This is a genomic window from Aquaspirillum sp., from assembly GCF_055136605.1.
The window spans coordinates 1-44,716 of record NZ_JBSQVP010000013.1 but is presented as its reverse complement, the minus strand read 5'-3'; the positions used below and the strand labels follow the sequence as shown (position 1 = coordinate 44,716).

39 protein-coding genes and 1 pseudogene are annotated in these 44,716 nt (G+C 49.5%); 12 read left to right on the top strand and 28 right to left on the bottom strand.

The window, feature by feature from the left end; all coding sequences use genetic code 11:
• Window positions 1-64 precede the first annotated feature (64 nt).
• Complete coding sequence (gene pyrE / locus ACTBZS_RS03880; RefSeq protein ID WP_022654131.1) at window positions 65-712, top strand: orotate phosphoribosyltransferase; 648 nt, start codon at window positions 65-67, stop codon at window positions 710-712.
• 5 nt (window positions 713-717) lie between these two features.
• Complete coding sequence (locus ACTBZS_RS03875; protein WP_460430335.1) at window positions 718-1,209, top strand: aminoacyl-tRNA deacylase; 492 nt, start codon at window positions 718-720, stop codon at window positions 1,207-1,209.
• A gap of 108 nt (window positions 1,210-1,317) precedes the next feature.
• Here ACTBZS_RS03875 and ACTBZS_RS03870 read toward each other — a convergent pair whose 3' ends face one another.
• Both ACTBZS_RS03870 and ACTBZS_RS03865 read right to left on the bottom strand, forming a co-directional pair.
• Window positions 1,318-3,048 carry a methyl-accepting chemotaxis protein gene (locus ACTBZS_RS03870; RefSeq protein WP_463043323.1) on the bottom strand — a complete coding sequence of 577 codons (1,731 nt, stop codon included), beginning with the start codon at window positions 3,046-3,048 and terminating at the stop codon, window positions 1,318-1,320.
• A 120-nt stretch (window positions 3,049-3,168) separates the two neighbouring features.
• Complete coding sequence (locus ACTBZS_RS03865; RefSeq protein WP_460430337.1) at window positions 3,169-4,356, bottom strand: HD-GYP domain-containing protein; 1,188 nt, start codon at window positions 4,354-4,356, stop codon at window positions 3,169-3,171.
• 253 nt (window positions 4,357-4,609) lie between these two features.
• Between ACTBZS_RS03865 and secA the strand changes: the two genes are divergently transcribed.
• Genes secA through rng form a run of 3 tightly spaced genes read left to right on the top strand, consistent with a single transcriptional unit; the run spans window position 4,610 to window position 9,437 of the window.
• Window positions 4,610-7,333: a preprotein translocase subunit SecA gene (gene secA / locus ACTBZS_RS03860; RefSeq protein ID WP_463043322.1), complete on the top strand. Its 2,724-nt coding sequence runs from the start codon at window positions 4,610-4,612 to the stop codon at window positions 7,331-7,333.
• Window positions 7,312-7,941 carry a Maf family protein gene (locus ACTBZS_RS03855; protein ID WP_463043321.1) on the top strand — a complete coding sequence of 210 codons (630 nt, stop codon included), beginning with the start codon at window positions 7,312-7,314 and terminating at the stop codon, window positions 7,939-7,941. Before secA ends, ACTBZS_RS03855 begins: the two co-directional genes overlap by 22 nt.
• Complete coding sequence (gene rng / locus ACTBZS_RS03850) at window positions 7,941-9,437, top strand: ribonuclease G (RefSeq protein WP_463043320.1); 1,497 nt, start codon at window positions 7,941-7,943, stop codon at window positions 9,435-9,437. The genes ACTBZS_RS03855 and rng overlap by 1 nt, the downstream gene beginning before the upstream one ends.
• 27 nt (window positions 9,438-9,464) lie before the next feature.
• Here rng and ACTBZS_RS03845 read toward each other — a convergent pair whose 3' ends face one another.
• The 3 genes from ACTBZS_RS03845 to ACTBZS_RS03835 all read right to left on the bottom strand — a co-directional run bounded on the left by ACTBZS_RS03845 (window position 9,465) and on the right by ACTBZS_RS03835 (window position 12,652).
• The gene (locus ACTBZS_RS03845; RefSeq protein ID WP_460430341.1) at window positions 9,465-9,764 is read right to left on the bottom strand and encodes a hypothetical protein; all 300 of its coding nucleotides are present in this window, start codon (window positions 9,762-9,764) and stop codon (window positions 9,465-9,467) included.
• 62 nt (window positions 9,765-9,826) lie between these two features.
• Window positions 9,827-11,416: a M10 family metallopeptidase gene (locus tag ACTBZS_RS03840; protein WP_463043319.1), complete on the bottom strand. Its 1,590-nt coding sequence runs from the start codon at window positions 11,414-11,416 to the stop codon at window positions 9,827-9,829.
• Between the two features lie 6 nt (window positions 11,417-11,422).
• Window positions 11,423-12,652, bottom strand: a complete 1,230-nt coding sequence (locus ACTBZS_RS03835; RefSeq protein ID WP_463043318.1) for a glycosyltransferase family 4 protein — start codon at window positions 12,650-12,652, stop codon at window positions 11,423-11,425.
• A gap of 109 nt (window positions 12,653-12,761) precedes the next feature.
• Here ACTBZS_RS03835 and ACTBZS_RS03830 point away from each other — a divergent pair, with 109 nt between their 5' ends.
• A complete protein-coding gene (locus tag ACTBZS_RS03830) occupies window positions 12,762-14,621 on the top strand; it encodes a calcium-binding protein (protein WP_463043317.1) in 1,860 nt (619 codons plus the stop codon).
• Here the strand turns inward: ACTBZS_RS03830 and ACTBZS_RS03825 are convergent.
• From ACTBZS_RS03825 to gatC, 21 genes are all read right to left on the bottom strand, one after another.
• Window positions 14,618-14,797 carry a hypothetical protein gene (locus ACTBZS_RS03825; protein ID WP_463043316.1) on the bottom strand — a complete coding sequence of 60 codons (180 nt, stop codon included), beginning with the start codon at window positions 14,795-14,797 and terminating at the stop codon, window positions 14,618-14,620. The two genes, ACTBZS_RS03830 and ACTBZS_RS03825, sit on opposite strands and share 4 nt — an antisense overlap.
• A 9-nt stretch (window positions 14,798-14,806) precedes the next feature.
• Entirely contained in the window at window positions 14,807-16,141 is a 1,335-nt protein-coding gene (locus tag ACTBZS_RS03820) for an RNA-guided endonuclease InsQ/TnpB family protein (RefSeq protein WP_463043315.1), read from the bottom strand.
• Between the two features lie 24 nt (window positions 16,142-16,165).
• The gene (locus tag ACTBZS_RS03815; protein WP_463043314.1) at window positions 16,166-16,576 is read right to left on the bottom strand and encodes a MerR family DNA-binding transcriptional regulator; all 411 of its coding nucleotides are present in this window, start codon (window positions 16,574-16,576) and stop codon (window positions 16,166-16,168) included.
• 53 nt (window positions 16,577-16,629) lie between these two features.
• Entirely contained in the window at window positions 16,630-17,553 is a 924-nt protein-coding gene (gene lpxC / locus ACTBZS_RS03810) for a UDP-3-O-acyl-N-acetylglucosamine deacetylase (RefSeq protein ID WP_463043313.1), read from the bottom strand.
• Between the two features lie 2 nt (window positions 17,554-17,555).
• A complete protein-coding gene (gene ftsZ / locus ACTBZS_RS03805; protein ID WP_460430347.1) occupies window positions 17,556-18,749 on the bottom strand; it encodes a cell division protein FtsZ in 1,194 nt (397 codons plus the stop codon).
• A 131-nt stretch (window positions 18,750-18,880) separates the two neighbouring features.
• Window positions 18,881-20,095, bottom strand: a complete 1,215-nt coding sequence (gene ftsA, locus ACTBZS_RS03800; RefSeq protein WP_460430470.1) for a cell division protein FtsA — start codon at window positions 20,093-20,095, stop codon at window positions 18,881-18,883.
• A 47-nt stretch (window positions 20,096-20,142) separates the two neighbouring features.
• Window positions 20,143-20,889 carry a cell division protein FtsQ/DivIB gene (locus ACTBZS_RS03795; RefSeq protein WP_463043312.1) on the bottom strand — a complete coding sequence of 249 codons (747 nt, stop codon included), beginning with the start codon at window positions 20,887-20,889 and terminating at the stop codon, window positions 20,143-20,145.
• Between the two features lie 6 nt (window positions 20,890-20,895).
• Window positions 20,896-21,831, bottom strand: coding sequence for a D-alanine--D-alanine ligase (locus ACTBZS_RS03790; protein ID WP_460430471.1), 936 nt, complete (start codon window positions 21,829-21,831; stop codon window positions 20,896-20,898).
• A 47-nt stretch (window positions 21,832-21,878) separates the two neighbouring features.
• On the bottom strand, window positions 21,879-23,279 hold the full coding sequence (murC, locus tag ACTBZS_RS03785) for a UDP-N-acetylmuramate--L-alanine ligase (RefSeq protein WP_463043311.1): 1,401 nt from the start codon (window positions 23,277-23,279) through the stop codon (window positions 21,879-21,881).
• 159 nt (window positions 23,280-23,438) lie between these two features.
• Window positions 23,439-24,506: an undecaprenyldiphospho-muramoylpentapeptide beta-N-acetylglucosaminyltransferase gene (gene murG / locus ACTBZS_RS03780; RefSeq protein WP_463043310.1), complete on the bottom strand. Its 1,068-nt coding sequence runs from the start codon at window positions 24,504-24,506 to the stop codon at window positions 23,439-23,441.
• Window positions 24,503-25,678: a putative lipid II flippase FtsW gene (gene ftsW / locus ACTBZS_RS03775; protein WP_460430351.1), complete on the bottom strand. Its 1,176-nt coding sequence runs from the start codon at window positions 25,676-25,678 to the stop codon at window positions 24,503-24,505. Before ftsW ends, murG begins: the two co-directional genes overlap by 4 nt.
• Window positions 25,679-25,719: 41 nt before the next feature.
• Window positions 25,720-27,108 carry a UDP-N-acetylmuramoyl-L-alanine--D-glutamate ligase gene (gene murD, locus ACTBZS_RS03770; protein ID WP_460430352.1) on the bottom strand — a complete coding sequence of 463 codons (1,389 nt, stop codon included), beginning with the start codon at window positions 27,106-27,108 and terminating at the stop codon, window positions 25,720-25,722.
• A gap of 47 nt (window positions 27,109-27,155) precedes the next feature.
• Window positions 27,156-28,241 (bottom strand): phospho-N-acetylmuramoyl-pentapeptide-transferase, encoded by a 1,086-nt coding sequence (mraY, locus tag ACTBZS_RS03765; RefSeq protein WP_460430353.1) that lies wholly within the window; start codon window positions 28,239-28,241, stop codon window positions 27,156-27,158.
• Between the two features lie 99 nt (window positions 28,242-28,340).
• Complete coding sequence (locus ACTBZS_RS03760; RefSeq protein WP_463043309.1) at window positions 28,341-29,705, bottom strand: UDP-N-acetylmuramoyl-tripeptide--D-alanyl-D-alanine ligase; 1,365 nt, start codon at window positions 29,703-29,705, stop codon at window positions 28,341-28,343.
• Window positions 29,702-31,201 carry a UDP-N-acetylmuramoyl-L-alanyl-D-glutamate--2,6-diaminopimelate ligase gene (locus ACTBZS_RS03755; protein ID WP_463043308.1) on the bottom strand — a complete coding sequence of 500 codons (1,500 nt, stop codon included), beginning with the start codon at window positions 31,199-31,201 and terminating at the stop codon, window positions 29,702-29,704. Before ACTBZS_RS03755 ends, ACTBZS_RS03760 begins: the two co-directional genes overlap by 4 nt.
• Window positions 31,198-32,967: a peptidoglycan D,D-transpeptidase FtsI family protein gene (locus tag ACTBZS_RS03750; protein WP_460430356.1), complete on the bottom strand. Its 1,770-nt coding sequence runs from the start codon at window positions 32,965-32,967 to the stop codon at window positions 31,198-31,200. Before ACTBZS_RS03750 ends, ACTBZS_RS03755 begins: the two co-directional genes overlap by 4 nt.
• Window positions 32,964-33,290, bottom strand: a complete 327-nt coding sequence (ftsL, locus tag ACTBZS_RS03745) for a cell division protein FtsL (RefSeq protein ID WP_463043307.1) — start codon at window positions 33,288-33,290, stop codon at window positions 32,964-32,966. Before ftsL ends, ACTBZS_RS03750 begins: the two co-directional genes overlap by 4 nt.
• Entirely contained in the window at window positions 33,272-34,249 is a 978-nt protein-coding gene (rsmH, locus tag ACTBZS_RS03740) for a 16S rRNA (cytosine(1402)-N(4))-methyltransferase RsmH (protein WP_463043306.1), read from the bottom strand. The genes ftsL and rsmH overlap by 19 nt, the downstream gene beginning before the upstream one ends.
• Complete coding sequence (gatB, locus tag ACTBZS_RS03735) at window positions 34,249-35,676, bottom strand: Asp-tRNA(Asn)/Glu-tRNA(Gln) amidotransferase subunit GatB (protein ID WP_463043305.1); 1,428 nt, start codon at window positions 35,674-35,676, stop codon at window positions 34,249-34,251. Before gatB ends, rsmH begins: the two co-directional genes overlap by 1 nt.
• Window positions 35,677-35,709: 33 nt before the next feature.
• Window positions 35,710-37,164, bottom strand: a complete 1,455-nt coding sequence (gatA, locus tag ACTBZS_RS03730) for an Asp-tRNA(Asn)/Glu-tRNA(Gln) amidotransferase subunit GatA (protein ID WP_460430360.1) — start codon at window positions 37,162-37,164, stop codon at window positions 35,710-35,712.
• Between the two features lie 34 nt (window positions 37,165-37,198).
• On the bottom strand, window positions 37,199-37,486 hold the full coding sequence (gatC, locus tag ACTBZS_RS03725) for an Asp-tRNA(Asn)/Glu-tRNA(Gln) amidotransferase subunit GatC (protein ID WP_022653872.1): 288 nt from the start codon (window positions 37,484-37,486) through the stop codon (window positions 37,199-37,201).
• A 168-nt stretch (window positions 37,487-37,654) separates the two neighbouring features.
• Between gatC and ACTBZS_RS03720 the strand changes: the two genes are divergently transcribed.
• The 5 genes from ACTBZS_RS03720 (at window position 37,655) to rodA (ending at window position 43,317) form a co-directional block, all read left to right on the top strand.
• A complete protein-coding gene (locus tag ACTBZS_RS03720) occupies window positions 37,655-38,698 on the top strand; it encodes a rod shape-determining protein (protein WP_022653873.1) in 1,044 nt (347 codons plus the stop codon).
• A gap of 64 nt (window positions 38,699-38,762) precedes the next feature.
• Window positions 38,763-39,665, top strand: a complete 903-nt coding sequence (mreC, locus tag ACTBZS_RS03715; protein WP_463043304.1) for a rod shape-determining protein MreC — start codon at window positions 38,763-38,765, stop codon at window positions 39,663-39,665.
• Window positions 39,666-39,668: 3 nt separating this feature from the next.
• The gene (gene mreD / locus ACTBZS_RS03710; RefSeq protein ID WP_460430362.1) at window positions 39,669-40,169 is read left to right on the top strand and encodes a rod shape-determining protein MreD; all 501 of its coding nucleotides are present in this window, start codon (window positions 39,669-39,671) and stop codon (window positions 40,167-40,169) included.
• A gap of 9 nt (window positions 40,170-40,178) precedes the next feature.
• Window positions 40,179-42,230, top strand: coding sequence for a penicillin-binding protein 2 (gene mrdA / locus ACTBZS_RS03705; protein ID WP_463043303.1), 2,052 nt, complete (start codon window positions 40,179-40,181; stop codon window positions 42,228-42,230).
• Window positions 42,211-43,317, top strand: coding sequence for a rod shape-determining protein RodA (gene rodA / locus ACTBZS_RS03700; protein ID WP_460430364.1), 1,107 nt, complete (start codon window positions 42,211-42,213; stop codon window positions 43,315-43,317). Before mrdA ends, rodA begins: the two co-directional genes overlap by 20 nt.
• Before the next feature lie 11 nt (window positions 43,318-43,328).
• Here rodA and ACTBZS_RS03695 read toward each other — a convergent pair whose 3' ends face one another.
• Window positions 43,329-43,775, bottom strand: a complete 447-nt coding sequence (locus ACTBZS_RS03695) for a DNA-binding protein (protein WP_463043302.1) — start codon at window positions 43,773-43,775, stop codon at window positions 43,329-43,331.
• Complete coding sequence (locus ACTBZS_RS03690) at window positions 43,729-44,337, bottom strand: nucleotidyltransferase domain-containing protein (RefSeq protein WP_463043301.1); 609 nt, start codon at window positions 44,335-44,337, stop codon at window positions 43,729-43,731. Before ACTBZS_RS03690 ends, ACTBZS_RS03695 begins: the two co-directional genes overlap by 47 nt.
• 226 nt (window positions 44,338-44,563) lie before the next feature.
• On the opposite strand from ACTBZS_RS03690, the pseudogene ACTBZS_RS03685 reads away from it, so the two are divergent.
• Window positions 44,564-44,716, top strand: a pseudogene (locus tag ACTBZS_RS03685) (DDE-type integrase/transposase/recombinase); the annotation flags it as partial.

The window sequence follows — 44,716 nt, the reverse complement described above, 5'->3', positions numbered from 1 at the left end:
TGCAGCAAAGACATAAAAGCTCATGGTATCCTTGTCGCATTTTTCATCGTTGAGCTTGGATACCATGAGCGATTTTCGTCAAGATTTCATTCGTTTTGCCCTAGATGAACAAGTGCTACGCTTTGGCGAGTTTGTGACCAAAGCCGGGCGTTTATCTCCTTACTTCTTCAATGCCGGTTTGTTCAACCACGGCCAAAGCTTGTTAGCCTTGTCACGTTTCTACGCACGTTCGATTACCGAATCTGGTGTCCAATTCGACATGCTCTTTGGCCCTGCTTACAAAGGCATTACCCTTGCTGCTGGCACGTCGATGATGTTGGCGGCGGAGCATGGCCGAGATATTCCTGTGGCGTTTAACCGCAAAGAAGCCAAAGACCACGGCGAAGGTGGGGTGCTGATCGGGGCACCGTTGCAAGGCAAAGTTTTGATTATTGATGATGTGATTTCTGCGGGTACATCCGTCCGTGAATCGGTCAATCTGATTCGGGCTGCGGGTGCGGAGCCAGCGGGGGTAGCGATTGCATTAGACCGCATGGAGCGTGGGCAAGGTGAATTGTCTGCGACTCAAGAAGTGGCACAGCAATATGGCATTCCCGTCATTGCGATTGCCACGCTGCGTGATTTAATGACCTTTTTGCAAGACAGTGAAGCACTCGCGCAATATCGCGATGCCGTCGCCGCTTATCGGGCGCAATATGGTGTTGAGGGCTAACTTAGATGAGCCAGAAGCCGCCTGTCACCGCCGCTATTCGTGTGCTACGCGCACATCGGGTTGTGTTCAGCGATCATCTGTACGACTACGAGGAAAAAGGCGGCACGCGAGTGTCGTCGCAAGCCTTAGGCGTTGATGAGCATGTGGTGATTAAAACATTGATCATGCAAGACGAGCAGCGCAAGCCACTGATTGTGTTGATGCATGGTGATTGTGAGGTTTCAACGCGAAATTTGGCGCGGCAGATCGGGGTTAAAACCATCACCCCCTGCCCGCCAGAGGTTGCCAATAAACACTCGGGCTATCTTGTTGGCGGTACCAGCCCATTTGGTACCCGTAATCCGATGCCGGTTTATATGCAGGCCAGCATTGTCGATTTAGAGAAAATTTACCTCAATGGGGGTAAACGCGGTTATCTGGTTGGCCTCTCGCCTCAGGCAATTTTGCCGATCCTACAACCTACGCTGGTTGATGTAGCGATTCCTAAAGACGCTTAATGGGCAGTCGCTAACTGCCAACATACCGCGAAACCTAAGCACAAAGAACGCGCCATACCAGTCCAGATATGGCGCATTCGTCAATGCACCCACACTCTGCGCAACAAGCTATTGTGGGTTTACCGACTTCGTGGTTTCGAAATATCCCACTAACTGTTTAAGCTGATCGGCTGCGGTTTTAAGGCGTTCAGAAGCGGCATACGCCGATTGGGTTTCATGGCGATTATCGACAATTAACTCAGCAATCTGCCCCATTTTTTCCGCAATCTCTTCTGCACCAAACGCCTGCAAGCGTGTCGATACCGCCGCCTGTTGTGCCAGCGCCATCACCTGCTGCGCCAAACTTTCCAACTCCGCCCGAATCAGCTCACGATCACGAACCGTAAAGTGCAACTGTTCTGCCGTCGTCGCCAACTGCTCCACTTGTTCACCCAAACGCCCCGATTCGGCAACCGTATCACGCATCGCAGCTGTGGCTTGATATACCCGGTCGTGCTGTTCTTCCGAATGTTCCGCCACTTCAAACAAGGCGGTATTGAGATGATGGCAGCTGCCATAGATGCGATTCGAGACCAAACTGATCTCATCCATCATCACTTTTAAATGCAGCTGCATCGTCGCAATGGCGCGGTTTAGCTGTCCGGTTTCACCATGACCAGATAAATCCACTGGGTCGGTTAAATCACCCTGTGCAATACGGTCAAAACGCGTGATGGCTTTATTTAACGGCTGCACAATATCGCGCAGGAAAATCGCGCCCACAATCAACACCGCAAAAATACCAAACGCAATCCCTGCCATGGCGGCTTCCCAAATACTGCGGTTGCGTTCACGGGTTTCTTGATAGGCTATTTGAGCGTTCGCGCGCATGGTTTGTTGCAGTTTTTGGTTGGTTTGTGCCGCCTCGTGATACAGCGGTGATAAATGCAACGAAACTAACTGGGCGGCGCGTTCGAATTGACCGGCGGCTAAAGCGGCTTCAATCGGTTTTAGGCCATGCTCAAGATAACGCTGGTAGCGGTGTTCAAATGCCAGCCGCGCACTTTTTGCAGCGACATCCATTTCAACCGCTTGTACTTCCTGCCATAAGCGTTCCATCTCGGTGCGCCGTGCCTGAATATCAGCAAGGCGCGAGGCAGGAGTCATCGCCTGTTCATCCCCTTGCCGTTGTTGATCGGCATCACGCTGAAATTCGAGCAAAACCGCCCGATTCTCTAGCATCAATCGGTCGATCTCGCTGATCTTACCAATCGGAATCAGTTGTTGTTGATACAACGAGGTCAAGGCATCATTCGATAGCCGCAAGCCACCAATCCCCAAGATACCACCAGCAAGCATCAGGAAAATCACAAAAATACACCCCAACCAAAAACCATTTTTAATGGTCATTAAATTGGGCAATTTGCGTTCGGGAATGCCTGCGCCGGTTTCACGCAACTGTGCATAAAGCGCCTCTGTGCGTTCAATTTCTTTACGATCAGCGCGTTGCCGTACCGACATATAGCCGATGGTTTCGTTATTCTTTCGCACCGGCACAACACAAGCATCAACCCAATAAAAACCGCCGTCTTTACAGCGATTTTTCACCAAACCACGCCAAGGGCGGCCACGTTGTAGGGTGCGCCACATCCACGCAAAGGCCGCTGGCGGCATATCGGGATGGCGGACGATATTGTGACTACGCCCAATCAACTCATCAGCAGAAAAGCCACTGACCTTGATAAATGCTTCGTTGGCATAGGTAATGACCCCCTTTAAATCGGTTTTCGAAACCAGCGAAACACCTTCTTCGAGTTCGGTTTCTCGATCAATAACAGGCAGATTCTGTTTCATCGTCATGTTGCGAGAGACCTGCTGTGACACCGCAGGCAGGGATAGCACAGCATGATAATCATGCCCCTGTTCTCGCCCTCCTATGTTGATTTTGCTATCCAGATTTAATCTCAACCCACCACAGCATTAAGAAGCCGCAGCAACAGTTTCTTTTTCTTTACTGGCCTCGGGCTTTAACCACAACCGTTTAATAATCAGCGAAGCAGAACGACATTCTTCAACCGGCACCATCGCCGTCACTTGCTGTTCAGGATTCACAATATGACAGGGTTTCGGTTGCAACATGGGCATACCTTGTACGTCATACAACACAAAAGAGGTGGGTGGTAGCTCGGGGGCAGTAGGGCGCGCTTTAATCACAGCAATTTCACCGGTGTTCAGTTTCAACAATGCCCCAGGCGGATATTTTGTGAGTAATTTAAATAAAGCGGCAACTTGCAAAGCATCATAACGGGTTTCACGCTCTAAAAAGAGCTGCCGCAAAGCATTAGCAGGAAATTGCGGTTTACGCGCTGGATAGGGAATGACCATCGCGGCATACGAATCGCACAGACCAAGCAGGCGGGTGCCGGCATCCAACTGATCTCCCGCTAACTTAGCCGGATAGCCAGTACCATCACAACGCTCGTGATGTTGACTCACCCATTGCAACCACAGACTTTCGGTGACCCCCTGCCGTTGTAACAAGGCCACCGAGCGCACCGAATGTTCATTCACCAAAGCCCGCTGACTGTCAGAAAGGGTTTTGCCTGCTCCGGCGAGTGCTTCATCCATTGGCCATAGGCCAAGGTCACGCGTCAGTGCCGCACAAACTAGCATCACTTTTTCCTGACCGGCAATGCCGACAGCAGGGGCTAACAAGGCCGTTAAACACGCACCGAGAAATTGCTGAATCACCCGATAGGGATTTTGGCGATCGAGATGGCTGGCCGCCAATAGACTGTCTGGGTCGTCTTGTGCAGCTTCAATCAAATGATTAGCCAAGGTTTGCACATGGGTGGAAAAATCAACTCGACCGGGATCTTGTAAGGCTAAGGCGAATAAACGCTTTAAGCTCAGGGCCATACTATCAGCCCGAGCAAAGACAGGATCTTTGAGTTGCACAGTTTTGGCAGGCAGCGGCCCACCATCTACCATCGGTTCGTCATCATCGCCAGCTTCACGCACAAACACCCCGCGCGCAAGTAGGCTATCGACATGACGTTGCATGGTAATCACATAACCTTGGCGCAACAGCAAATTGCCGTGCTCGTCGTGCAGTGCCCAAGGTAGGGGTTCGTTAAGAACCAAATCGGTCTGGCGGATGCGACGCATGGCCTTCCACACTCTAAGCTAAAGGTTTATGACAAGGCTGCAATAAGACAGAACTTTTCTATATTCGCATAGGGGTAAATGAAACAAATTTATCAATTTTTGATTGACGTCAACATGAGCAACAACATAAGCATTTTTAAAGATGTTTAATGACAAAAACATTATCAAAAAAGACCTATCGATGCTGATTAGGGTTGCGCTGTGCTACACTTGACGCCATTTCCTTGGCCTAGCCCTAGACTAAAAGACTCCAATGATTTCCACGTTGCTCAAAAAAGTATTCGGCAGTCGCAATGACCGCTTGCTTAAACAATACCGACAGACGGTGACTCGCATTAACGCACTTGAAGAGGGTTTACTAAAGCTGACGGATGCTGAATTAACAGCCAAAACTGCTGAATTTCGCCAACGATTGAGCAATGGCGAAACATTGGCACAGCTGCTACCCGAAGCCTTCGCCGTATGCCGTGAAGCCAGCCGGCGAGTGATGAATATGCGGCACTTTGACGTCCAGCTGATCGGCGGCATGGTGCTCAATGATGGCAAAATCGCTGAGATGCGGACAGGTGAGGGGAAAACCTTGGTGGCTACCCTACCCGCCTATCTCAATGCCTTGGCCGGACAAGGCGTGCATGTCGTGACAGTGAACGATTATCTGGCACAACGTGACGCCAACATTATGCGGCGGCTGTATAACTTCCTCGGCTTGTCCGTTGGCGTCAATTTGTCGCAGATGCCACATGATCAAAAACAAGAGGCCTATGCAGCTGATATCACCTACGGTACCAACAACGAATTTGGCTTTGACTATCTGCGTGACAATATGGTCTATAGCCCAATGGAACGGGTACAACGTCCGTTGTCGTTTGCCATCGTGGATGAAGTTGACTCGATTTTGATTGATGAGGCACGGACACCGCTGATTATTTCCGGCCCTGCCGAAGATAATGTTGATCTCTATCGCCGCATGAATGCCATCCCGCCAAAACTGATTCGGCAACAAGAAGAAGAAGGCGAAGGTGATTATTGGGTGGACGAAAAAGCACACTCAGTGTTGTTATCAGAAGCAGGCCATGAACATGCAGAAGCCTTGCTGATTGAGGCAGGTTTGTTGAAAGAAGGCGATAGTCTGTATTCGGCAACCAATATCACCCTGATGCATCACCTCAACGCCGCTTTGAAGGCCCACGCGCTATTCCACAAAGATCAACACTATGTGGTGCAAAACGGCGAAGTGGTCATTGTCGATGAATTTACCGGCCGTCTGATGTCTGGCCGCCGTTGGTCAGAAGGGCTGCATCAAGCCGTTGAAGCGAAGGAAAATGTCGCTATTCAACGCGAAAACCAAACTCTCGCTTCGATTACCTTCCAAAATTACTTCCGGCTGTATCAAAAACTGTCGGGGATGACGGGGACTGCGGATACTGAGGCGTATGAATTCCAGCAAATTTACGGTTTAGAGACGGTCATTATCCCGACTAACCGTCCGATGGTGCGGAAAGATCATCTCGATCTGGTCTATAAAACATCGCAAGAAAAAAATGCGGCTATCGTCGCAGATATTCGTGCTTGTCGCGAACGTGGACAGCCGGTGTTAGTGGGTACCACATCGATTGAAAGCTCTGAATTGTTGTCGCAGCTGTTACAACGAGAAGGGCTCAGTCATGAAGTGTTGAATGCAAAACAACATGCCCGAGAAGCCGACATCATCACCCAAGCGGGGCGTCCTGGCGCTGTGACCATTGCCACCAATATGGCAGGCCGAGGAACGGATATTGTGTTGGGGGGGAATCCCGAACCTGAAATTCGTGCTATCGAAGTGGACGAAACACTCAGCTCAGAACAAAAAACTCAACGCATTGCCGATTTACGGCAAGCATGGCAACAACGCCATGATGCGGTGTTGGCTGCCGGTGGTTTACACATTATCGGCACCGAGCGCCATGAATCACGCCGGATTGACAACCAGCTACGCGGACGGGCCGGCCGACAAGGGGATCCGGGCTCTAGCCGTTTCTATCTCAGTTTAGAAGATCCTTTGTTGCGGATTTTTGCCTCTGATCGCGTCGCAGCCATCATGGACAAGCTGAAAATGCCAGAAGGCGAAGCGATTGAACACACTTGGGTGACCCGTTCGATTGAAAATGCCCAACGCAAGGTAGAAGGCCGTAACTTTGATATCCGTAAACAACTGTTGGAATACGATGATGTTGCCAGCGATCAACGCCGTGTGATTTACCAACAACGCAACGAGATTCTAGAAAGTCAGGACGTTGCCGAGATGGTAAGCACCATGCGCGATGATGTGCTGTCCAGCTTGTTTGACGCCCATATTCCGCCTGAGTCGATGGAAGAAGAATGGGATGTGGCGGGTTTGGAAATGGCTTTACATGCCGAATTCCAACTACGTTCCCCAATCGCCGATTGGCTAAGCCAAGATCAACATGCCGATTTGGTCGCGATCAAACAACGCTTGTTAGACCTTGCGCGTGACCAATATCAGGCCAAAATTGATCTGGCTGGTGTGGATGTAATGCGGCAATTTGAACGTGCTGTGTTGTTACAACATTTTGATCAACATTGGCGCGAACACCTCGCTGCACTCGATCACCTGCGGCAAGGGATTCATCTACGTGGCTACGCCCAGAAAAATCCGAAACAAGAATACAAACGCGAAGCGTTTGAACTGTTCTCTGATATGTTGGAACGGATTAAGCGCGATGTCGCACAAATCTTGATGACCGTTCAAGTGCGTGGGCAAGAAGATGTCGATGCGGTAGAGCCGGAGACCATCGCCGGCATCGCGAATCATCCCGCCGCCACAGACAGCTTGCACCCTATGCAACAGGATGAGGAAAACGGTAACCCGTACAGCCCAGAAAATCTGGCAGCCCAAGGCATCCGTGTGGGGCGTAACGACCCTTGCCCATGCGGATCAGGGAAGAAATACAAACAATGCCACGGCAAGCTGGCATGACCGCCGCAGTCGATCTGTATTTGGCTTCTGCCAGCCCTCGCCGCGCCGAATTATTGACGCGGTTGGGGGTGGTGTATCACGTTATCCCCAGCCATATCGATGAAACGGAAATGGATGGGGAAGCTCCTTTGCACTATGTGGAGCGACTCGCACGCGCCAAAGCCCTTGCTACGCAACAACTGTGTCAACAACAAGGCCTGCCAAGCAAGCCTGTACTCGCTGCAGATACCACCGTTGCTTTGGGTTCAACCATTTTTGGTAAACCAGATACGCCTGCTCATGCCCGAGCGATGTTGCAGCAGCTGTCGGGCCAACAGCATCAAGTCTTTACTGCGGTCGCTATTGCCGATCAAGATAAGATCGTCAGTGTGGTCTCTCAAAGTGATGTGAGTTTTTTTACAATTCCTGATACGTGGTTAGCGCACTATCTCGCCAGCGGAGAACCGTTTGATAAAGCAGGGGCATACGGCATCCAAGGCTTAGCCGAAACCTTTGTCCGTAAAATTGACGGTAGTTTCTCTGGCATCATGGGTCTTCCACTGCACGAAACTGCTTTATTGCTACAACGCTTTGCTATCCCTTTTGTTTTACAGCCGAAAGAATCCTGATGAGTGCGCCAATACCGCTCCCCCCCCGCGACAGTGTCCGATTGAGTGATGAGATTCTGGTGAATATCACCCCACAGGAAACACGGGTGGCAATTATTGAAGATGGCGTGGTACAGGAGCTGCATATCGAACGGACTGCAAGCCGAGGGATTGTGGGCAATATCTATCTTGGTAAAGTACGGCGCGTGTTACCAGGAATGCAATCGGCATTCATCGAGATTGGGTTAGAACGGGCCGCTTTTCTTCATGTCGCAGATATCCTCGAACAACGACAACACCCTGCAGAAACCCAACGCATCGAAAATATGCTGCGGGAAGGACAAACGCTGTTAGTGCAAGTGATTAAAGACCCTATCGGTACCAAAGGTGCACGGCTCTCGACACAAATCAGTTTGGCAGGACGTTTTTTAGTCCACTTACCACAAGAAAACCATATTGGTGTTTCGCAAAAAATAGAGTCGGAAACCGAACGCCACCAGCTCAAAAGCCGATTAGAAGCCTTATTACCGAATATCGGTCCACACGGTTATATCATTCGCACCAGTGCCGATACCGCCACGGATGAAGAATTAGCTGCCGATATCGAATACCTGACTAAACTTTGGGCTGATATTGGCCAACAAACTAAGCTGATGCCACCCGAAACAGTACTCTACCAAGATTTATCCCTATCGCTGCGTGTATTACGCGATATGGTCAGTGAAAACACAGAAAAAATCATCGTTGATTCGACAGAGAATTACGAAAAGATGGCCGAATTTGCAGCGCAATATGTCAGCCAAGTGATGAGTCGGATTGAACGCTATAGCGGCGAACGTCCTTTGTTTGAACTACATGGGATTGAAGAAGAAATCGATCGCGCATTAGCACGACGAGTCAATCTGAAGTTTGGTGGTTATCTCATCATCGATCAAACTGAGGCAATGACAACGATTGATGTCAACACGGGTGGCTTTGTTGGCACGCGTAACTTTGATGAAACGATTTTTAAAACCAATTTAGAAGCCACCCACGTCATTGCACGACAGCTCAGATTACGCAATCTCGGCGGGATTATTATTGTCGATTTTATCGACATGGACAGCGACGAGCACAAACAAGCGGTATTAAACGAATTGGCAAAAGCTTTAGCCCGTGACCGAACCCGTGTCACCCTTAACGGGTTTACCAGTTTGGGCTTGGTTGAGATTACCCGTAAGCGGACCCGCGAGAGTTTAGCCCATGTGTTATGTGAACCGTGTCCTACCTGCCAAGGGCGAGGCGAGATTAAAACCGCACAGACAGTGTGTTATGAAATTCAACGAGAAATTGTGCGTGAAGCACGCCAATTTGAAACACGCGGATTCCGCATCCTAGCTTCGCCACCGGTGATTGATATGTTCCTCGACGAAGAATCACAATCACTGGCGATGTTAGTCGATTTTATCGGTAAACCCATTTCGCTACAGGTTGAAACTGCGTATAGCCAAGAACAGTTTGATATTGTGTTGCTTTGATCTTACCGCTGCAGCATTTTAAGAGAATCACTCTGCCTGTTTACGCCGCCATGCTTGATTCAAACGCTCGGTAGCTTCTAACAAATCCGTGTCTGCAGTTTGCCGGCCTAGCTGCGCTTGCTGTAAATCTTGGCTAGCCTGCTGCAACATACGCTGCGCATCCAACAATCGTTGTTCTGCCAGCGTATGGGCTTGAGTGGCCAATTGCAGTTTTTTGTCTGCTTCATCAATACTGGCTTTTGCACGTTGAAAATTGAGTTGAGCCGCCAACAAAGCCTCATCTGCTGTTTGTGCCAACGCCATACCACTGCTGAAACACCACAGCATGACAACAATCCATCGCCCAATTGGCTTTTTGTGACCCAACATCCGTTCTCATCCTCAAAAAATTAAGCTTGTCCGTCCAGCTGATAAGCAAATTGACTCCCAACCACAGCAATAACCTGATTCTGGTTCTCAGCTGTCGTGGCGGCTAAGGCAAATAGACTCGCTTGTGTCTGCTCACCTCGTTGTAACATACCAGTATAAAGATTTAATACCGCTTGGTCTGGCCAAAAACCCACGACATTGTGATACAAGACACTGACTAAATCTTGGTGACTGACCGTTGGTGCATACGCTTTTAACATACTATCAGCGACTTGTGACATGGTTTTTCCTGCATCAAACTCAGCCAACCAACGTCCAATTTCTTTGGGTGCCGGCGCACGGTCAAATCCTGCATACCATAATGCATATGCTTTACCGCCGTTTTGGTTCATACCCACATCAAAGGCAAAATAACCATCACTAAAACCCACTCGTTCGACTTGATTCAGGGTTTTGCTTCCATCTAATTGCGCAGAAATAGGATTCAAAATGATTGAGCTGTTGTTGGTCAGCTGCAGTTGATAATCCTGCATTCGTCCTTCTAAAACAGCAGTATCCAATCCTTTTTCACCATTGAAACGATCTGTGCCGCGTCGCAAATAAACGACATTCGCTAAAGAATTACCGGTGATAATATCATTGTTATCCGTCGCAACGACTTCCTCAATTTGCGTACCAAAAGCCATTGCTAGATTATCAGCACTATTTCTACCGTCATTGGTTTTACCAAATGAGGCAAATCCTCCTTCATTGATATCAATCGTCAAGCCAGTCGAAATAGCTGAAAAATTCAAAATATCATATCCTGCAGTATCATTTAACAACTGCATTGCCTGACCATTTTGATCTGTAAAACGATAGACATTATCTCCAATTTGATAAGCTTTACTGCCATATAGATACTGTAATGCTAATAAATCATAAAGTCCCATCCCCTTTTGCTGTAACTCCAAACCATTTGCAGCATCACGGTAGGACATTGTAGTGTACTGCAAATTATCTTCTTTAACGCCTAGATAATTACCACTCAAGGTTTCATTTTCACCTCCTGCATCATAATCACCGGGGTGTTTCAAACCTAAAGCATGTAATGTTTCATGAACTAAAGTCGCATAGTTGAAATGTCCCGGTGTTTGGTTACTTGCATAATCGCGACTAATCCAAACATCACCATTTCTATCAGCATAACTCCCTGTGTTTGAATAAGGGAGCCAAGCGTATCCTGAGGATTTAGTCTGATCGTTACTACCAAAGCGAAGTTGCCCATAAGTTTGGCTAGAATCATTCACCTCACGAAATGTTAAGCCTGTCTGTGCAGAGATATCTTTGAGTATATCCCTAGTAGCCTGTTTCTGTTGTTCAGAAAAACGATAAAACCCCGAACCAGAACCATCGTCTGTTCCACCATAAATGGGTTTTGCTTCCATGAAACTGAAGGTCACTTCAACTGCTGAGCCAACAGGTTTATCCTTATTCCAACGAAAATCAATATCCTCAATTAAAGCATCAATACGATAATCGCCACTGAATTTGGTTTTCAAGATTGGGTTTGGAAAAGCAGGGGAAAGAGAAGTTGAACCGGCAGCGGTCGCAACGAGTGTTTTTTCCATGACTATTTAGCCTTTTCTCATATCAATAAGACGATCAATCAATGCCAAGTGTTGCGGTAAACACACGGTTTTTAGATCATAGTTTGCAACGGCGGTTTTTCTTGCTTGTGCACCAAGCTGCCGTCCATAGTCGGGTTGCTTGAGTAGGCGTGCGATGGCATCGGCTAATTGACGAGGCTGGAAGAAATCCACCAATAATCCATTCTCACCATGACGGATAGCCTCACGGACCGGCGCTGTATCTGAAGCAACAATCGGACACTGCAAGCTCATCGACTCAATCAACGACCAAGACAATACAAAAGGATAGGTTAAGTAAACATGAGCAGCGGATAGTCGCAGTAAAGTGATGAACTGTGGGTAAGCCAACGTACCTACGAAATGAATCCGGCTCAGATCCAGTTCACTTTCTACTTCTTCAAGGAAAATCTGTTTCCACGTTTTTCCGGCAGACGGTCGTGCCCCATAACTCACATCATCGCCGCCTACGATCACAATCTGCGCTTCAGGGCATTGTTGTTGTAATAATGGCAAAGCGCGCATAAATTGGTGATAACCACGGTATGGCTCAAGATTGCGGTTCACAAATGTCACGATAGGATCACCATAGCGCAACGCTTTACCATCAATGGTCAGAGACACGGTGGGATCGGGCAACAGATTCTGGGTATCAATTCCATCATGAATCACTTCCGTAATGGGATGTGCCCAGACAGGTAGCGTGTTTCGCTGAAAATAAGTCGGTGTAACGAGGGCATCTGCGGCATTGAAAGATAATAAAAGATGGGCGTTTTTCATCCGTAAACGCTGATCGCTTTCCAACCCCTGAGCAGGAAATTCTGGGTCAAAGCCAACATCAAAATCACGGGCGTGATAAAAAAATTCGTGAAACAACAGTAAAGCAGCTTCAGGAAATACATCTTTTAAGAACAAAGCTTCGCCCCAGCCCGGATGTGCACAAATGATGTCAGGCACAAAGCCTTGTTCTCTTAATGCACGAGCAGCACGAGCGCAAGATTCACCACGGATCACTTTCACCTCTTGCTCTGCTATCAGTGGATGAATCGCTGAAGATGCACCTCTAGTGAGTCCATAGCGAAACACTTGTACACCCGACATAGCGGGGGCAGGATTGATAGTTAAGGCCACCACTTGATCACCTCGAGCAGCGAGGGCTGGGGCAAGGTGTTTATACTGACCAGGGAAATTTTGATGAACGAGTAAGATTTTTTTCATAAAACGTAGCAACTTGCCTCAATTTAGCAAACGCAATGATAGTTGATAACATTGAATCAGGTTACCATCCAACGTACTATGTAGTCGATTTTTCTGATAAGGATATGTCATGGCTTTCACCAGTAATACTACAGATTTAATCAGTAACTTTTATAAAATCCTGACGGGTAGTGAGCCCTCAGATGAGATTACAGTTGCAGTTCGTAGCGTGGATACTGGAGAAAAATCACTGACTGATATTTTAACTTCTATTTATAGTTCACCTTCTCGCACAAATGGAGGAGCAGAAGAAATTGCAAAGATTTTCTTAACGGTCTTGGATCGTGTGCCAGACTATCCCACCTATCTTGCTGCAATAAATATGCATAAGGGTGGTCAATCTATTGCACAGATTGCAAATCTTGCACTACAAATACCGGGTAAGCAATACAGTGATGACGGTATGAAGGATAATACAACCTTTGTTCAAAAAATTTACAGTGATGTCGTTGGCTCAGCCATCAATGTTAAATTATTGACAGAAGCAGTTTATCTTTTAAATCGAGGAGAAATCACCAGAGGAGATGTGGTTAACTATGTCATCAATCAACCTAGCGCAGCATATGTCAATCAGTTAGCAAAAAAAGCAGAAGTTGCACTGACCTATCTTGCTATTAATAGAAGTCATCCAACCAATACAGAATTAACCACAGCCTTAACTAAGGATTTTACATCGACAGCAAAAGATGTACTGGCGAGTTCGCCTTTAGAATGGCCAAAGCTTAATTTTTCAAGTACAACCATTAACGAGACAGATGTTAACGATGGTAGTATCAAAGAGAAATCTCTATTTTTTAGTTTAGATGGTGCCAATTTTTCTAGTTCAGCCGCCGATACCATTCTGAAGCAATTACAAACCTCTATTCCGAAAGGAATTACATCTAAAATTGTTAGTAAAGATAACTCGTTTATTGAAATTTCTCTATCAGGAAAAGCAGCAAAGCATGATTCTTCAGTAAGCAGCAAATTCAGTATTACATTCACAGATAAAGATTTTTCAGGCATTAAAGCAGAACAAGTTTTTGGTAAAGATACTTCAATAGAAACTAAATTCTATGATTTTTTCTCCAATTTAGCAGGAAGTAGCATTAGCTTATCTGGAGAAATTTCTTCTACACTTAAAATCAACCTCGACACACCTAGTTTGATCTTAGGATCAAGTAAAGAGATTAACACAAATATTAAAGGTAGCATTCTATCTCTATCTGGATCAGACCTCTCAAATCTATCTAACTTTGATATGGGGTTACTAACCGGCAAAGGCGCAGTTGAGTTCACTAGCACTGGCAATAAAAATATCATTTATCAAGCTTCAAATAATGGAGATAAAATTATCACTGGTTCAGGTAATGATAAAATTACTGGCGGACTAGGAAATGATACTATCTTTGTTGGATCAGGGGCTGACTCAATTACAGGAGGATTAGGAAATGATACCTTTAAATTTAATAACCATAATGCATATATAGACAGTAATAGCCATATCACAATTACCGATTATGGAATAGGGAAAGATAGTTTAGACTTCAGCCAGTTATTAGGGTATACCAAAGCACCCAAACCAGGGACACCTATTGTCATCTATAAAACAGCAGCACAAAATATTACAAATGGCTCTGTTTATATTATTGAGGCGAATGGTCGGTGGGAAAGTGGAAATATCCCAATAGCACCCAAGCATAATGATATTCAAGGGCTTTTTGTTGGCAATGGAATTACTGCAGATGATGTTTTTAATAACCCTACAGGGGCTTTACGTTCAGTGCTCATCACAACAGATATTCGCCGTCAAGAAGCTGATATCTGGCTTATTCAGAATGATAAAGATATCAATAATATTTCAACTGATGAGATCCATCTGATCGGTACGGTACAATCTGGTAGTGGTAGCTGGAATGTTCTTTTAAATAATCCATTTACAATTGTTTAAAATAATCGTTGCAAAAAACGCAATCCCACCAACACAGCAGCAAAAAGTAGGGAAGAAAGTACAATCGCACGGCTAGTGCGTAGGTAGCGGCGGTCGCGGGTAAAGAGGAAGCAAACCAATGCCCAACCGCCACCTACAATCAACCCAAATAACCAAAGACGAAAAAACAGCATCATGCGCTGCTATCAAGAAGGTGCGCTAAAGTGCGCACGGTTCTTTTCCTGCCCCGACATGTCTTGCTGACCACATTCGTATCTGACAGGCGTCACTTTCCCGACTGCGACAGGAACCATTCCTGTCGTAGCGTCGCCATTACTGGGCGAACTCGCCACGGGTAGAGCAGTTGCGGTTGCCAGCCGTTTTAGGTTGAGTGCTGCATTGAGATCACGGTCGTGGTGTGTGCCACATTGCGGACAGACCCATTCCCGATCCTTCAATGTCAGTGCCTCGTTTTTCCAGCCACAGATTGAGCACAGGCGGCTGCTCGGATACCAGCGGTCAGCGATGATTAGCTGGGTGCCATAGCGCCTTGCCTTGTATTCGATCTGCAAGCGAAACATCCCAAATCCCACGTCACTGATGGCGCGGGCGAGTTTGTCGTTCGCCAGCATGCCTTTGACGTGCAAATCTTCGATCACCACCGCTTGGTTTTCACGGCAGAGCCGAGTCGTGAGCTTGTGGGTGAAATCCGCTCGGATATTGGCAATGCGGGCATGTAGCTTTGCCAATGTCACAGAGGACTTCTTGCGATTGTTGGAAACAGGCAATCTCGCGCCTTTGGGTAGGTTGGCGTTGGGTGCAAAGCCAGCGGTGATTTTTGCGGCTTCATGCTTGCGGCTAAGGCGCCGACCACGGATTTTCAGCCTACGCAGTGCAGCTTTAAGCGGTTTGGGTGCTTGGATGGATTCGCCGCTGGAGAGGGTCGCGGCAGCCTTGAGTCCCAAGTCGATGCCGCTAATCCCATGCGCAGTGCGTTGACGGTAGAACTGCGTGTTTGGCACTTCAACCTGAATGGCCACGAACCAGCGATTTGCCGTGCGCGAAACCGTCGCTCCAAGAATCTTTCCCTCAAAGCGCAGCGCTTCAGTCAAAACCACATCACCAATCTTTGGCAGGCGGATCGTTTTGCCCGAGAGGCTGAATTTGTCGTTTGCCACATAGAAGCTGTCGCGGCAATGTCCCTTTTTCTTGAACTGCGGTTCATGGGCGGGCTTACCGGCTTTGATTTCAGCGAAGAACCGATTCCATGCCTTTGCAAGATGTGCAAACGGCTGCGCGTGGGCATCGCGGTGGATGGTCTTGATCCACGGTTGCCCATTCTCGTCGAGCCATTGCGGATCGCTGTACTTAATCGCGTTGAACTGTTTTTTCAGCGCCATTGCGTTGGGCTTTTGCCCAGCTACGTACTGTTTTTTCCACTCGGCTAATGCCCAGTTCCACACACGCCGTGCCGTACCACAGGCGCAGTTGAAATAGTCTGCCTGTTCAGGCGTCGGACGCAGGGCAATTTTGTGGGTCAAGTGCATCACTGCATGGTCGCTTTCTCAGGTTGGCCCATGTTCTGCATCTTTCTTGAATGCCTCGTCTAGCTTTTTTCGGTAGTGCCTCAACCCATACAACCGTGACGACTTGAAGTTCAGGCCGCTGCCAATTTTTTCGATGAATTCGACGTTCGCCAGTCCCTTTGCCGCCACGAACTCTTCCAGCACTTTGCGCTGATTCGCCAAATCTGGCTTCTGCGCCGCACTGGACACGCGGCAATAGGCGACCAGCTTCGTTGGCGTATTTGCCACCTGCCGCAAGCCGATGAACTCACGGATTTGTGTTTCGGTATACAGGCGTCGGTCGCTGTCCGTCCGCGCTACCGGAACCAACCTCCCTTCACGATCCCATCGCTGCAAGGTCTTAACCGAGACGCCCAGCAGCTTCGCCGCCTTGAATACACTAACGCGCATTATTTGCAATGCTAGAGTCTACCTCCTGACATCTGTGGTGATAAGGTAAGCGTTTAGACCGTCATTGATTCAGGAAGTTGATGAAAACTAGAAGGGGCTGCATCGGAAGATTGGAAAGTGACAAATTCCCAAGCCTGTGGGGTGCTCAATAAAACCCGTAGCAGCTGATTATTGAGGGCATGACCAGATTTATGGCCAGAGAAAGCAGCAATCAGAGGATGTCCAATGATATATAAATCACCGATAGCGTCGAGCAGTTTATGTCTGACAAACTCATCGGGAAAACGCAGGCCATCTTGATTTAACACATATTCATCATCAATCACGATAGCATTATCAAGATTTCCACCTAAACCAAGCCCATGATTACGCATGGTTTCAACTTCGTGCATAAAGCCAAATGTCCGTGCACGAGCAATTTCATCGATATAAGAACGTTGGGCAAAATCGACTTCTACCGTCTGCGGTGAGCGGCGAAAAACGGGATGATTAAATTCAATGGACAGTTTGACTTTAAATCCTTCATAAGGATCCAAACGCACCCATTTATCGCCTTCGCTCACGTATAACGGCTCTTTAATACGAATAAATTTTTTTAAAGCAGGTTTTTGTTCAATAATCCCCGCAGATTGTAGTAAAAAAATAAACGGCGCAGCACTCCCATCCATAATAGGGGTTTCCTGTGCCGTCATTTCGACCACAATATTGTCAATCCCCAACCCAGCAAACGCACTCATCAAGTGTTCAATAGTGCCAACCCGCACACCTTGTGGATTAACTAGCGTCGAGGATAGCCGCGTGTCATTCACAAGCGTGGGGTCGGCTTTCAGCGCACAGGGTTCGGGCAAATCTGTGCGGCAGAAAACGATACCCGAGTCGACCGGTGCCGGTCGAAGGGTTAAGCGGATGCGGTCGCCAGAGTGCAGACCCACTCCGCTTGCTGTTATCACTGTTTTGAGTGTTCGCTGATAGATCATGGTTAATCCGCTTGCTTGCGCAAGAAAGCGGGAATATCGTAAGACTCACTGATTTCTGGTTTGGTGAAATCAACCGGTTCAACCGATGTGGCTGGACGACGCGCGCGACGCATCACCGCTGGCTGACGATCTAATTCAGCTAAACCGGATAATGGTTCTAGCGGAGAATTGTCGGTGCCAGTGCGGACGACGCGAATATCCGGACGGTCTTCACGAGTCGGTTTGCGTGCAGTCAAACCGGTGGCAATCAAAGTCACCCGAATCTCGTCTTCTTCCATGTCTTCGACTTCTGCTGTACCGAATTTTACCTGTGCATCAGGATCAGCATATTGACGAATAATCCCCATTACTTCGTGGTATTCCTTCATCTTCAGACAACCCGGTGCAGTCGAGATATTCACCAACACGCCACGAGCCCCATCTAAGGTAATGTCATCTAACAATGGGCTTGCCACTGCTTGTTCCGCTGCTACACGCGCACGATCAACACCACTGGCCAACGCCGAGCCCATCATCGCCATCCCCATTTCGCTCATCACTGTGCGTACATCAGCAAAGTCAACGCTGATTAAACCAGGGGTGGTGATCACTTCAGCAATCCCCGCAACCGCACCACGCAGAACATTATCTGCTTCACGGAAGGCATCGCGCATGGTGACATCATCACCTAACACTTCCATCAATTTTTCATTGGGGATGACAATCAGCGAGTCAACATGCTTGCGTAGGGAGTCGATGCCATCCTGCGCAATTTTCATCCGTTTACCTTCGTGCATAAACGGTTTAGTCACCACAGCAACCGTTAAAATTCCCAAATCTTTTGCAATTTCTGCGACAACCGGCGCCGCACCTGTTCCCGTACCACCGCCCATCCCTGCGGCAATAAACACCATATTCGAACCACGTAAAGATTCTGCAATGCGGTCACGGTCTTCAATCGCAGCGTTACGCCCCACTTCAGGCAAAGCACCCGCGCCCAAACCTTTAGTGAGGGTTTGTCCAAGCTGAATCAGGGTTGAGGCTTTATTGCGTTTTAATGCTTTTGCATCGGTATTGGCACAAATAAACTCAACACCTTGCACGCTGGCATCAATCATATTGTCGACTGCGTTACATCCTCCGCCACCGACACCGATTACTTTAATAATGGCTTCTTTGGCATGCGCCTCGTCCACCATTTCGAACACCATACTCATCACAGCCTCCTCGATTCAATTCCGTAAAGATCTTTGCCCGAACTACGTTATCTTGAATTAAAAAATGTTATCCCCAGCCAGTGGTTTACGCAGGGACCTTGTTAAATTTGCCAAAAATTAAGGTAATTAGTTTAAAAGTTGCCGGCAAACCATGCTTTCATTTTACTAAATAAATGCCCCACTGAGCCGTTTTCGTTTTTCTCAACTGGGCTAGGACGGTGAATTTGTTCTTTACCTAACGTCAACAAACCCACTGCTGTTGAGAAGCGAGGGTTTTTCACTGCACCGGCTAAACCGCCAAAATACTTTGGCACCCCAACACGAACTGGCATATGAAAGACTTCCTCTGCCAATTCACACATCCCTTGCATCAAAGCAGAGCCGCCAGTCAATACCACACCGGATGAAATCACATCCTCAAACCCGCTGCGGCGCAACTCTTGTTGGACGAGGGTAAACAACTCTTCAACACGTGGTTCAATTACCTCTGCCAGCGTAGCCCGTGAGAGCTGCCGAGTGCCGCGTTCGCCCACCCCCGGCACATTGATCATCTCACCTTGATCTGCCAAACGGGCTAAGGCACAACCATGCGCAATTTTGAGTTCTTCCGCTTCTTTGGTGGGTGTCCGTAACGCCATCGCAATGTCGTTAGTCATTTGATCACCAGCAATCGGAATCACCGCCGTATGACGAATCGAACCATTCACAAACACTGCGATATCGGTTGTTCCTCCACCCACATCAATCAAACAGACACCCAAATCACGCTCGTCATCGGTCAAAACAGCTGTGGCCGAAGCCAATGGCTGTAAAATCAAGTCCAAGGTATCCAAGCCACAGCGACGAACACATTTATTGATGTTTTGCACCGCCGAGACCGCACCGGTCACAATGTGCACCCGTGCCTCAAGCCGTACCCCCGACATGCCGAGTGGCTCGCGCACATCTTCTTGTCCATCGATGCAAAATTCTTGAGTCAGAATATGCAAGACTTGATGATCGGGAGGAATAGTCACAGCGCGGGCAGTTTCAATGACCCGATCAATATCCGCTTGTGTCACTTCTCCATCACGAATTGCCACCATGCCATGAGAATTCACACTCTTGATATGACTGCCGGCAATCCCTGTAAATACTTCATGAATCTTGCAATCAGCCATCAGTTCGGCTTCTTCAATCGCTCGCTGAATGGCTTTGACGGTGGATTCAATATTCACCACCATGCCTTTACGCAAGCCACGCGATGGGGCATTCCCCATGCCGATGATGTTAATTGAACCATCTTCAAGCACTTCTGCCACCACCGCCACGATTTTGGACGTGCCAATATCGAGGCCAACTAGCATCTGATTGTGTTCCTTGGGTTTGCTCACCACATCGCTCCCAATGTCTCTTAGGCTGCTGGGGCCGTCAGACGCGACGGCATCTTGTTCACACCCGGTTTGTAGTCGGGCATCTTAACTGCGAATCCGTTTGGATAACGCAGATCGATATACTCAATTCGATAAGGCAAAGTGGCTAAATGTCGTGTCCATTGCCCAACAAATCGTTGGAGCCGTGGTTCAACATCAACCCGCCCAAGCTTTAATACCATGCCATTTTCTAACACCAGCTCCCAAGCTTGACGCGCTTCTAGGCGAAATTCGATCGGCTTTAAATCGGCTCGAGCCAAAATTTCAGTAAATTTTATAAGACCTTCTGCCAGTTGTTTTTCACTGCCTTTAGGGCCATGCGCCAGCGGCAATACATCACTGGTGGCGGCATCAAACCATTCACCCTTAGACGATAACAATCCGGTCTCATCCCAACGAGCAACAGCCACATGCTCCTCAATCCAAATATCGAGCTGATCTGGCCATTGTCGGCGCACTGCGGCACGCCGCACCCACGGCAACTTTTCAAACGCAGCGCGGGTCGCATCAAGATTCAAGGTGAAGAAAGTCCCTTTGAGTTCATTTTCAGCAATCGCACGTAACTGCTCAGCCGTAACATGATTCAATTCGCCATCAATACGAATTTTTTTGACGGGGACATAAGGCGAGTGTGCAAGCCAAAAACCTGCGGCGTACAGCAACATCAAAAATGCCGCTGTGAACAACAGGTTAGCAATCGCTTTTAAGGCCTGATGATTATCCCACATGGCGGGTTATTCCTTGTGTCGCTTCCCGTCATCGGCCAAGGTACTGTCTAATACCGCCAAACAAAGGTCTTCATATTCAAGACCAGCGGCCCGAGCAGCCATCGGCACCAAACTGTGGCTGGTCATACCCGGCGTGGTATTGATTTCTAATAGCCACGGTTGTTGTGCCGCATCTAACATTAAATCAATGCGTCCCCAGCCTTCTGCACCTACTGCCTTGAACGCTTGTAACACCAGTTGTTGGATGTTGGCTTCAAGTTCGGCATCTAGACCACTGGGGCAGAAGTATTGGGTATCATCAGTAAAATATTTATGCTCATAATCATAATTGCCCTGCGGAGCTTCAATTCTCACCAAGGGCAGTGCTTGTGTACCAAGCACGGGCGCAGTGTATTCCTGACCATGTACAAATTTTTCTGCAATCACCAACGAATCACGGCTCGCCGCTTCACGATACGCCAATGCGAGTTGCCCGGGCTGAGTGACTTTGACAATCCCAATCGACGACCCTTCATGGGCAGGTTTAACCATCAAAGGCAAACCGAGCTGTTGTTCTAATGCAGTAAAGTCACTATTTGCTGTCAATACCACACAATCGGGGGTTGAAATCCCTAAGGCTTGCCATACCAGCTTAGTACGGAATTTATCCATCCCAATGGCAGAAGCCATAACCCCAGAACCGGTGTAGGGCAAACCCAGCACTTCTAATACCGCTTGCACGGTGCCATCTTCACCACCACGGCCATGCAACACCAAAAAACAACGGTCAAACCCTTCTTCTTTTAACACCCATAACGGTTTTTCTGCAGGATCAAAAGGATAAGCCGCAACACCTCGGCTGCGTAAAGCTTGTAACACCCCCTGACCACTCATCAAAGACACTTCACGTTCGGCAGAGTGGCCACCTAATAACACCGCCACCTTGCCATAACGAGCTTGCATGGTAGGGTCAATGGAAAAAGAAATCGGTGTTTCCACGCTGCAATCCTTTATGCGTTTACCATTTGGACTAATTTGTTCGGCAACGAGCCAATCGACCCTGCCCCCATTGTCATCACCACGTCCCCATCATGGATTTGATTTAATACCAAGGCAGGTAACTCCGCCATCTGTTCCACGAACACGGGTTCTACTTTGCCCGATACACGGACAGCACGTGCCAACGCACGCCCATCCGCCGCCACGATAGCCTGCTCACCTGCGGCATACACTTCTGTCAAAATCAGGGCATCGGTTTTTGATAACACACGCACAAAGTCTTCAAATAAATCACGCGTACGGGTATAGCGATGAGGCTGAAATACCAAAACTAAGCGTCGATCAGGAAACGCCCCGCGGGCGGCTTCTAGTGTGGCAGCCATTTCAACAGGGTGGTGACCATAATCATCCACCAAGGTAAAACGGCGGCCATCTGGTAATGCCAACTCACCATAACGCTGGAAACGTCGCCCCACGCCAGAAAATTCCGCAAGCGCTTTCACAATAGCGGCATGACTGGCACCACATTCCAACCCAATTGCAATCGCTGCCAGCGCGTTCAACACATTGTGGCGGCCGGGTAGATTCAAGGTAATCGGTAAACGATAACTGTGTTGCTCTTCTTTCCAACAGGCTTCAAAGCACATGGTGCCTGCCACCGCTTGGATATTTTCTGCCCGTAATTGGGCCGCACTGGTGATGCCATAGGTGGTCACGGGTTTTTTTACCTGCGGCAAAATCGCCTGCACACCGGGGTCATCCATACACAACACAGCACGGCCATAGAAAGGCAACTGATGTAAAAAATCGATAAAAGCTTGGCGTAATTTCTCTAAGTCATGACCATAGGTATCCATATGGTCAGCATCAATATTCGTCACCACCGACATCACCGGCATCAGATGCAAAAACGAGGCATCAGATTCATCCGCCTCTGCAACCAAGAACTCCCCCGAGCCTAAACGGGCATTGCTCCCTGCCGCTTCTAAACGTCCCCCAATCACAAAAGTCGGATCAAGGCCGGCAGCCGCTAAAATTGATGCCACTAAACTGGTGGTTGTGGTTTTGCCGTGGGTACCGGCAATCGCAATCCCCTGCTTAAAGCGCATCAACTCTGCCAACATCATGGCGCGAGGTACCACCGGCACCCCAGCCACCCGTGCAGCGATCACTTCAGGGTTATCCGCTTTAACCGCGCTTGAGGTCACCACCACATCCGCCCCAGCGACATAATGGGCATCATGACCAAAGAAAATCTCGGCACCCGCGCGCTTTAACGCCTGAGTCACAACCCCATCGGCGACATCCGACCCAGAAATACGATAACCAAGGTTTAATAACACCTCAGCAATCCCCGACATGCCAACCCCACCAATACCGACAAAATGGATATGTTTAACTTTATGTTTCATTGCACAAACGCTTCTATAAATTTAGGCAGATAAACGGGATGACTTAAGCATGAAAAGGGGCGAAATAGTACAGGTAATTGCCTGTTTCTACCACTGCCGAGTTCTTCATAAACAGCTTGTAAGAATACCGTATTTTTTGCGGTTTTTCCGTATTTTCACTTAAGCAGTGAGTGAAATACCGATTTCAGCAACCCGCTTTGCCGCATCAGGGCACGCATGTTGTCGTGCTTTTTCTGCCATCGTTAAACAGGTGTCACGGGATAATCCGCTTAATAATTCGGCGAGTTTTGCTGCAGTTAATTCAGGTTGAGGAATTAACCATGCTGCACCGCAATCGGACAATAAACGGGCATTGCCTGTTTGATGATCGTCAACCGCATGTGGAAAGGGCACCAAAATGCTGGCACAACCCGCTGCTGCTAATTCAGCAATGGTTAAAGCACCGGCACGACAAATTAGAATATCGGCTTTGGCATATTCGGCAGCCATATCATCAATAAAAGCGCGGGTGTCGGCTTGTACAGCGGCTGTTTGATAGGCCTGTTGCAGTGCTTCGATATGTTGTTTTCCTGCCTGATGAATCACCGTCGGGCGTTTTTCTACTGGCAATAAGGCCAAAGCAGCGGGCACCACATCATTAAAGACTTTAGCCCCTAAGCTACCACCCACCACCAAGATTCGTAATGGGCCTTGACGTTCGGCAAAGCGTTGTGCCGGCAGGGGCAAGCATGCAATCTCTTCGCGTACAGGGTTACCCACTAAGCCCGTTTTGTCAGAAAAAGCGGTTGGAAAAGCATACAGCGTGCGCGAAGCAATTTTCGCCAACACGCGGTTGGTTAAACCAGCCACCGAGTTTTGTTCATGAATTACCAACGGCTTCCAGAAAAAGCGCATCATCACCCCGCCGGCAAAGGCAGTGTAGCCGCCAAAACCAAAGGCCACATCAGGCCGCCGGCTCAGAATCAAGGCCGCACATTGACTAAACGCACGCAACAGGGTGAATGGCAGTTTTAACCACCCCAACAAACCATTGCCACGCAAACCTTTAATGGCCAAGGTATTTACCGTATAACCACGCGGGGGGACAATGCGTGTTTCCATACCCCCTTCGGCACCAAGCCAAATAATGTCCCAGCCCTTTTCCCGTAATTGATCCGCGACAGCCAAAGCAGGGAAAATATGACCACCGGTCCCCCCTGCCATAATCAGTGCTGTTCGTTTGCTCACAGTTTATATCCCCGTAAAATTCGCCGGTTTTCCCAATCGATCCGCAATAAAATAGCCAAGATGGCACAGTTGGCTAATAAAGCACTGCCACCATAGGACAATAACGGTAGGGTCAGACCTTTTGTCGGTAACAGACCCATATTCACCCCGATATTGATAAATGCCTGAACCCCAATCCAGATGCCGGTTGCTTGTGCCACCAACGCTTGGAAATAGCGTTCTTGTGAACGCGCAGTGAGGCCAATTTGAAAAGCACGCCAGACTAACCATGCAAACAGACCAATTACGGTTGACACCCCAATGAGACCAAATTCTTCTGCAATCACTGCCATCAAAAAGTCGGTGTGTGCTTCTGGTAGGTAAAACAGCTTTTCCACACTATTACCCAAGCCAACACCATCCCACCCCCCGCGACCAATCGCGATAAGAGAATGCGACAGCTGATAGCCTTTACCATAGGGATCACGCCACGGATCCATAAACCCCACCACCCGCTCTAAACGATAGGGTGAGCTGATGATCAACAACACAAAGCCAGCCAGTGAGGTAAAAATCAGGCCTGTAAAAATTTTGCCGTTAATGCCACCGAGGAACAGCGTCCCCATCGTAATCGAGGCCACCACCACAAATGCACCAAAATCGGGCTCTAACAGCAACAACGTCCCCGCCAGTAACACCGCTACTGCCATGGGGACAAAGCCCTTGACAATGCTGTGCATAAACTCAGCTTTGCGTACCGTGTAATCAGCGGCATACAACACCACGGCCAGCTTCATCACTTCTGACGGTTGTAAGTTCATAAACCCCAATGAAATCCAACGCCGCGAACCGTTGACCACCTTACCAATACCGGGCACTAACACCAGCACCAATAAAAACATGGCAAACATAAACAACTTTGGCGCATGCTTGCGCCAAAATTCAGAAGGAAATTGAAAAGTCACCCAAGCGCCCGTCAGTGCAATCACTAATACGATTGAGTGACGGACGAGATAGAAATAACGACTGTTGGTATCACGCCCCGCTTCGGCATACGCAATTGATGCCGAAAACACCATGACCAACCCAATGGATAGCAGGGCAGCAATGACCCACATCAAAGGCTCATCTAAGCTGGTTTGGGGAATAGAAGGGCGTCCAACGCTTTGATTCCAGCGCAAACGCAATTTCATAGTTACCTCAAAGAAAAACCCACAGGGTAGGGGTGGGTGATTTAGGCGGAGGCTTCACCCGCCAAACGCAACACTTCCATCACAAATACCTCGGCACGATGGGCATAGCTGCGGAACATATCAAAGCTAGCACACGCCGGAGACAACAACACCACGTCGTTTGGTTGTGCATATTCCAAGGCTTTTTGTGTGGCTTCTTCGAGGGAAGCACAGCGTTCAACCGGCATGTCTAATTCGCCCAAGGCCTGTTCAATTGTCGGCCCATCACGACCAATCAATAACACTGCGCGACCAATTCGCGCCAAAGCTGGCGCCAGTGGCGTAAAGTCCTGTCCTTTTCCATCGCCGCCAGCAATCAACACCACACGGCGTGACATACCATTCAATGCGGCCACGGTAGCACCGACATTGGTGCCTTTTGAATCATCGTAAAAATCAACCGTTCCAATTTTGGCAACCCACTCCACTCGGTGTGGCAAACCACGGAACGAGGCCAATCCAACCAACAGTTGTTCACGGTCTAAACCACAGGCCTCACACAATGCCAGCGCAGCTAACGCATTCGCCGCATTATGCAAACCAGTCAGCGGAAAACTGGCTAAATCAAAGACAGCAATGCCATCAATATTCAACCAAGGCGCCCCTTCACGGGTCACCATCCGATAATCAGCAGGAAAACTCAGGCTAAAGGTTTTTACCGGACGACCTTGTCGCGCCATCGCACGGACAAATAAATCGTCGCGGTTGAGCACTTGCACCCCATTGCCATTAAACACGGCACGCTTGCTATGAGCGTAGTCGAGTAAATCGGTATAACGGTTGAGATGGTCTTCTGAGATATTCAGCACCGTTGCCGCCGTGGCATTTAACGAGGTGGTGGTTTCCAGTTGGAAACTAGACAGCTCCAACACAAAAATATCGGGCAACGCGCCGTTATTTTCTGCTTGCAATAAAGCGGCTAACACCGGAAAACCAATATTGCCTGCCACCACAGTATCGAGCCCAACATGACGACATAAATGCCCACACAGCTCGGTTACCGTCGATTTGCCGTTAGAGCCGGTGATGGCAATGATCTTCACTGCGTGTGGAGACAGCGTACGAGCAAACAGCTCGACATCCCCGACCACTTCGCCGCCCTGACGCCGGAAAGCGGCAATTTCGGGGGTTGCCAACGGCACCCCCGGGCTGACGACCAAACAATCACAACCCGCAAAGGTGGTTGCAGTGAATGAGCCTAAACGGAACTCGGCGGGAAACTCGAGTTCTTGTAGGTGTTGTGCTGCGAGGGAATCGGGGTTGCTGTCGATCAAGATCAGCTGTTTGGTGTGTCCACGTAACCAGTGTGCGGTTGCGACACCAGAATCCCCTAACCCCACAATGCCCACGGTTTTACCGTCTAGGCCACGCGATAAAGTTGTTGCCGTCATGTTCATTTTTCGTCCGCCACATCCGCAAAAACGCTGAAGCCCTCGCCTTAGCGCAGTTTTAACGTCGCCAACCCAGCCAACACCAACATCATGGTAACAATCCAAAAGCGCACCACGACTTGGGTTTCTTTCCAACCTTTTAATTCAAAATGGTGATGAAGTGGTGCCATGCGGAAAATACGTTTGCCGGTCAATTTAAAGGATGCAACTTGCAGCATCACCGAGACAGCTTCCATCACAAAAACGCCACCCATGACAAATAGTACGATCTCTTGCCGCACAATCACCGCCACTGCACCCAACGCCGCACCTAAAGCCAAAGCGCCGACATCGCCCATAAAGACTTGCGCGGGATAGGCGTTAAACCACAAGAAACCTAAACACGCCCCACACATCGCGGCACAGAATACGACAACTTCGTGTGCCCCCGGAATATGGGGTAGTCCTAAATATTGCGCAAACACTGTATGGCCGGCCACATAAGCAAAAACAGATAAGGCTGCAGCCACCAACACCACTGGCATCGCCGCCAAACCGTCTAAGCCATCGGTCAGATTGACGGCATTTGATGTCCCAACAATGACAAAGTAAGTCAGAACACAAAACCCAATCGCCCCAAAGGGATAGATCACATTTTTGAAAAAGGGCACGATAAATTCAGTCGAAGCCGGCAACGAAGCGGTGGTGACTAAAAATACCCCCGAACCAATCGCAATCGCCGATTGCCAAAACATTTTAGCGCGGGCAGAAATCCCTTTTGGGTCTTTGTGGACGACCTTTTGCCAGTCATCGTAAAAACCAATCGCACCTGTGCCAAATAACACGGCCAGCAACAACCAAATATACTTATTCGATAAGTCGGCCCATAACAGCGTGGTAATCCCAATCGATAGCAAAATTAAGGTGCCCCCCATCGTTGGGGTGCCAGCCTTCACTAAGTGGGTTTGTGGGCCATCATCACGGACGGCCTGTCCCACTTTCAGTTGAGTTAATTTGCGGATCACCCACGGCCCCGACCACAGAGAAATCCCTAAGGCAGTCAGCGATGCCAATACGGCCCGCAGAGTGATGTAATTAAAAACGTTAAATGCGCGAACATAGCCGCCTAGCCAATCGGCCAACCACAACAACACACAACTCTCCTTGCCCCAAATGGCGGCCTTATCAGGTATCAATGGTTTCTTTGCCAGCAATGTTGACATTGCGGTGCAACATTGTAGCGCAGAAGCTTACTATTTATTCGCCAACAATCGCTGTACCACTCGCTCCATTGCCATAAAGCGCGACCCTTTGACTAAGGTGGTGTGCGGCAAGGGCAGTAGGGCATGATAGGCACGTAATAAGGCCTCGATATCCTGCCCAAAATGCCATCCGCCATCGCCAAATGCAGCGCTGGCTAAGGCGCTCGACTCGCCCAATGTCAGCACATAATCAATCCCTTGTTCAGCGGCATAGTCGCCTATCTCACGATGTGCCGCAGCGGAAAATGCCCCTAACTCACCAATGTCACCAAAAATGAGACAACGTGGTTCGGGGCCTGCCGCTAATACCCGAATCGCAGCGCGGACAGAATCAGGGTTAGCGTTATAACTGTCATCAATCACCACCCGTTGATCTGGCAACCGATGCCGATATAAACGCCCCTTGACCGGTTGTAACTGTGCCAAACCCGTCACTATCGCTGCTGCAGGAATCGACAAGGCGTGGGCAATCGCTGCCGCAGCCAGTGCATTACGCAACATATGTTCACCAGGCAACGGTAATTGCACCGGCACACTTTCACTCGCAAGGTGAAACTCTGCACGACTGCCTTCATCCGCTAACGACACGGAGGAGGCATACACCTGCCCCCCCTCTATCCCAAAGGTCAGTTGTTGACAGCCCGCTGCCAACTGTTGCCATCGTGCAGCATGTGGATCATCCAGCGGGATCACTGCCACCCCATCAGCTTGCAAGCCTTGGAAAATCTCGCCCTTGGCCTCGGCAATCTCACTGACATCCGAGAAATGCCCCAAGTGGGCGCGCATGGCATTATTGACCAAAGCCACCGAAGGCTGTGCCAATTGTGTCAAACGGGCAATCTCACCACGATGATTCATGCCCATTTCAATGATGGCAAAACGATGATGTGGACGCAAAGACAGCAAGGTCAGTGGCACACCAATTTCGTTATTGAGGTTGCCATGTGTTGCCAGCACAGCGGCATCATCAGCACAAGCGGCGCGTAAAATCGCCGCGACCATTTCTTTCACCGACGTTTTACCGTTCGACCCAGTAATGGCCACCACAGGACAAGAGAATTGCTCTCGCCACGAACGCCCTAATTGCCCCAGCGCCAGCAAGGTATCGTCAACCTGCAACAACGGGCCGGTGCAATCCGCCACCGGATGGGCAACCACTGCCGCCACGGCACCATCACGCAAGGCTTGTGCCACAAAATCATGGCCATCAAAGCGATCACCGACTAGGGCAATGAATAGATCACCCGCTTGAATGGCGCGGCTGTCGGTGACAACCCGCTTGACGATGATTGTCGACCATTCGGGCACCGATGCCACACCCAACCAGCTTGCAGCTTGAGACAGAGCAAACATCATGTTTTTTCCACAGAATCGAGGGGAGAAGCCATGCCGTTGAGGGCAGAGCGCACTTCTTCAGCATCACTAAATGGGGTTTTTACCCCTGCAATTTCTTGATAATCTTCGTGCCCCTTACCGGCAATTAACACCACATCACCGGCAGCGGCCTGTTGAATCGCCCACTGAATGGCTTGACGACGATCGACCTGTACCACGACTTCCGCACGGGCAGCGCGCATCCCAGCAACCACATCTTGCACAATCTGTTCGGGGTCTTCATGACGTGGGTTATCACTGGTGACCACCGCAATATCTGCTAATTGACCAGCAACTTCACCCATTAAAGGCCGTTTACCGCGATCACGATTGCCACCACAGCCAAACACCACCCACAAGCGCCCACCGGCAGGGCGAATTTCTGCCAAAGTGGACAGGGCTTTTTCCAGCGCATCGGGGGTATGGGCATAATCGACCAACACCAGCGGCTGTTCACCACCGCCAAAACTTTGCATCCGTCCCTGTGCCGGTTGAATCGCAGCTAAAGCGGCAGAGGCTTGCGCCAGCGGCATACCACCACTGAGCAACACGCCCAAGCACGCTAAGAGATTTTGCACATTAAAGCGCCCCAACAGGCGGCTGTGTAATTCGGTATTGCCCCATGGCGTGGCGATGTCTAATTGAAAACCCGATAAATCCATCTGCATCGCCAGTGGGCGAATGTCACCCCCAAGCAGACCATAAGAAAGACAGTGAGCTGGCAACCCTTGTTGTAACAGCTGCTGTCCAAACGCGTCATCTTGGTTAATCACTGCTGTTTGCAGATTTTCCCAATAAAATAAACGCCGTTTACTTTCACCATAGGCCTGCATATCACCATGATAATCAAGGTGGTCACGGGTCAGGTTGGTGAATACTGCACAACGAAACCCGACACCATTCACACGATATTGGTCTAAACCATGACTCGACACTTCCATCGCCACGGCCTGTGCCCCTGCTTGGCGATATTGCGCTAACAGGTATTGCACCCGTAAGGGATCGGGCGTGGTGTGGGTCGCTGGAGAGAGTTGCCCCCATAAACCATTGCCAACGGTGCCAATCACCGCCGCAGTATGCCCTGCGGCTTGCCATGCTTGCGCCAACCAATGGGTAATCGAAGTTTTACCATTGGTGCCCGTCACGCCCACCACATCCAACGACTGTGATGGATAGTGAAGAGCATGTGCTAATACCACACCAATCCGCGCCCGCAATGCGGGAATGGCCAAGTTGGGCACATGCCATGAAGGTTGCCATTGAAAACCGTCGGCATCATCCCATAACACAGCAACCGCCCCTTGTTGTAAGGCGGCAGCGATATAATCACGGCCATCGCTGTATTCACCACGGCAGGCGACAAAGACATCACCGGCTTGAACACGGCGGCTGTCGTTTTCCAACCGTGCCCCTGCAGGAATAACGGTGTTGAGCTGCGATAAATCAAAAGCAGATAAAGGGGTTAAACAGCTAATCATGTTTCTTCTCGGATTTCTGGGGCATCGGTCGGGATAATGGAGTTTTGATGAGGTTGATCGGGCTCAACGCCTAAGATACGCAAGCTCCCTGCCATCACGCGGCTAAACACCGGCCCAGCGACTAAACCACCGTAGTACGAGCCTTCCGTCGGTTCATCAATCATCACCGCGATAATCAAACGCGGTTGATGCGCCGGTGCAAAACCCACAAACGAAGCGATATGTTTATCGCGGTTATAGACACCATTTTCTAACTTACGCGCCGTACCAGTCTTGCCACCCACGCTATATCCTAAAACCTGTGCCCGTACGGCGGTCCCCCCCGGTTGAGTTACGGTTAACAGCATTTCGCGCATCTTGCGTGCCGTTTCTGCACTGATCACTTGCCGCCCAGGTAGAGGTACCGTTTGTTTCAAGAAGGAAATCGGCAACAGCTGGCCATCGTGGGTAAAAATGGTATAGCCCCGCGCTAACTGCATCAGACTCAATGAAATGCCATGACCAAAGCTCATGGTAGCCTGCTCAATCGGACGCCAGTTCTTATGGGGACGCAATTTGCCTGAGGCCTCGCCCGGGAAGCCGGTTTGCGGTTTACGACCAAAACCAAGCTCGTCATAGAATGTCCACACTTCTTGCGGCGACATCATCAAGCTGATTTTGCTGGTGCCGACGTTGCTCGATTTTTGCAAAATCCCCGTCACCGACAACGACGCTTCAGGGTGAGAATCGCGTACCCGTGCTGGCCCAATCGTAAATGAGTTGGTATCGAATACTTTGTCTGGATGCACCAGCCCTTTTTCTAAGGCCAACGCAATCGGAAATGGCTTGAGTGTTGAACCAGGTTCGAATAAATCAACCAAAGCGCGATTGCGGCGCATAGCCGGGTCGAGCTTGGCACGATTGTTTGGATTGAAAGTCGGCAAATTCACCATCGCCAACACTTCACCACTGTGGGCATCTAACACCACCAACCCACCGGCTTTGGCTTTAAATTGTTCGACGGTTGCCTTCAGTTCACGGTAGGCCAAATATTGAATTTTGCGATCCAACGATAAGGCCAGCGTTTGGCCATCTCGTGGATGTTCAATCGCTGCCACATCTTCAACAATATAGCCACGCCGGTCTTTAATCACATGGCGGCTGCCCGGCCGCCCAGCCAGCATATTTTCCCGCGCCAGCTCCAAGCCTTCCTGACCTTTGCCATCGACACTGACATAGCCAATCACATGCGCCATCATTTCACCGGCAGGGTAAAAACGGCGGAATTCTTGCTGTGCCGCAATACCCGGAATTTTTAAGGCCATGATTTGGTCTGCCAAATCAGGATTGACTTGGCGTTTGAGATACACAAATTCGCGCCGCTGGTCGGCCAATTTTTCCTGCACCTCACCTGACGACATTTCTAACAGGCGTGCCAGTTGCTGCAATTTAGCAGGCTCAATCGGTGCCATATCAGCAGGACTGGCCCAAATTGATTTTACCGGCGTGGAAATCGCCAAGGGTTCACCGTTGCGGTCAACAATTTGGCCTCGATTGGCTTCTAGACGCAAAGTACGGCTATAACGCGCCTCACCTTGGCCCTCTAAAAAATCTTGTTTGTAGATTTGTAGATACACCGCTCGGCTCAACAGCGCCACCAAAAGCAAACCCAAACCCAATGCCACCAAACGCACACGCATGGTTGGAAGACGAACGGTGCTGCTCGCTGGCTTATTGACACGGTTACGCTGCTGCAAAAGATTGCTAGAACCACGCCACAGACTCATCGCTGGCCCCCAGAAGTGGTTTTTGGCGCAGGAAGATGTAAGCTACCTCGGCTCGGTAACACCTGAATTTCTTTTGGCTCGGGCATTTGCATTTGCAGACGGTCGGTCGCGGCACGCTCAATCAAACCATGTGCCGCCCACGTACTTTGTTCTAGTTGTAGGCGGCCATATTCCACTTCGAGTTGGGCAGCAAATTTGATCTCACGCTGTAGGTCGCTATACAGCTTGCGTGACTGATGACGGGCACTGATGACACTCATCGCACACGCAATCAAAATGGCTAACAAAACCAAGTTGGTACGAATCACACTGGCTGCTCCCATGCCGTTGCTGTGCGTTCTGCCACCCGCATAATGGCACTGCGTGCCCGTGGATTGGCCGCAACCTCGGCGGCAGAGGCTTTGATAGGCTTACCCACCGTGGTAATCGGCGATGCAGGAATGTCTTCACGGCGCACAGCAACCCATGACGGTAAATCGTCGGTTTGCTCTAGATCACGCAGGAAATGTTTGACTATGCGGTCTTCCAGCGAGTGAAAGCTAATCACCGCCAAGCGGCCACCGGCACGCAAACTGGCGACAATCTGCGGCAATACCGCTTTTAATTCCTCAAGTTCGCGATTGATGAAAATGCGAATAGCTTGGAAGGTGCGTGTCGCCGGATCTTGACCCGGTTCGCGAGAGCGGACGTTTTCCGCACACAAGCGGGCGAGCTGGCCCGTGGTTTCAAGCGGGCTTTCGGCCCGTATTTGCACAATTGCCGCTGCAATTTTGCGAGCAAACCGTTCTTCGCCATATGTCTTTATCACCTCGGCAATGTCAGCCTCTGCCGCTGTATTTAACCACTCGGCTGCAGTCATGCCACGGGTGGTGTCCATCCGCATATCCAAGGGCGCATTAAAGCGGAAACTAAAACCGCGTTCTGCTTGATCAATTTGCGGGGAAGACACCCCCAAATCGAGTAATACCCCATCAACTTGTGCGATGCCCAAGGCATCTAACTGTTGGCGGAAAGTGGTAAAACCATCATGCACAATCACCAACCGAGGGTCAGCTATCGCTTGCGCGCAGGCAATGGCCTGAGGATCTTTATCAAACACCACCAAACGGCCCTGTTCACCGAGTTTGGATAAAATCAAACGCGAGTGTCCACCACGGCCAAACGTCCCATCAACATACACCCCATCTGCCCGTATCGCTAAGGCGTCCACCGCCTCGTCCAAGAGGACAGTGCGGTGAACGAAAGCAGATTGGGCAGAAGTGTTGGCTGCCACCGTCGTCATTATGCTAATTTCTGGCGCAAAATCTCTTGCACCTGTGCAGGGTTGGCTTTGCCCTTAGAGGCTTTCATCACCTGACCGGCCAAAGCATTCAGGGCTTTTTCTTTGCCAGCGCGGAATTCTTCCACCGCTTTTGGATTGGCGGCAATCGCCTCTTCCACCAGCTTTTCAATCGCGCCTACATCAGAAACTTGCTTCAAACCATCGCGTTCAATGATGTCGTCTGCTGATAGCTCGCTATTCCACATTGCATCAAATACTTGTTTTGCTAATTTTGACGACAAAGTGTTATCGCTGATGCGGCGTAACAACAAGGCAAAGCGCGCCGGATTGATTGGCGAATCGGCCAAGGTTTTTTCTTCGCGGTTCAAGCGGGCGGCAAATTCACCGTTAAGCCAGTTTGCAGCCAATTTGCCTTCGACTTGTTCGGCCACCATGGCCTCGAAGAAACGAGCAATGTCTAGGTTTGCTGTCAATAACGCAGCATCATAGCTAGACACCCCATATTGCTCGACAAAACGGGCTTTCATTTGGCTAGGCAATTCGGGCAGTTCGGCTTGAATCGCGGCCACTTCTTGATCACTGATTTTCATGGGCAATAAATCAGGATCGGGGAAGTAGCGATAATCGTGGGCATCTTCTTTGGTCCGCATCAGGCGTGTTTCACCGCTATCAGGGTCAAACAGCACAGTGGCCTGTTGCACTCGTCCGCCATCCTCTAAGGTCTCAATTTGCCATTGAATTTCGTAGTTGATCGCTTGTTCAAGGAAACGGAAAGAATTGAGGTTTTTAATCTCACGGCGAGTACCAAAGGCCTCTTGACCTTCAGGCCGGACCGAGACGTTGGCATCCACGCGGAAACTGCCTTCCTGCATATTGCCGTCACAAATGCCCAACCAAGTCACCAAACCGTGTAAAGCACGCGCATACGCCACGGCTTCTGCCGCCGAACGCATATCGGGTTCGGACACAATTTCTAGCAATGGTGTGCCTGCACGGTTGAGGTCGATGCCGGTCATGCCATGAAAATCTTCATGCAACGACTTACCCGCATCTTCTTCCAAATGGGCGCGGGTTAAACGCACGGTTTTTTCTGCTTCGCCTACCGTAATGGTGATTTGCCCACCTTCAACAATCGGCAAATCTAACTGACTGATTTGATAGCCTTTTGGCAAGTCAGGGTAGAAATAGTTTTTGCGTGCAAATACCGAGGTTTGGTTGATTTTGGCACCAATCGCCAAGCCAAAACGGATGGCTTTTTGTAATGCCATGCGATTCATCACCGGCAACACACCCGGGAGCGCAATATCCACCGCTGCCGTTTGTGTATTCGGCTCGGCACCGAATGCCGTACTGGCACCCGAGAAAATTTTAGAATGGGTCGAAAGCTGCGCATGCACTTCCAGACCAATCACAACTTCCCATTTCATAGACAGGATCTTTCTTGCAAGACGAGGCAGAGATTAGAGAGCAGGGCGACGCTGATGCCAGTCGGTCACTTGTTGGAACTGGTGGGCCACATTCAACAAACGCGCTTCTTGTTGATAGTTTCCGATCAGTTGCACACCAATTGGCCGTTGTTGCGCCGATAGCCCAGCCGGTACGCTCATTGCCGGTAAGCCAGCTAAGTTGACCGATAACGTGTAGATATCGGCTAAATACATTTGCACAGGATCGTCAGCTTTTTCGCCCAAATTCCATGCCGGCGTGGGGGCCACAGGCCCTAAAATCACATCACATTGCGCAAAGGCAGCTTGGAAATCGTCGGCAATCAGGCGGCGAATTTTCTGCGCCTGTAAGTAATACGCATCGTAATAGCCATGCGACAACACATACGTACCGACCAAAATACGCCGCTTCACTTCAGCCCCAAAGCCTTCGGCACGCGTACGTTCATACATATCGTTGAGATCACGATATTCTGCTGCACGATGACCGTAACGCACCCCGTCATAGCGGCTTAAGTTCGAGCTGGCTTCTGCTGGTGCAATCACATAGTAAGCAGGAATGGCCAATTCGGTTTTAGGCAGCGTGATTTCAACGATGTCACAACCCAGTTGTTTCAGCTGTTGCACGGTCTCATCCATGACCCGCGCCACATCACCATCTAACCCAGCTGCAAAAAATTCTTTTGGCAAACCGACTTTCAAACCGGTCAAGGGTTGCTGTAAATCACGGCAGAAATCTTCCGCTGCCACATCAAGACTGGTCGAGTCACGGCCATCAAAGCCAGCCATCACATTTAACAACAACGCACAATCTTCGGCAGTTTGTGCCATCGGCCCACCTTGATCGAGTGAGCTGGCATAAGCCACCATGCCATAACGACTGACACGACCATACGTAGGTTTAATACCGGTAATCCCACAAAATGCCGCCGGTTGGCGAATCGAACCACCGGTGTCAGTGCCTGTTGCCACCGGCACCATCCGAGCGGCCACCGCCGCCGCCGAACCACCAGAACTGCCCCCCGGCACGGCTTGCACATCCCAAGGGTTTTTCACCGCACCAAAATAACTGCTCTCGTTGGTCGAGCCCATCGCGAATTCGTCCATATTGGTTTTACCTAAATTGATAAAACCAGCGGCTTGACAGCGCTCGACTACGGTGGCGTCGTAGGGTGAAACAAAGTTGGCCAACATTTTTGAGCCACAGGTGGTCGGCAATTGGCGGGTCACAAATAAATCTTTATGTGCCAAGGGGATACCAGTAAACAAACCGGCTTGGCCAGCTGCGCGTGCCGCGTCTGCCGCATCTGCCGCCGCTAAGGCACTCTCGCGTTCGGCAACAGAAATAAAAGCATTTAAAGTCGGGTTAACCGCAGCAATGCGATCAAGGTAAGCACTCACCAGCTCACGGCTGGATAGCTCCCGCGCAGCTAAGGCACGGGTCAGCTCTTTTAGCGTAGCGTGAATCATAAACATCCTAGGGCGAGGAACAGAATCAACTCGATTATTCAATAACGCGTGGCACTAAATAGAGGCCAGCTTCAGTTTGTGGGGCACAGGCCAAAAACGCTTCGCGTTGGTTCTCGACACTGACCACATCGTCACGTAACCGTAATCCCAATGGCTGAGGATGCGACATTGGCGCCACACCAGTGGTATCCACGGCACGCATCTTTTCAATCAAACCAAACACATTGTTGAGTTTATTGGCTACCGCATCCACTTCCCCAGCTTCGATGCCAATTCTTGCCAAACGCGCAAGACGTGTAATGTCTGCAGCAGATAAAGACATAAGAACCCCGTGAAAACTTTAATAATCCAAGCTTTGTAGGGTATCATAGAGCGCTTATTTCTGCCCATTCTCGGCCAAGCTCAGACGTCCGCTTAATACCACGAACTCAATTCGAGCCGTTTTGTACCTGACAATACGACTTTTTCGCACACACACGACAGGTTAACCATGTTTCGCTCCATCACCGGCTATTTTTCTCACGATCTTGCCATTGACTTGGGCACTGCCAACACGTTGATTTACGTCAACGGAAAAGGCATTGTCCTTAACGAGCCTTCTGTGGTCTCGATTCAACACGAAGCCAGCAGCAACAAAAAATCGATTCTGGCCGTCGGTCTTGAAGCTAAAAAAATGCTAGGTCGAACCCCCGGTTCTATCTCGGCGATTCGCCCAATGAAAGATGGTGTGATTGCTGACTTCACTGTTACCGAGCAAATGCTCAAACAGTTTATTAAAAAAGTCAGCCCAAGCCGCTTTTTTGCTTCTAGTCCACGCATTGTGATTTGTGTGCCTTGTGGTTCCACTCAAGTAGAACGCCGCGCCATTCGTGAGTCGGCCTTGGGCGCAGGTGCCCGCCGCGTAGAACTGATCGAAGAACCGATGGCAGCAGCGATTGGTGCTGGCCTGCCAGTGGAAGAGGCCACGGGGTCGATGGTGGTCGATATCGGCGGTGGGACAACCGAAGTCGGGGTGATTTCACTCGGTGGCATCGTTTATTCAAACTCGGTTCGCGTCGGCGGTGATAAATTCGATGAATCCATCATCAATTATATTCGCCGTAACTATGGCATGTTGATTGGTGAAACCACGGCGGAAGAAATCAAGAAAACGATTGGTTCGGCCTTCCCCGCACCGGAAGTGAAAGAGATGGAAGTCAAAGGCCGTAACCTCGCCGAGGGGATTCCACGTGCTTTCACCATTTCGAGTAATGAAATTCTCGAGGCCCTCACCGAACCATTGAATCAAATTGTCTCGGCAGTGAAAATTGCCTTGGAACAAACACCACCAGAGCTGGGGGCAGATATTGCCGACAAAGGCATGGTGTTGACTGGTGGTGGGGCTTTATTGCGTGACATCGACCGCTTGTTAGCCGAAGAAACTGGATTGCCCGTGTTTGTGGCAGAAGACCCACTGACTTGTGTGGTGCGCGGCTCAGGCAAAGCCTTAGAAAAAATGGACAAGGCAGTTGGTACCATCTTTACCAACGACTAATTGCTTTTTTGCGTTCCATTCGACGCCGCCTTGTGCGGCGTCGCTTGTTTCATCTTGAGTGTGTATGGACATTGCATCTTCCCCGCCTCCCTTTTTTCGCCGTGGTCTACGTCCGCTCACCAAGCTGATGATTTGCGCTGTGCTGTCGATAGCCTGTTTGATTGCCGATGGCCGGCTGGGTTTATTGGTTCCGCTGCGTGATACCCTGTCGCTGCTGCTCTACCCATTACAATGGGTGGTGAATACGCCAACCGGCTTGATTCGGCAAGGCAGCGAGTTCATGGTAAAGCAAAGTGAGCTACAAGCAGAAAACCGCGCCTTGCGTGAACATGCTCTGATTTTGTCTGCACGTTTACAACGCCATGAAGAACTTGCCCAAGAAAACCGCCAACTGCGCGCCTTACATCAATTAGCCCAAGCGCGGGAAGGCGAGGCACGTCTGGCTGAGGTGTTATATACCGGCCGTGACCCATTCAGCCACAAAATTGTGATCGACAAAGGAAGCCAAGACAGCATTGAATCTGGCTTTCCGGTGGTGGATGATCGTGGTTTGATTGGTCAAATCACGCGTGTTTCACCGCTGACCTCAGAAGTCACCCTCATTATTGAAAAAAATCATTCCGTACCGGTGATGGTGCAACGCAACGGACTGCGCACGGTGCTCTTTGGTACGGGTAACGGTATTGAATTGCGCTTTGTCAGTGGTAGCGCTGATATTCGCGCTGGCGATCTGTTGGTTACGTCGGGCATTGATGGGGTCTATCCTGCTGGATTGGATGTCGCACGGGTCAGCAGTGTTGAACGTCACGCCGGCAATCCTTTCTCTGTTGTGCGCTGTACGCCTATTGGTGCCGTGGATAGTCGCCGTTTTGCCTTGGTACTCACTGAAAAAATTGAACTTCCACCACGGCCAGAAGAAGCCGCTCAAACCACACCAGCCCCATCTGCCAAAAAAGGTAAGCCGTAAGTCATGGATCGCCCTAAGGAATTGTTGAAACCGGTTAAGGTTCGCTATGTTGTATTGAGCATTGTGATTGCCTTGTTGTTGGAGTTATTGCCATTTAACCGTGGCACGGTGCGGTGGATTCCCGATCTGGCTGCGATGGTGGTGTTGTATTGGACGATTAACCGGCCCAGTCGCTTTGGTATTTTTGCTGGTTTTTTCACCGGTTTGTTGACCGACATTGCCAGCGCCAGCCTGTTAGGACAACACGCTTTGGCCTATAGCATCAGCGCTTATGCTGTTGAATCTCGGCAACGACAAGTGGTGATGTACAACCTTGGCCAACAATCGTTAGTCGTTTTTGGCTTACTCATGGGCAATCAGATCGTGATGTTAGTGGCACGGATAGTATTGGGTGCACCCTTCATTGGTTGGGGCTTTTTCCTTTCCCCATTTGTTGGGGCTTTGTTGTGGCCACTTCTCACCAATTTGCTGTTGGTCCCGCAACGCTATCATCAGGCAGGATAACTTCGCATTATGGTGTCGTATCGTCGTGTCCGTCCTGATTTCCGCCGTCGGCCTAAAACGCCTAAAACACGCGCACCCGCTCGAGAAAATGAATTTCGCCTGCGGTTGATTATTGCCTTTGTCTTAATTGTGGCGGCCTTTGGGGTGTTGTTCAGCCGCTTTACTTGGTTGCAAGTGTTGCAATATGAACACTTTATGACCGCCGCACAAAACAACCGTATTTCGCTGGTCCCTATTCCGCCGAATCGTGGGGTGATTTACGACCGCAATGGCATTGTGTTGGCACAGAATTATTCTGCCTATACGCTAGAAATCACACCCAGCCAAACACCCAATTTAGAACACACGCTGAATGAGTTGGCTAAGTTAATCGCGATTGAACCACGCGACCGTAAGCGGTTTCGGAAATTGCAAGAAGAAAGCCGAAATTTTGAGAGCCTGCCAATCCGTACCCGTCTCACCGATGAAGAAGTGGCACGCTTTGCCGCCCAAGCCTATCGGTTTCCCGGGGTGGAAATTAAAGCGCGTTTGTTCCGTGATTATCCCTACCGCGAAATCACCAGCCATGTGATTGGCTATATTGGCCGCATCAACCAAAAAGACCAAAACCGTTTTAAAGAAGAAGAGCGTTATTCAGAATATCGTGGTAGCACGCATACTGGTAAAACCGGCTTAGAGTTCAGTTATGAACAAGATTTACATGGCAAAACCGGTTTTGAAGAAGTCGAAGTCGATGCCAGCGGCCATGCAGTACGCACCCTGCGCCGCACACCGCCAGTCAATGGCAGCGATCTGCATCTGGCATTAGATATTCGACTGCAAGAATACACCGACCAATTATTTGGCAATCGTCGCGGTGCTTTAGTGGCGATTGAACCAGAAACCGGCGGGGTATTGGCCTTTGTCTCCAAACCGACATTTGATCCCAGCCTGTTTATTGATGGTCTTGATCCTCAGGTCTGGAAAGATCTGAATGAAGATTGGCAACGACCATTGATCAATCGTGCCTTGCGTGGGCTCTATCCCCCGGGTTCTACTTTCAAGCCATTTATGGCGATGGCTGCGCTCGAAACCGGATTCCGTTCTGCGGATTACACCATTCCCGACCCGGGTTATTTCTCTCTCCCGGGTTCAAACCACCGCTTCCGCGACTCCAAGCCAACCGGACATGGCTCGGTCAATATGTATAAATCCATCCAAGTTTCATCAGATACCTATTACTACAAATTGGCATGGGATATGGGTATCGACCGCATTGCACCAGAGTTGGCTAAATTCGGTTTAGGCGAGAAAACAGGGATTGACCTTGATGGCGAAGCCAAGGGGGTATTGCCCACCAAGGAATGGAAAGCCAAACGCTTTGCTGGCAAGCGTTATAAACCCGAACATCGCCGCTGGTTGCCTGCCGATGTGGTGCCAATTGGGATTGGACAGGGATATAACACCTACACGCCGCTGCAAATGGCATGGGCAACGTCAATTTTGGCCAACAATGGGGTTGCGTATCGGCCACATATTGTCAAAAAAGTGGTATCGCCAGCCAATCGCCAAGAACGAATTATCGAACCCCAACCCGCAGCGGATTATCACTTCAAACGCAAGCATGTTGAGTTTGTGAAGGATGCGATGGAAGCGGTGTTAAAGCCCGGTGGGACAGCCAATCGTATCGGTGCAGGTTTGCAATACCGTATGGCGGGCAAGACAGGTACGGCACAGGTGGTGCAGATTAAACAAGGGGCTAAGTACAATGCCGCCGCCTTGGCGGAACAGCATCGCGATCACTCATGGTTTATTGCTTTTGCCCCTGTAGAACAACCCAAGATTGCCGTGGCCGTGATTGTGGAAAACGGCGGTTGGGGTGCTGCTGCTGCTGCACCGCTGGCACGCAATGTGATGGATTTTTATTTGTTAGGTAAACGCATCGAGCCTGAAGAAGCCGCCGCACAAACTGCTGCGGCGAAGCCTAAGAAAAAACCTAGCAAACCGACAGCCACTAGCACACAAAACACCACTAGCCAGCCAAGTGGTGAAGGTCAAAGCGATGAACGCACATCTGATTGAACGACTTTGGAAACGTATCTGCCAGCCGATTGATGGCTGGCTGTTTTTATTGACTTGTGTTTTGTTTGTTTTGGGTTTGGTTGTGCTCTACAGCGCGTCGAATGAAAACCCAAACCGCCTCACCAACAAGCTGACATTCATTGTGTTTGCCATGAGCTTGATGTGGTGCATTGCCAATATCAAACCACAACAGTTGATGTTGTTCGCCGTGCCGATGTATGTCGGTGGTCTGTGTTTATTGCTTGGGGTGGCGCTGTTTGGTGAAATTGTGAACGGTTCACGACGCTGGTTGCATATCGGTGTCACACGGATTCAGCCATCGGAAATTATGAAACTGGCCGTCCCGATGATGTTAGCGTGGTATTTTCAAAAGCATGAAGGGCATATCGGTTGGCGACAGTTTGTGATGGCCACAGTCATTATTGCGCTACCAGCGGCTTTTGTGCTGAAACAACCTGACTTAGGCACCGCCAGTTTGATTATCTTTGCTGGGGTGTTTGTGATTTTCTTTGCCGGCTTACCGTGGAAAGTCATTGCGGTTTTGTTAATTGGTTTTGCCTCAAGTCTGCCAGTGGTGTGGAATTTATTGCATGATTATCAGCGACGGCGCGTGTTGACCCTGCTCGACCCAACGGCAGACCCACTCGGTGATGGTTACCATATTATTCAGTCAATGATTGCTATTGGTTCAGGCGGTATCTTTGGCAAGGGCTGGCTCTCTGGCACACAAACCCATCTTGAATTTATCCCAGAACGAACCACCGACTTTATTTTTGCTGTTTATGGTGAGGAATTCGGGCTGGTGGGCAATGCGGTGTTATTGTTGCTGTATCTGTGCGTCATCATGCGTGGTCTGATCATCGCCGCCCACGCCAGCACCCTCTTTGGCCGCCTCCTCGCCGGTGCAATCACGCTCTCGTTTTTCACCTACGCTTTTGTCAATATGGGCATGGTCAGCGGTATTTTGCCTGTGGTGGGTGTACCGCTGCCGTTATTAAGCTATGGCGGTACCGCGATGGTGACCATTTTGACCGGCTTTGGGATTTTAATGTCCATCCACAAAAATCGGCCATTGCTAAAGCGTTAATCCACATACGCCTAGCCTTGCAATAGCTCGGGGCGATATTGCTGTAACCACTCGCGGGTTTCATGCAGCAATATCGCCGCTTGCTGGCAACACGTCTCGACCATGCTGTCGCTAATCACATCACCTTCATAGTCGCTAAGATTACGTTTTTTGCGCAAAGCATCTAACACAACCACCCGCTCTTGGGAGATACCCAATGTCTTCGGTAACACTTGCAATGCGGTTTGATGGTGTCCAGGTTGGTGTGTCGCAGTCCGGTAACCATGTGCCCACAAACCGATCATCGCGCATTGCATGATGCATTTATAAGCGGCATCAAAACGGTTTTCTGTGCTTAATTCCACAATCCCAGCATCTAACAAATTTCGCTCAGCCGCCGCTAATAGACGCTGTATTGCAGCAGGATGACTGTCAAACCTTTGTAGTTTGTGAATCGCGAATAAATTTTCCAAAGTCATCTTCAGTTCCAATTACCCACAGTTTCGGCTGTGCTAATACCTGTTTAATAAAAAAATCATTTGTTTCAAAACGCCGAATACATTCTTGTAGAGAGTAAACAACAGGGTTGATTTCTCGCTGTATTTGCTCTTGAGCAGGATAGAGTTGGGCAACGACTTGAGCGAAATCAGCGGTGCCAACCACCATTAAATCCACATCACTTAAAGGCTGTTCATCACCTCGCGCCATTGATCCAAACACAAACGCAAAAGCAATTTCACTGCCTAGCGATTGTAAGCTGTCGGCTAAAATATCCACTAAACCACTGGTTTTACGGAATAAACTGGCTAACTCAGGAAAAATAGGACATGCCCGATTTGCCTGATAAAGAACCTGATTACCTCGTTGCTGCCGCAGCAATACCCCCACTTGCGCCAAGCGGCTCAACTCCTTATGCAGCGTCCCCGCACAAGTTCCAGTTAAACGAGCAATCTCTCTAACGTGATAGCTCGATTCAGGATGCAACAACAGTAAACCTAATGCACGTTGGCGATAGGCACCAAACAGCAGTTCCATCAACATAAATGTAGCTCCATTTGCTACGAATGTAGCATCTTCAACTACAAATTACTACACTCGCCATCCATCAATCTGCCTGCAATATCAGCATGGCGATCTTTTACTCAAAGAAAAATACAAAAAACATTGATATGGAATTTCTATTCCAACAAAATGCGTTTATTTTTCTCAACACACCTTACCAATCGCTGTTGTGTCGCTATCCGCTCATGAGAAAGGCAAAGCCAGTAAACCACCTTCTAGCCTCATCATGCACTCGGATCGCGGCAGCCAATACGCCAGTGATGAGTACCAAACCTTACTCAAGCAACACGGTATGCTGTGCAGTATGAGTCGCAAAGGCAATTGCTGGGATAACGCAGTGATGGAACGCTTCTTCTTG

Excerpts from the sequence above, each read along its gene's own strand:
- pyrE (WP_022654131.1), top strand. The coding sequence starts at position 65 with ATGAGCGATTTTCGTCAAGATTTCATTCGTTTTGCCCTAGATGAACAA.
- ACTBZS_RS03875 (WP_460430335.1), top strand. The coding sequence starts at position 718 with ATGAGCCAGAAGCCGCCTGTCACCGCCGCTATTCGTGTGCTACGCGCA.
- ACTBZS_RS03870 (WP_463043323.1), bottom strand. The coding sequence starts at position 3,048 with ATGACGATGAAACAGAATCTGCCTGTTATTGATCGAGAAACCGAACTC.
- ACTBZS_RS03865 (WP_460430337.1), bottom strand. The coding sequence starts at position 4,356 with ATGCGTCGCATCCGCCAGACCGATTTGGTTCTTAACGAACCCCTACCT.
- secA (WP_463043322.1), top strand. The coding sequence starts at position 4,610 with ATGATTTCCACGTTGCTCAAAAAAGTATTCGGCAGTCGCAATGACCGC.
- ACTBZS_RS03855 (WP_463043321.1), top strand. The coding sequence starts at position 7,312 with ATGCCACGGCAAGCTGGCATGACCGCCGCAGTCGATCTGTATTTGGCT.
- rng (WP_463043320.1), top strand. The coding sequence starts at position 7,941 with ATGAGTGCGCCAATACCGCTCCCCCCCCGCGACAGTGTCCGATTGAGT.
- ACTBZS_RS03845 (WP_460430341.1), bottom strand. The coding sequence starts at position 9,764 with ATGCTGTGGTGTTTCAGCAGTGGTATGGCGTTGGCACAAACAGCAGAT.
- ACTBZS_RS03840 (WP_463043319.1), bottom strand. The coding sequence starts at position 11,416 with ATGGAAAAAACACTCGTTGCGACCGCTGCCGGTTCAACTTCTCTTTCC.
- ACTBZS_RS03835 (WP_463043318.1), bottom strand. The coding sequence starts at position 12,652 with ATGAAAAAAATCTTACTCGTTCATCAAAATTTCCCTGGTCAGTATAAA.
- ACTBZS_RS03830 (WP_463043317.1), top strand. The coding sequence starts at position 12,762 with ATGGCTTTCACCAGTAATACTACAGATTTAATCAGTAACTTTTATAAA.
- ACTBZS_RS03825 (WP_463043316.1), bottom strand. The coding sequence starts at position 14,797 with ATGATGCTGTTTTTTCGTCTTTGGTTATTTGGGTTGATTGTAGGTGGC.
- ACTBZS_RS03815 (WP_463043314.1), bottom strand. The coding sequence starts at position 16,576 with ATGCGCGTTAGTGTATTCAAGGCGGCGAAGCTGCTGGGCGTCTCGGTT.
- lpxC (WP_463043313.1), bottom strand. The coding sequence starts at position 17,553 with ATGATCTATCAGCGAACACTCAAAACAGTGATAACAGCAAGCGGAGTG.
- ftsZ (WP_460430347.1), bottom strand. The coding sequence starts at position 18,749 with ATGAGTATGGTGTTCGAAATGGTGGACGAGGCGCATGCCAAAGAAGCC.
- ftsA (WP_460430470.1), bottom strand. The coding sequence starts at position 20,095 with ATGCTAGTTGGCCTCGATATTGGCACGTCCAAAATCGTGGCGGTGGTG.
- ACTBZS_RS03795 (WP_463043312.1), bottom strand. The coding sequence starts at position 20,889 with ATGTGGGATAATCATCAGGCCTTAAAAGCGATTGCTAACCTGTTGTTC.
- ACTBZS_RS03790 (WP_460430471.1), bottom strand. The coding sequence starts at position 21,831 with ATGCAAGCTCGTTATGGCAAGGTGGCGGTGTTATTAGGTGGCCACTCT.
- murC (WP_463043311.1), bottom strand. The coding sequence starts at position 23,279 with ATGAAACATAAAGTTAAACATATCCATTTTGTCGGTATTGGTGGGGTT.
- ftsW (WP_460430351.1), bottom strand. The coding sequence starts at position 25,678 with ATGAAATTGCGTTTGCGCTGGAATCAAAGCGTTGGACGCCCTTCTATT.
- murD (WP_460430352.1), bottom strand. The coding sequence starts at position 27,108 with ATGACGGCAACAACTTTATCGCGTGGCCTAGACGGTAAAACCGTGGGC.
- ACTBZS_RS03760 (WP_463043309.1), bottom strand. The coding sequence starts at position 29,705 with ATGATGTTTGCTCTGTCTCAAGCTGCAAGCTGGTTGGGTGTGGCATCG.
- ACTBZS_RS03755 (WP_463043308.1), bottom strand. The coding sequence starts at position 31,201 with ATGATTAGCTGTTTAACCCCTTTATCTGCTTTTGATTTATCGCAGCTC.
- ACTBZS_RS03750 (WP_460430356.1), bottom strand. The coding sequence starts at position 32,967 with ATGAGTCTGTGGCGTGGTTCTAGCAATCTTTTGCAGCAGCGTAACCGT.
- ftsL (WP_463043307.1), bottom strand. The coding sequence starts at position 33,290 with ATGGGAGCAGCCAGTGTGATTCGTACCAACTTGGTTTTGTTAGCCATT.
- rsmH (WP_463043306.1), bottom strand. The coding sequence starts at position 34,249 with ATGACGACGGTGGCAGCCAACACTTCTGCCCAATCTGCTTTCGTTCAC.
- gatB (WP_463043305.1), bottom strand. The coding sequence starts at position 35,676 with ATGAAATGGGAAGTTGTGATTGGTCTGGAAGTGCATGCGCAGCTTTCG.
- gatA (WP_460430360.1), bottom strand. The coding sequence starts at position 37,164 with ATGATTCACGCTACGCTAAAAGAGCTGACCCGTGCCTTAGCTGCGCGG.
- gatC (WP_022653872.1), bottom strand. The coding sequence starts at position 37,486 with ATGTCTTTATCTGCTGCAGACATTACACGTCTTGCGCGTTTGGCAAGA.
- ACTBZS_RS03720 (WP_022653873.1), top strand. The coding sequence starts at position 37,655 with ATGTTTCGCTCCATCACCGGCTATTTTTCTCACGATCTTGCCATTGAC.
- mreC (WP_463043304.1), top strand. The coding sequence starts at position 38,763 with ATGGACATTGCATCTTCCCCGCCTCCCTTTTTTCGCCGTGGTCTACGT.
- mreD (WP_460430362.1), top strand. The coding sequence starts at position 39,669 with ATGGATCGCCCTAAGGAATTGTTGAAACCGGTTAAGGTTCGCTATGTT.
- mrdA (WP_463043303.1), top strand. The coding sequence starts at position 40,179 with ATGGTGTCGTATCGTCGTGTCCGTCCTGATTTCCGCCGTCGGCCTAAA.
- rodA (WP_460430364.1), top strand. The coding sequence starts at position 42,211 with ATGAACGCACATCTGATTGAACGACTTTGGAAACGTATCTGCCAGCCG.
- ACTBZS_RS03695 (WP_463043302.1), bottom strand. The coding sequence starts at position 43,775 with ATGACTTTGGAAAATTTATTCGCGATTCACAAACTACAAAGGTTTGAC.
- ACTBZS_RS03690 (WP_463043301.1), bottom strand. The coding sequence starts at position 44,337 with ATGTTGATGGAACTGCTGTTTGGTGCCTATCGCCAACGTGCATTAGGT.